50 protein-coding genes (2 of these 50 only partly in view) are annotated in these 57,671 nt (G+C 72.5%); 36 read left to right on the forward strand and 14 right to left on the reverse strand.

The features are described 5' to 3' along the window. Window positions 1–651 carry the 5' portion of a recombinase RecQ gene (locus B7C62_28535; protein ID ARF75766.1) on the reverse strand. Its footprint begins 1,521 nt before the window's first position, so 651 of the gene's 2,172 nt are visible here — the first part of the coding sequence; the start codon lies at window positions 649–651; its stop codon lies beyond the left edge, outside the window. Window positions 652–761: 110 nt separating this feature from the next. On the opposite strand from B7C62_28535, the gene B7C62_28540 reads away from it, so the two are divergent. The 6 genes from B7C62_28540 (at window position 762) to B7C62_28565 (ending at window position 9,257) form a co-directional block, all read left to right on the forward strand. Beyond that, complete coding sequence (locus B7C62_28540; protein ID ARF75767.1) at window positions 762–2,162, forward strand: hypothetical protein; 1,401 nt, start codon at window positions 762–764, stop codon at window positions 2,160–2,162. 478 nt (window positions 2,163–2,640) lie between these two features. Then, on the forward strand, window positions 2,641–3,396 hold the full coding sequence (locus B7C62_28545) for a DNA hydrolase (protein ID ARF75768.1): 756 nt from the start codon (window positions 2,641–2,643) through the stop codon (window positions 3,394–3,396). 152 nt (window positions 3,397–3,548) lie between these two features. Then, a complete protein-coding gene (locus B7C62_28550) occupies window positions 3,549–5,285 on the forward strand; it encodes an ABC transporter ATP-binding protein (protein ID ARF75769.1) in 1,737 nt (578 codons plus the stop codon). A gap of 106 nt (window positions 5,286–5,391) precedes the next feature. Then, window positions 5,392–6,333: a GntR family transcriptional regulator gene (locus B7C62_28555; GenBank protein ID ARF75770.1), complete on the forward strand. Its 942-nt coding sequence runs from the start codon at window positions 5,392–5,394 to the stop codon at window positions 6,331–6,333. Window positions 6,334–6,683: 350 nt separating this feature from the next. Continuing rightward, entirely contained in the window at window positions 6,684–8,234 is a 1,551-nt protein-coding gene (locus B7C62_28560; GenBank protein ARF75771.1) for an RNA polymerase sigma factor, read from the forward strand. Between the two features lie 192 nt (window positions 8,235–8,426). Beyond that, complete coding sequence (locus B7C62_28565; GenBank protein ARF75772.1) at window positions 8,427–9,257, forward strand: serine protease; 831 nt, start codon at window positions 8,427–8,429, stop codon at window positions 9,255–9,257. Window positions 9,258–9,614: 357 nt separating this feature from the next. Here B7C62_28565 and B7C62_28570 read toward each other — a convergent pair whose 3' ends face one another. Continuing rightward, entirely contained in the window at window positions 9,615–9,845 is a 231-nt protein-coding gene (locus B7C62_28570) for a hypothetical protein (GenBank protein ARF75773.1), read from the reverse strand. A gap of 447 nt (window positions 9,846–10,292) precedes the next feature. On the opposite strand from B7C62_28570, the gene B7C62_28575 reads away from it, so the two are divergent. From B7C62_28575 to B7C62_28585, 3 genes are all read left to right on the forward strand, one after another. Next, on the forward strand, window positions 10,293–12,419 hold the full coding sequence (locus B7C62_28575; GenBank protein ARF75774.1) for a DNA topoisomerase IV subunit B: 2,127 nt from the start codon (window positions 10,293–10,295) through the stop codon (window positions 12,417–12,419). 213 nt (window positions 12,420–12,632) lie between these two features. After that, window positions 12,633–13,133, forward strand: coding sequence for a hypothetical protein (locus tag B7C62_28580; GenBank protein ID ARF75775.1), 501 nt, complete (start codon window positions 12,633–12,635; stop codon window positions 13,131–13,133). Continuing rightward, window positions 13,130–14,722 (forward strand): cation acetate symporter, encoded by a 1,593-nt coding sequence (locus B7C62_28585; GenBank protein ID ARF75776.1) that lies wholly within the window; start codon window positions 13,130–13,132, stop codon window positions 14,720–14,722. The genes B7C62_28580 and B7C62_28585 overlap by 4 nt, the downstream gene beginning before the upstream one ends. On the opposite strand, the gene B7C62_28590 is transcribed toward B7C62_28585, so the two are convergent. Together B7C62_28590 and B7C62_28595 are read right to left on the reverse strand one after the other, a co-directional pair. After that, entirely contained in the window at window positions 14,719–15,420 is a 702-nt protein-coding gene (locus tag B7C62_28590) for a two-component system response regulator (protein ARF75777.1), read from the reverse strand. The genes B7C62_28585 and B7C62_28590 overlap by 4 nt on opposite strands. Continuing rightward, window positions 15,417–17,111, reverse strand: a complete 1,695-nt coding sequence (locus B7C62_28595) for a histidine kinase (protein ID ARF75778.1) — start codon at window positions 17,109–17,111, stop codon at window positions 15,417–15,419. Before B7C62_28595 ends, B7C62_28590 begins: the two co-directional genes overlap by 4 nt. Before the next feature lie 214 nt (window positions 17,112–17,325). Between B7C62_28595 and B7C62_28600 the strand changes: the two genes are divergently transcribed. Further along, the gene (locus tag B7C62_28600) at window positions 17,326–18,345 is read left to right on the forward strand and encodes a LacI family transcriptional regulator (protein ARF75779.1); all 1,020 of its coding nucleotides are present in this window, start codon (window positions 17,326–17,328) and stop codon (window positions 18,343–18,345) included. 119 nt (window positions 18,346–18,464) lie between these two features. Continuing rightward, window positions 18,465–19,592 (forward strand): cobalamin biosynthesis protein CobW, encoded by a 1,128-nt coding sequence (locus tag B7C62_28605; GenBank protein ID ARF75780.1) that lies wholly within the window; start codon window positions 18,465–18,467, stop codon window positions 19,590–19,592. A 113-nt stretch (window positions 19,593–19,705) separates the two neighbouring features. Here B7C62_28605 and B7C62_28610 read toward each other — a convergent pair whose 3' ends face one another. Continuing rightward, window positions 19,706–22,159: a DNA topoisomerase IV gene (locus tag B7C62_28610; protein ID ARF75781.1), complete on the reverse strand. Its 2,454-nt coding sequence runs from the start codon at window positions 22,157–22,159 to the stop codon at window positions 19,706–19,708. Window positions 22,160–22,438: 279 nt separating this feature from the next. Between B7C62_28610 and B7C62_28615 the strand changes: the two genes are divergently transcribed. The 4 genes from B7C62_28615 (at window position 22,439) to B7C62_28630 (ending at window position 27,440) form a co-directional block, all read left to right on the forward strand. Continuing rightward, the gene (locus tag B7C62_28615) at window positions 22,439–23,815 is read left to right on the forward strand and encodes a peptidase M16 (protein ARF75782.1); all 1,377 of its coding nucleotides are present in this window, start codon (window positions 22,439–22,441) and stop codon (window positions 23,813–23,815) included. Window positions 23,816–23,841: 26 nt separating this feature from the next. Beyond that, a complete protein-coding gene (locus B7C62_28620) occupies window positions 23,842–25,212 on the forward strand; it encodes a peptidase M16 (GenBank protein ID ARF75783.1) in 1,371 nt (456 codons plus the stop codon). A 469-nt stretch (window positions 25,213–25,681) separates the two neighbouring features. Further along, the gene (locus B7C62_28625; protein ARF75784.1) at window positions 25,682–26,509 is read left to right on the forward strand and encodes a peptidase; all 828 of its coding nucleotides are present in this window, start codon (window positions 25,682–25,684) and stop codon (window positions 26,507–26,509) included. 223 nt (window positions 26,510–26,732) lie between these two features. Next, window positions 26,733–27,440 carry a GntR family transcriptional regulator gene (locus tag B7C62_28630; protein ID ARF75785.1) on the forward strand — a complete coding sequence of 236 codons (708 nt, stop codon included), beginning with the start codon at window positions 26,733–26,735 and terminating at the stop codon, window positions 27,438–27,440. A gap of 174 nt (window positions 27,441–27,614) precedes the next feature. On the opposite strand, the gene B7C62_28635 is transcribed toward B7C62_28630, so the two are convergent. Next, window positions 27,615–27,896 carry a phosphocarrier protein HPr gene (locus B7C62_28635; protein ARF77412.1) on the reverse strand — a complete coding sequence of 94 codons (282 nt, stop codon included), beginning with the start codon at window positions 27,894–27,896 and terminating at the stop codon, window positions 27,615–27,617. A gap of 165 nt (window positions 27,897–28,061) precedes the next feature. Between B7C62_28635 and B7C62_28640 the strand changes: the two genes are divergently transcribed. Genes B7C62_28640 through B7C62_28655 form a run of 4 tightly spaced genes read left to right on the forward strand, consistent with a single transcriptional unit; the run spans window position 28,062 to window position 33,539 of the window. After that, a complete protein-coding gene (locus B7C62_28640; GenBank protein ARF75786.1) occupies window positions 28,062–30,995 on the forward strand; it encodes an acyl-CoA synthetase in 2,934 nt (977 codons plus the stop codon). 50 nt (window positions 30,996–31,045) lie between these two features. Further along, entirely contained in the window at window positions 31,046–31,642 is a 597-nt protein-coding gene (locus B7C62_28645; protein ARF75787.1) for a phosphodiesterase, read from the forward strand. Next, window positions 31,642–32,829, forward strand: a complete 1,188-nt coding sequence (locus tag B7C62_28650) for an alkaline phosphatase family protein (GenBank protein ID ARF75788.1) — start codon at window positions 31,642–31,644, stop codon at window positions 32,827–32,829. Before B7C62_28645 ends, B7C62_28650 begins: the two co-directional genes overlap by 1 nt. A 56-nt stretch (window positions 32,830–32,885) precedes the next feature. Next, window positions 32,886–33,539, forward strand: a complete 654-nt coding sequence (locus B7C62_28655) for a thymidine kinase (protein ARF75789.1) — start codon at window positions 32,886–32,888, stop codon at window positions 33,537–33,539. 5 nt (window positions 33,540–33,544) lie between these two features. Here the strand turns inward: B7C62_28655 and B7C62_28660 are convergent, their stop codons facing one another. Next, a complete protein-coding gene (locus B7C62_28660; protein ARF75790.1) occupies window positions 33,545–34,321 on the reverse strand; it encodes a glyoxalase/bleomycin resistance/extradiol dioxygenase family protein in 777 nt (258 codons plus the stop codon). Between the two features lie 236 nt (window positions 34,322–34,557). Here B7C62_28660 and B7C62_28665 point away from each other — a divergent pair, with 236 nt between their 5' ends. Further along, complete coding sequence (locus B7C62_28665) at window positions 34,558–35,388, forward strand: sulfurtransferase (GenBank protein ARF75791.1); 831 nt, start codon at window positions 34,558–34,560, stop codon at window positions 35,386–35,388. 75 nt (window positions 35,389–35,463) lie between these two features. Here the strand turns inward: B7C62_28665 and B7C62_28670 are convergent, their stop codons facing one another. Then, the gene (locus tag B7C62_28670) at window positions 35,464–36,531 is read right to left on the reverse strand and encodes a DNA-binding protein (GenBank protein ID ARF77413.1); all 1,068 of its coding nucleotides are present in this window, start codon (window positions 36,529–36,531) and stop codon (window positions 35,464–35,466) included. Window positions 36,532–37,026: 495 nt separating this feature from the next. Between B7C62_28670 and B7C62_28675 the strand changes: the two genes are divergently transcribed. Further along, complete coding sequence (locus B7C62_28675; protein ID ARF75792.1) at window positions 37,027–38,274, forward strand: hypothetical protein; 1,248 nt, start codon at window positions 37,027–37,029, stop codon at window positions 38,272–38,274. Between the two features lie 132 nt (window positions 38,275–38,406). Here the strand turns inward: B7C62_28675 and B7C62_28680 are convergent, their stop codons facing one another. Beyond that, on the reverse strand, window positions 38,407–39,729 hold the full coding sequence (locus B7C62_28680) for an FAD-linked oxidoreductase (protein ID ARF75793.1): 1,323 nt from the start codon (window positions 39,727–39,729) through the stop codon (window positions 38,407–38,409). Beyond that, window positions 39,686–40,933, reverse strand: coding sequence for an MFS transporter (locus B7C62_28685; protein ARF75794.1), 1,248 nt, complete (start codon window positions 40,931–40,933; stop codon window positions 39,686–39,688). Before B7C62_28685 ends, B7C62_28680 begins: the two co-directional genes overlap by 44 nt. A gap of 240 nt (window positions 40,934–41,173) precedes the next feature. Here B7C62_28685 and B7C62_28690 point away from each other — a divergent pair, with 240 nt between their 5' ends. Together B7C62_28690 and B7C62_28695 are read left to right on the forward strand one after the other, a co-directional pair. Continuing rightward, the gene (locus B7C62_28690; protein ARF75795.1) at window positions 41,174–42,301 is read left to right on the forward strand and encodes a ferrochelatase; all 1,128 of its coding nucleotides are present in this window, start codon (window positions 41,174–41,176) and stop codon (window positions 42,299–42,301) included. 60 nt (window positions 42,302–42,361) lie between these two features. Beyond that, a complete protein-coding gene (locus B7C62_28695) occupies window positions 42,362–43,162 on the forward strand; it encodes an inositol monophosphatase (GenBank protein ID ARF75796.1) in 801 nt (266 codons plus the stop codon). 94 nt (window positions 43,163–43,256) lie between these two features. Here B7C62_28695 and B7C62_28700 read toward each other — a convergent pair whose 3' ends face one another. Then, complete coding sequence (locus B7C62_28700; protein ARF75797.1) at window positions 43,257–43,445, reverse strand: hypothetical protein; 189 nt, start codon at window positions 43,443–43,445, stop codon at window positions 43,257–43,259. A 337-nt stretch (window positions 43,446–43,782) separates the two neighbouring features. Between B7C62_28700 and B7C62_28705 the strand changes: the two genes are divergently transcribed. The 4 genes from B7C62_28705 (at window position 43,783) to B7C62_28720 (ending at window position 47,344) form a co-directional block, all read left to right on the forward strand. Next, on the forward strand, window positions 43,783–44,436 hold the full coding sequence (locus B7C62_28705; protein ID ARF75798.1) for a DNA-binding response regulator: 654 nt from the start codon (window positions 43,783–43,785) through the stop codon (window positions 44,434–44,436). A gap of 5 nt (window positions 44,437–44,441) precedes the next feature. After that, a complete protein-coding gene (locus B7C62_28710) occupies window positions 44,442–45,674 on the forward strand; it encodes a two-component sensor histidine kinase (protein ID ARF75799.1) in 1,233 nt (410 codons plus the stop codon). A gap of 403 nt (window positions 45,675–46,077) precedes the next feature. Then, complete coding sequence (locus B7C62_28715) at window positions 46,078–46,374, forward strand: dUTPase (protein ID ARF75800.1); 297 nt, start codon at window positions 46,078–46,080, stop codon at window positions 46,372–46,374. Between the two features lie 13 nt (window positions 46,375–46,387). Further along, window positions 46,388–47,344, forward strand: coding sequence for a hypothetical protein (locus B7C62_28720; GenBank protein ARF75801.1), 957 nt, complete (start codon window positions 46,388–46,390; stop codon window positions 47,342–47,344). Window positions 47,345–47,379: 35 nt separating this feature from the next. On the opposite strand, the gene B7C62_28725 is transcribed toward B7C62_28720, so the two are convergent. Continuing rightward, window positions 47,380–47,838 (reverse strand): hypothetical protein, encoded by a 459-nt coding sequence (locus B7C62_28725; GenBank protein ID ARF75802.1) that lies wholly within the window; start codon window positions 47,836–47,838, stop codon window positions 47,380–47,382. A gap of 58 nt (window positions 47,839–47,896) precedes the next feature. On the opposite strand from B7C62_28725, the gene B7C62_28730 reads away from it, so the two are divergent. The 8 genes from B7C62_28730 to B7C62_28765 all read left to right on the forward strand — a co-directional run bounded on the left by B7C62_28730 (window position 47,897) and on the right by B7C62_28765 (window position 55,697). Continuing rightward, window positions 47,897–48,481, forward strand: a complete 585-nt coding sequence (locus B7C62_28730) for a thioesterase (protein ID ARF75803.1) — start codon at window positions 47,897–47,899, stop codon at window positions 48,479–48,481. Then, the gene (locus tag B7C62_28735) at window positions 48,481–49,008 is read left to right on the forward strand and encodes a deoxyuridine 5'-triphosphate nucleotidohydrolase (protein ARF75804.1); all 528 of its coding nucleotides are present in this window, start codon (window positions 48,481–48,483) and stop codon (window positions 49,006–49,008) included. Before B7C62_28730 ends, B7C62_28735 begins: the two co-directional genes overlap by 1 nt. 1 nt (window position 49,009) lies before the next feature. Further along, complete coding sequence (locus tag B7C62_28740) at window positions 49,010–49,777, forward strand: hypothetical protein (protein ARF75805.1); 768 nt, start codon at window positions 49,010–49,012, stop codon at window positions 49,775–49,777. A gap of 204 nt (window positions 49,778–49,981) precedes the next feature. Continuing rightward, window positions 49,982–50,716 carry an ABC transporter gene (locus B7C62_28745; GenBank protein ID ARF75806.1) on the forward strand — a complete coding sequence of 245 codons (735 nt, stop codon included), beginning with the start codon at window positions 49,982–49,984 and terminating at the stop codon, window positions 50,714–50,716. Between the two features lie 169 nt (window positions 50,717–50,885). Continuing rightward, window positions 50,886–53,531 carry a histidine kinase gene (locus B7C62_28750; GenBank protein ARF75807.1) on the forward strand — a complete coding sequence of 882 codons (2,646 nt, stop codon included), beginning with the start codon at window positions 50,886–50,888 and terminating at the stop codon, window positions 53,529–53,531. A gap of 184 nt (window positions 53,532–53,715) precedes the next feature. Continuing rightward, complete coding sequence (locus B7C62_28755; GenBank protein ARF75808.1) at window positions 53,716–54,408, forward strand: DNA-binding response regulator; 693 nt, start codon at window positions 53,716–53,718, stop codon at window positions 54,406–54,408. 140 nt (window positions 54,409–54,548) lie between these two features. Further along, a complete protein-coding gene (locus tag B7C62_28760; protein ARF75809.1) occupies window positions 54,549–54,899 on the forward strand; it encodes a DNA-binding protein in 351 nt (116 codons plus the stop codon). Window positions 54,900–54,902: 3 nt separating this feature from the next. Then, window positions 54,903–55,697, forward strand: a complete 795-nt coding sequence (locus tag B7C62_28765) for a hypothetical protein (GenBank protein ARF75810.1) — start codon at window positions 54,903–54,905, stop codon at window positions 55,695–55,697. Between the two features lie 115 nt (window positions 55,698–55,812). Here the strand turns inward: B7C62_28765 and B7C62_28770 are convergent, their stop codons facing one another. Both B7C62_28770 and B7C62_28775 read right to left on the reverse strand, forming a co-directional pair. Beyond that, window positions 55,813–56,493, reverse strand: a complete 681-nt coding sequence (locus B7C62_28770) for a potassium transporter TrkA (GenBank protein ID ARF75811.1) — start codon at window positions 56,491–56,493, stop codon at window positions 55,813–55,815. Further along, window positions 56,493–57,161 (reverse strand): potassium transporter TrkA, encoded by a 669-nt coding sequence (locus tag B7C62_28775; GenBank protein ARF75812.1) that lies wholly within the window; start codon window positions 57,159–57,161, stop codon window positions 56,493–56,495. Before B7C62_28775 ends, B7C62_28770 begins: the two co-directional genes overlap by 1 nt. Before the next feature lie 321 nt (window positions 57,162–57,482). Between B7C62_28775 and B7C62_28780 the strand changes: the two genes are divergently transcribed. Beyond that, a protein-coding gene (locus B7C62_28780; protein ARF75813.1) for a DNA-binding protein crosses the window boundary here: on the forward strand, window positions 57,483–57,671 show its 5' end (the start). It continues 1,860 nt past the right edge of the window; the window shows 189 of its 2,049 coding nt (coding positions 1–189); it begins with the start codon at window positions 57,483–57,485; the stop codon falls past the right edge of the window.

A 57,671-nucleotide genomic window follows, 5' to 3' on the forward strand; every position in this document is an offset into this window, starting at 1 on the left:
CAGGGCGTCCGTGCCCGCGCCCGTGCCGAGCTGTTCCGCGACGTCCGCCGTCACGCGGGCGTTCGCCGTGGCGGTGGTGGCCAGCACCGGCACTCCGGCGGGGAGATCGGCGAGCATGGTCCGCAGCCGCCGGTAGTCCGGCCGGAAGTCGTGCCCCCAGTCGGAGATGCAGTGCGCCTCGTCGACCACCAGAAGCCCGGTCGCGGCGGCGAGCCTGGGCAGCACCTGGTCCCGGAAGTCGGGATTGTTCAGCCGCTCGGGGGATACCAGCAGGACGTCGACCTCACCGGCCGCCACCTCGTTCTGGACGCTCTCCCACTCCTCCGTGTTGGACGAGTTGATCGTGCGGGCGCTGATCCCCGCCCGCGCCGCCGCCGCGACCTGGTTGCGCATGAGCGCCAGCAGCGGCGAGACGATCACGGTCGGGCCGCTGCCCCGCGCGCGCAGCAGCGAGGTCGCCACGAAGTAGACGGCGGACTTGCCCCAGCCGGTGCGCTGCACGACCAGCGCCCGGCGTCTGTCGGCGACGAGCGCCTCGATCGCCACCCACTGGTCCTCGCGCAGCCGGGCCTCACCCGTGGCGTCCCCGACGAGGCGGGCGAGGACGGAGTCGGCCGAAGCCCTGAGTGCTGCACGATCTGCGTTGGTCATCCCCCCATGCAACCCGATGACGGCCACAAACCGCGAACGGCGGGGCGAGCCTGTGGATAACGTTATCCACAGGGGTCGCGGGATCGGGCGGATCGCGGGACCGTCGAGCCATGAACAAGCACCACGAATCCACCGGCCCGGCCGAAGGTCAGCAGATCACCCTGCGCGGTCCCGCCGAACTCGCCGATGCCCTCCCGTATCTGATGGGTTTCCACCCCGACGACAGCGTCGTCATGGTGGCCCTGCACGGCGGTCGCGGCCGGTTCGGCGGTCGGCTCCGCCTCGGCATTCCGCAGGCGCCCGGCGAATGGGGCCCGGTCGCCGAGCAGTTGGCGGCGAGCCTGATCTCGGGGAGCGAGCGGCGCGAGGGACGGCCCGACGCGATCGTGATCTTCCTCTGCCAGGACTCGCCGGACGGCGCGAGCGCCCGTCTGACCATGGAGCGGCTGCGGCCGTTCGCCCAGAGCCTGCGTACGGCGTGCGGAGCGCTCGATGTGCCCGTGCTCGAAGCGCTCTGCATCTCGGACGGCCGCTACTGGTCCTACTGCTGCCCCGACAGCCGGTGCTGCCCGGCCCAGGGAAATCCCCTGGCCCTGCCCGGTACGACGGTGATGGCGGCGGCCGCCGCCTACGCGGGAATCCAGGTACGGGGGACGCTGCGCGACATGGAGGCGCGGCTCGCTCCCTGGCAGGCGCCGGACGCGGCCTTCGCACAGCTGCAGGCGCTGGGCCGGGCGGAGCCGTCGTTGGTGCCCCGCATTCTCGACGAGCGGACGAAGACCGAAGTGGCCGGGGAGACTCTTGAGCTCGCCCGCACCCTCATGGGCCGCCTCGGGCGCGCCCGGTCCGCTCCGGAGGCCGTCTCCGACTTCGAGGACGACCAGTCGATCGGCGACGACGAGGCCGCCGCCCTGATTCTGGGCCTCCAGGACCGGGAGACCCGTGACAAGGCAGCGGCCTGGATGGAAGGCCCCGGCGCACAGTCCGCGCTGAGGCTGTGGCGCGCGCTCGCCCGCCGCTGTGTCGGACCGTACGGGGAGCACGCCGCCGCCCCGCTGACCCTGGCGGGCTGGGTCTCCTGGTCCACCGGCGACGAGCCCGGCGCCCGGGTCGCCCTGACGATGGCGCTCCGCGCCGACCCGGAGTACACGTTCGCGCAGTTGCTGCACCGGGCGTGCAACGAAGGGCTGGACCCGGAGACGCTGCGCCGTTGCCTGCGCGGTGAAGGGGAGACGGCGGACGCTCGGGTGGAAGCGGACGCCGACGCGGCGGGCACGGGCGCCGGGACCGCCGGTGCGGCCGGGACCGCCGCGGAGGCCACGGCCGCCAGGGGGCCCGCCCTTCACGTCCGCAGGGTCCGGCCGCTGCCCCATCGGGAACGGCGGGGGACCGGCCGCCGGGCGACGGACACCGGACGGAGGCCACCGACACCCGGCACCACCCGGCCGGGGACGGGAGCCACAGCCAGGCGAACGCGCTACGGCCGACGGGACACTGGCTCCCACAGCTGAAGACCGAGCCCCCCAGGCCACAGCTGACACCGGGACCGCCTGCCCACAGCTGACACCGAGACCGCCCGCCCACAGCTGAGACCGAGACCGCTCGGCCACAGTTGAGACCGGGACCGCTCGCCCCAGCAGCGACTGGGCCTTTCCGTGGCGGGCCCGCGCCCCTGCGGGCCGACGGCACCCGCGCGGTGCCGGGCCCACCGCCACTCACGTACGCGCCCACGCCGGGGTGGCCTGTGCAGGGTGGGCCGCCGCCTTCTGCTGCGGGAGGGCGCCGGCACCCGGCGCCCTCCCGCACCCCGCACCCCGCACCCGGCCCCATGGCGCGTGCGGGTCCGTCGGGTGGTGCCCCGGCGTGGGTCGGCTGTCCGGTCGCTGTGGTCTGTTTCGTGTGGTCTGTTCCGGCCGTGGCGGGGATTTCTCTGATCACGGGAGCACCGAAGGGAGTGTTTATCGTCAGGAAGACGACTATGATCACGGCATGCCGCCCTACGACCCGTCGAACTTCCCGCCGTTCGCCGTCACCGTGGACCTGGTCGTGCTCACGGTGCGCCGTCACGCGCTCTGCGCGCTGGTCGTCCGCCGTGGAGAGACCCCGTTCCAGGGCCGGTGGGCGCTGCCCGGCGGTTTCGTCCGGGCCGACGAGGACCTCGGGTCCGCGGCAGCGCGTGAGCTTGTCGAGGAGACGGGGCTGTGCGCCCACGATCCGGCCAGACCGGCGGCGAACGGGGCGCACCTCGAACAGCTGGCCACGTACGGGGACCCCGCCCGCGATCCCCGGATGCGGGTCGTCAGCGTCGCCCACCTCGCCCTCGCGCCGGATCTTCCGGCACCCCGTGCGGGCGGGGACGCCAACAGCGCGCGCTGGGCGCCCGTCGACGACCTGCTGCGCCCCGGCACCGGGCGGGAGGACGAGCAGGCGACGCCGCTCGCCTTCGACCATGCGCGGATTCTCGCCGACGGAGTGGAGCGCGCCCGCTCGAAGATCGAGTACTCCTCGCTGGCCACGGCGTTCTGCCCGCCCGAGTTCACGGTCGGGGAGCTGCGCCGGGTGTACGAGGCGGTGTGGGGCGTGGTCCTGGACCCCCGCAACTTCCACCGCAAGGTCACCGGCACGCCCGGATTCCTGGTGCCGTCCGGCGGGACGACCACACGGCAGGGCGGCCGCCCCGCGCAACTGTTCCGGGCCGGGGCCGCCACCGTGCTCAATCCGCCGATGCTGCGGCCCGAGGTCTGAGCCTTCGTACCCCGGGCGACCCGCTGGGAGGGACCGGCGGAACGCCCGTCGGCCCACTGCTGCACCAAAAGTCGGAAATGTCGCGTTATGTTGCTGCGGTACCCCTCTGCCGCCGAGCGGTCTCACCTTCCGCGAGAGACGCGAGACAAGCGATGCTCCAGGCCATCGGACTCACCAGCACCCCCCGTCGGGACGCCCCGCCCGCCGTGAACGACCTGACCTTCGAGGCCCCGGCCGGCCGGGTCACGGCCCTGCTGGGCGCCCCCGGTTCGGGCAAGACCGCAGCCCTGCGTCTGATGCTCGAACTCGACTCCGGCCGGGGCGTCGCCTACTTCCGGGGCAGACCCCTGCACCGCATCCCCCATCCGGCGCGCGAGGTGGGCGTGCTGCTCGGCGACGTACCCGGGCACCCCTCCCGTACGGCCCGTGGCCAGCTCCGTATGCTCTGCGCCGCCGCCGGAACGCCTGCCGCCCGGGCCGACGAGATGCTCGAAGTCGTGGGCCTCGCCGGGCTCGGGGACCAGCGCCTCGGCACCCTGTCGGTGGGGATGGACCGCCGGCTCGGCCTCGCCTCCGCGCTGCTCGGGGACCCGCACACCCTCGTCCTGGACGAACCCGCCGAGGGCCTCTCACCGCGTGAGAACAGCTGGTTGTACGGGCTGCTGCGCGCCCACGCGGCGCAGGGCGGAACGGTCCTGTACGCCACCGCCGACCCCAAGGAGGCCGCCCGCACCGCCGATCGCGTCGTCACCGTCGACGGCGGACGCCTCGTCGCCGACCAGGACGTCGCCGACTTCGCCCGTACCCGGCTCCGCCCCCGGGTCGCCGTCCGCACCCCGCACGCCGCCCGGCTCGCAGCCGTGGTCAGCGGCGAGGCGCGGGCCGCGCGGCGGTCCGTCGAGGTGGTCCCCGAAGCGGGCGGCCTGCTGACGGTGTACGGCAGCACCTGCGCCGAGGTCGGCGACACCGCGTTCCGGCACGGGGTCCCGGTGCATCAACTCGCCGACGAGATCGGCGACACCGGGCCCGCCGCCCCGCCGGAGGGCGGCAGAGGGGCGCGGCAGCCCTCCGCCGTCGCCCTCTCCGAACTGCCCCCGCCGATCCGGGCCCGCCCCGCACGCGGACCGCTGCGCCCGCTCCGCTACGAGCTGCGGCGCTCCCTCGGCGTCCGGACCACGACCATGATCATGGCCGCCGTGCTGCTGGTCTCCGCCACGCTCTCCGTCCTGCTGGCCCGCACGGGCGGTACGCCCCTGCCGCGTACGCTCGCCGCCTGGCCCGAGCTGCTGCCGCTGCCTCCGGCCGCCCTGGGCGCGGGCATCCTGGGCGCCCTCTCCTTCGGGGACGAGTTCCGCTACCCGGCGCTCGCCGCCGGGCGCGGGACCGTGCCCCGGCGGATCGGTCTGCTGGCGGCCAAGCTGACGGTGACCGCGGGGTTCGCCCTTCTGCTGGCCCTCCTCGCCGTCGTCGGCGGCGCGCAGGGCCTCCGGCTCTTCTACGGGCCGGAGTTGATCACGGTTCCGGCCAATGCCGTCGCCCTGGGGGTGAGTTGGGCGGCGCTCACGGTGGGCTGCGCCTGGGCCGGGCTGCTGGCGGCGGGGGTCTTCCGGGTGACCGGGGCCGGGATTGCCGCCGTACTGGCCGTTCCGGTGGTGGTGGTTCCGCTGGTGCAGAAGGTGTTCGCCGCACCGTCCGCGCGTTCGGTCACCGGGCTCCCCGGCCGGCTGCGCGAACTGGCCTGGTGGCAGCTGCCGCAGGAGGCGGACCGCTGGGTCCTCGCCGTCGCGCGGGTGGTGGCACAGCCCGTGGGCGCCGCGCTGACCCTGTCGTTGTCGGCACTGATCTGTGCGTATCTGTTCACCAGCCTTCGGGGAAGGGTGCGTTGGTGATCACCGTGGCCCGCCGCCGAGGAGAGGAGCCCGTAACTCCCTTGAAAATGCCTGGTTTATACGTATATGGCGTCAATTGCGGAGCGGGCGCCGATCACCCTTTCGTGTGCTTTTCAGCAAAGACCTCAAGGGGCGGGCGAGCCGCGCCGACAAAGGATGCGTGAGTACCCTTGCGCACACCATGATGACCGCCGCCCGCTCCGCCGATTCCGGCCTGGCCGGCCCGGGCGAACTCGATCGCTATCCCTACACCGAGGCGCCGGCCGGAGAGCGCGCCGCGGCCCGGTCCTGGGGCGGCTCCGACGCGGAGCTGGGGCGGGCGAGCCGACGGGGCGCGGCCAGCCGCGGGCGCGGCCTGCACGGCCAACTCGTCCAACAGCTGGGGCAGATGATCGTCTCCGGCGATCTCGGCGCGGACCGCCCCCTCGTGCCCGAGGAGATCGGCCAGCGGTTCGAGGTCTCCCGCACCGTCGTCCGCGAGTCCCTGCGCGTCCTCGAAGCCAAGGGGCTGGTCAGCGCGCGCCCCAACGTGGGCACCCGGGTCCGCCCGGTCAGCGACTGGAACCTGCTGGACCCCGACATCATCGAATGGCGCGCCTTCGGCCCGCAGCGCGACGACCAGCGCCGCGAGCTGGCCGAGCTCCGCTGGACCATCGAGCCGCTCGCCGCCCGCCTCGCCGCCGGGCACGGCCGGGAGGACCTTCAGCAGCGCCTCGGCGACATGGTGGAGATCATGGGGCACGCGATGGGCCAGGGCGACGCGATCACCTTCTCCCGCGCCGACGCGGAGTTCCACGCCCTGCTCATCCAGGCCGCGGGCAACCGGATGCTCGAACACCTCTCCGGCATCGTCTCGGCCGCCCTGCATGTCTCCGGCGGCCCGGTCACCGGCTGCGACCGCCCCGGCGAGACCTCGCTCGCCCACCACGCGCGCATCGTCGACGCCCTCGCCTCGGGCGACTCCACGGGGGCCGAGGCGGCCATGCGCCAACTGCTCGTCGTCCACCCCGACGTGGAGCGTGTGGTTCCCGCGCCGCGTGAGCACTGACCGGACCGCCGCGCGCGGGCACTGACCGGTCCACCGCCGGGGAGCCCAGGCCCTGTGCCGCCGGAGCGATCGGGTCCGGCGGCACAATTGTGGGGAGATGCCCGCCCCGGCACGGTTCGTCGCGAATGAGGTGTGACTCGGGCCACGTGGATTGGGCGTAACACTCCTCGAAGCAGCGCGATGACTTAAGAGGTGACCGCCGCGGAAGGAATACAGCAGCCCCTGGGCGCGCTGTTTCAGTTCTGAGGCCAAACCCGCGCCGTCGGCGACATCCCCAGTCGACGGTCGTCGGTTCCAGCCCTCTCCAGGGCGGGGCCGGAAGCCGTTTCCATCGTTCCGAGAGGTTGTTCGTGTCGGCCAGCACATCCCGTACGCTCCCGCCGGAGATCGCCGAGTCCGAGTCTGTGATGGCGCTCATCGAGCGGGGAAAGGCTGATGGGCAGATCGCCGGCGATGACGTGCGTCGGGCCTTCGAGGCTGACCAGATTCCGCCAACCCAGTGGAAGAACGTTCTGCGCAGCCTCAACCAGATCCTCGAGGAAGAGGGTGTGACGCTGATGGTCAGTGCCGCGGAGTCGCCGAAGCGCGCCCGCAAGAGCGTCGCAGCGAAGAGCCCGGTCAAGCGCACCGCCACCAAGACTGTCGCGGCGAAGACCACCGTGACGAGGACCGTCGCGGCCCCCGCCGCCCCGGCGGCCGAGAGCGCGGGCGCGGCGGCCGACGACGCCGTCGCGGCCGCCCCCGCGAAGAAGGCGGCAGCCAAGAAGACGGCTGCCAAGAAGACCGCCGTGAAGAAGACGGCGGCCAAGAAGACAGCGGCGAAGAAGTCCGGCAAGCAGGACGACGAGCTGCTCGACGGTGACGAGGCCGTCGAGGAGGTCAAGGCCGGCAAGGGCGGCGAGGAAGAGGAGGGCGAGGGCGAGAACAAGGGCTTCGTCCTCTCCGACGACGACGAGGACGACGCACCCGCGCAGCAGGTCGCCGTCGCCGGTGCCACCGCCGACCCGGTCAAGGACTACCTCAAGCAGATCGGCAAGGTCCCCCTCCTCAACGCCGAGCAGGAGGTCGAGCTCGCCAAGCGCATCGAGGCGGGTCTCTTCGCCGAGGACAAGCTGGCCAACGCCGACAAGCTCGCGCCGAAGCTCAAGCGCGAGCTGGAGATCATCGCCGAGGACGGCCGCCGGGCCAAGAACCACCTTCTGGAGGCCAACCTCCGTCTGGTGGTCTCCCTGGCCAAGCGCTACACCGGTCGCGGCATGCTCTTCCTGGACCTGATCCAGGAGGGCAACCTCGGTCTGATCCGCGCGGTCGAGAAGTTCGACTACACCAAGGGCTACAAGTTCTCCACGTACGCCACCTGGTGGATCCGTCAGGCGATCACCCGCGCCATGGCCGACCAGGCCCGCACCATCCGTATCCCGGTGCACATGGTCGAGGTCATCAACAAGCTCGCGCGCGTGCAGCGCCAGATGCTCCAGGACCTGGGCCGTGAGCCCACCCCGGAGGAGCTGGCCAAGGAGCTCGACATGACCCCCGAGAAGGTCATCGAGGTCCAGAAGTACGGTCGCGAGCCGATCTCCCTCCACACCCCGCTCGGTGAGGACGGCGACAGCGAGTTCGGTGACCTGATCGAGGACTCCGAGGCCGTCGTTCCGGCGGACGCGGTCAGCTTCACGCTCCTCCAGGAGCAGCTGCACTCGGTGCTGGACACGCTCTCCGAGCGTGAGGCGGGCGTGGTCTCGATGCGCTTCGGCCTCACCGACGGCCAGCCGAAGACGCTGGACGAGATCGGCAAGGTCTACGGCGTGACGCGTGAGCGCATCCGGCAGATCGAGTCGAAGACCATGTCGAAGCTCCGTCACCCGTCGCGTTCGCAGGTCCTGCGCGACTACCTCGACTAGGAGCACGGGGTCCGGCCAGGAGCGAGAGGCTCGGCCGGGCGTGCGAGGCGTCACCGGTAGAACGGGAGTTCACCGGCCGAGGGCCCGGTTCCCCCAAGGGGAACCGGGCCCTCCGGCGTGTCCGCGGGTGCGCAGGCGGACGGGCTGGATCACGCTGGGTGGATCGTTGCCACCTCAGCGTCAGGAGCCTTCATGCCCCGTTCCGTCGTCCGTGCCCTGACCGGGGTCCTCGCCCTGGCCGCCGCGGCGGCCGTACCGCCGCTCGCCTCACCGTCTCCGGCGGCCGCCGACAGCATCGTCGTCGGCGGCCGTCCCGCCCCCGTGGCGGACAGCCCCTGGGTGGTGGCCCTGTCGAGCCGCGACCGGTTCGGAGGGGCGCGCTCGGGCCAGTTCTGCGGCGGGGTCGTCGTGGCGCCCACGAAGGTCCTGACGGTCGCCCACTGTCTGGGTGAAGAGGCGCTCGGCGGCCCCGTGAGCCGGGTGCGGGATCTGCGCGTCATCGCCGGGAGGGACCGGCTGAGCGACCGGACCGGTCAGGAGATCCCCGTCCGGGGCGTCTGGGTCAATCCGGCGTACGACTCCGCCACCAACGCCGGCGACCTCGCGGTGCTCACCCTGGCCCGGGCCCTCCCGCAGGGCAGCGTCATCCCGATGGCCCGGGCCGGGGACGAGGCGTACCGGGCCGGGACGGCGGCCGCCGTCTACGGGTGGGGGGATACGACCGGAGCCGGTACGTACGCCTCCGTGCTGCGCTCCGCCCGGGTCCAGGTCCTGCCGGACGGCGAGTGCGCCCGCGCCTACCCGGGCGGCCGGGAGGGCACGTACGACGCCTCGGGGATGCTCTGCGCGGGCGATCCGAGGGGCGGGCGGGACGCGTGCCAGGGCGACAGCGGCGGGCCGCTGGTGGCCCGTGGGCGGCTCATCGGCCTGGTGTCCTGGGGGAGCGGCTGCGGGCGTGCGGGCAGCCCCGGGGTGTACACCCGGGTCTCGGCGGCCGTGAAATGGGCCGAGGGCCGCATCTGAGCGGCTGAGGGCTGAGCGAGCGGGGCCCGCGGCGAGCCCCCCAAGCCCCCCGGAAGCGCCTGTCGGCCCCCGGAAGGGTCTGAGCCCGTGACGGCCCGGCTCGGCCGCACCAGGGCCTTGCCGGGCCACACGCAAAGGCCCCCGCGCAGTCCTGGGCCGTCCTCACGACGGTCACGACGGCCCCCGGCGTCCCACAAGGCCCACGGGCCCCTGGCGTCCCACAAGGCCCACGGGCCTCTGGCGCCTCACGAGGCCCACGGCATCCTCACGACGACGAGAACGGGCGGCGCCCCTTCTGGGGGCGCCGCCCGTCGGCCGGTCCTGGACCGGCCCCTGGCTCGTCGTGGATGCGAGGTGTCAGTGTTGGTCCTCGTCGGCGGTCGCCTGCACGGCGGTGAGCCGATCCGTCTCATCCTGTATTTCCGCGGCGATCTTCTTGAGTTCCGGCTCGAACTTGCGCCCGTGGTGGGCGCAGAAGAGCAGTTCACCGCCGCTGATCAGGACGACGCGCAGATATGCCTGGGCGCCGCAACGGTCACAGCGGTCTGCTGCGGTCAGCGGGCTCGCGGGGGTCAGAACAGTAGTCACGTCGCCTCTTCTCTAGCTCGACGAGCTGTCGTACCAGGGTCAACATCCAACCAGGCCGAAAACGTTCCCGCTCGTGGCTTTTCTTCGAAACTTCTTCTCGGGATGGCTGTCAGTTGCCGGTTGGCGGCGAATGTGCCGTATGCGGAGCGCTACGGTTTCGCATTGCTTGTCTCGGGGGTCGGTCCCGCCGGCCGGCTTGCCGGTTTGTTCATGAGGACGTGCCCGGAGCCTAAATGGTTCATGCCTCGAAGGGAACGTGATGTGCACGTCACCCTGACGATTGATCGAACATCCATGCGAGCCCGGATGAAGCTCGACTAGCATGAGGATTCCCCAAGGGTGGCGTTACAACCGCTCTACCAGGGCTCTGTAGGCTCTCAGCGGCAACCGACGCCGACCGTGATACCCACCAAGGGCCCAGATGAAATTCAGCGAGGAGCGAACCGCGTGACCGCCGAAACGTCCGTGCCGTCCACCGCGATGCTGACCGCAGCAGCCGGCGACCGGGACAGCTCCAACTACACCGCGCGGCACCTTCTCGTCCTCGAAGGGCTTGAGGCGGTCCGCAAGCGCCCCGGGATGTACATCGGGTCCACCGACAGCCGCGGGCTCATGCACTGCCTCTGGGAGATCATCGACAACTCCGTCGACGAGGCCCTGGGCGGTCACTGCGACCAGATCGAGGTCATCCTCCACGACGACTCCTCCGTGGAGGTCCGGGACAACGGCCGCGGCATCCCCGTGGACGTGGAGCCCAAGACCGGCCTCTCCGGCATCGAGGTCGTCATGACCAAGCTGCACGCCGGCGGCAAGTTCGGCGGCGGCTCCTACGCGGCCTCCGGCGGCCTCCACGGCGTCGGCGCCTCCGTGGTCAACGCCCTCTCCGCCCGGCTGGACGTCGAGGTCGACCGCAACAGCGCGACCCACTCCATCAGCTTCCGGCGCGGCGTCCCCGGCATGTTCACCGAGCAGGGCCCCGACAGCCCCTTCGACCCCGCCAACGGCCTCCGCAAGGGCAAGCGCGTCCCCAAGACCCGTACCGGCACCCGGGTCAGGTACTGGGCGGACCGGCAGATCTTCCTCAAGGACGCCAAGCTCAACCTGGAGACGCTCCACCAGCGGGCCCGCCAGACCGCCTTCCTCGTCCCCGGCCTCACGATCATCGTCCGCGACGAGCGGGGGATCGACGGCGAGGGCAAGACCGAGGAGACGTTCCGCTTCGACGGCGGCATCAGCGAGTTCTGCGAGTACCTGGCGCAGGACAAGGCCGTCTGCGACGTCCAGCGGCTGACCGGCACCGGTACGTTCAAGGAGACCGTCCCGGTTCTCGACGACCGGGGCCACATGACCGCGACCGAGGTCACCCGGGAGCTCGGCGTCGACATCGCGCTGCGCTGGGGCACCGGCTACGACACCACCGTCCGGTCCTTCGTGAACATCATCGCCACCCCCAAGGGCGGCACCCACGTCACCGGGTTCGAGCGCTCGCTGACCAAGACGGTGAACGAGGCGCTCCGCTCCCAGAAGCTGCTCCGGGTCGCCGAGGACGACGTCGTCAAGGACGACGCCCTCGAAGGGCTCACCGCCGTCGTCACCGTACGGCTGGCGGAGCCGCAGTTCGAGGGGCAGACCAAGGAGGTGCTCGGCACCTCGGCGGCCAACCGGATCGTCGCGGCCGTGGTCGCCAAGGAGCTCAAGGCGTTCCTGACCTCCACCAAGCGGGACGCCAAGGCCCAGGCCCGCGCGGTCCTGGAGAAGGCCGTCGCCGCCGCCCGTACGCGGATCGCGGCCCGCCAGCACAAGGACGCCCAGCGCCGCAAGACCGCGCTGGAGTCCTCATCGCTGCCCGCCAAGCTCGCCGACTGCCGCAGCGACGACGTCGGGCGCAGCGAGCTCTTCATCGTCGAGGGGGACTCGGCGCTCGGCACCGCCAAGCTGGCCCGGAACAGCGAGTTCCAGGCGCTCCTGCCGATCCGGGGCAAGATCCTCAACGTCCAGAAGTCGTCCGTCTCCGACATGCTGAAGAACGCCGAGTGCGGCGCCATCATCCAGGTCATAGGAGCCGGGTCCGGACGGACCTTCGACATCGACGCCGCCCGCTACGGCAAGGTCATCATGATGACCGACGCCGATGTGGACGGCTCCCACATCCGCACCCTGCTGCTGACCCTCTTCCAGCGCTACATGCGCCCGATGGTCGAGGCCGGACGGGTCTTCGCGGCGGTGCCCCCGCTCCACCGGATCGAGCTGGTCCAGCCCAGGAAGGGCCAGGACAAGTACGTGTACACGTACTCGGACAACGAGCTGCGCCAGACCCTGCTGGAGTTCCAGCGCAAGAACGTGCGCATCAAGGAGTCCATCCAGCGCTACAAGGGCCTCGGCGAGATGGACGCCGACCAGCTGGCCGAGACCACGATGGACCCGCGCCACCGCACGCTGCGCCGGATCAACATCGGCGACCTGGAGTCCTCCGAGCAGATCTTCGACCTCCTCATGGGCAACGAGGTCGCGCCCCGCAAGGAGTTCATCACCCGCTCGGCCGCGACCCTGGACCGCTCGCGCATCGACGCGTAAGGCGTAAAGGCTCACGCGTCGGCTTCTGAGGCCCCCGCTCCCCGGACCACCGGGAGGCGGGGGCCGCGTACGTTCCGGGGCCCGCGCCGCAGCCGTCCGGGACTTCTGTCACCTGAAGAGGTGAATTCGGGCGAATGACGCGCCCGGCATCTTCCGGAACCGCTCATGGTTGGCTACGCGGCCGAAAAGGTCCGTGGACAAGGGAGTTGCTCGGTGGAGAAGGAAGCAGGACCGGCGACCGCGGGAGTGCGGCTCGACGATCCGTGGTACGAGGCGTCGGCCGCGGGCTGGGACGGGGCGGAGGACGCCGCGGGCGCCGCGCCCGACGGCACATCCGGCCCCGGGGGCCCCCGGCCGGGGCCCGACGCGGCCGAGGTCTACCTGGCGGTGCACCGCAGCGCCGCCTTCCGCGAGGTGCGCCGCCGCTACCGCCGCTTCGTGGTGCCCGCCGCCCTCGCCTTCCTCCTCTGGTACCTCGCCTACGTCGTCGCCGCGACCATGGTGCCCGGGCTGATGGCCCGCCCGGTCGCCGGCGCGGTCAACGTGGCGATGGTGGCGTGTCTCGGCCAGTTCCTCACCACCTTCCTCCTCACCTGGGCGTACGCACGCCACGCGCGGCTGCGCCGGGACCGGGCGGCGCTCGACCTGCGGTGGGACACCCAGGAGATGACGCGAGAGGTGACCGGGCGGACGGCGGGAGGGCCCGTACGGTGAGAGGCGACCACCAGACACTCGCCCTGCTGCTGTTCTGCGCGTTCATCGCGGTGACGCTCTTCATCACCACCTGGGTCAGCCGCAACCGGCAGGGCTCCGCCGAGGAGTTCTACGCAGGCGGACGCCTGTTCTCGCCCATGGAGAACGGATTCGCCATCGCCGGTGACTACATGTCGGCCGCCTCCTTCCTCGGCATCTCCGGGCTGATCGCCCTCTTCGGCTACGACGGCATGCTCTACTCCGTGGGCTTCCTGGTCGCCTGGCTGGTGGTCCTGCTCCTGGTCGCCGAACTCGTCCGCAACTGCGGCCGCTTCACCCTCGCCGACGTGGTCGCCGCCCGGCTGGCCGCGCGCCCGGTGCGTACCGCGCTCGGCACCTCGTCCGTCACCGTCTCCGTGCTCTACCTGGTCGCCCAGATGGTCGGCGCGGGCTCCCTGGTGGCCCTGCTGCTCGGCGGTACGAGCGACGCGGCCCGCTCCTGGACGGTGGTCGGCGTCGGGGCGCTGATGGTCATCTACGTCTCCTTCGGCGGGATGCGCGCCACCACCTGGATCCAGATCGTCAAGGCCGTGCTGCTGATGGGCGGGGCCGTCACCCTCACCGTGCTCGTCCTGGTCCAGTTCCGCTTCGACGTCAACAGCCTGCTCACGACCGCCGCCGAACGCAGCGGCCACGGCAAGGACTTCCTCGCCCCCGGTCTGCGGTACGGCGGCGACTGGATCGCGCGGTTCGACTTCATCAGCCTGGGCGTGGCGCTCGTCCTCGGCACGGCGGGGCTGCCGCACATCCTGGCGCGCTTCTACACCGTGCCCACCGCCCGCGCCGCCCGCCGGTCCGTCGTCTGGTCCATCGGCCTCATCGGCAGCTTCTATCTGATGACGATCGTGCTCGGCTTCGGCGCCGCCGCCCTGGTCGGCTCCGCGGAGGTCCGCTCCTCGAACGCCGCGGGCAACACCGCTGTGCCGCTGCTGGCCCTCGACCTCGGCGGCGGTGAAGGGTCCACCGGCGGAACGGTTCTCTTCGCGGTCGTCGCCGCCATCGCCTTCGCCACCATCCTGGCCGTCGTCGCGGGCATCACCCTCGCCTCCTCGGCCTCCGTCGCCCACGACCTCTACGCCTCGCTCCGCCGCCCCGGCCGCAAGCAGTACGGCGAAGTGGCCGTCGCCCGGTTCGCCGCCGCCGGGATCGGGGCGGTGGCCATCGCGCTCGGCCTCCTCGCCCAGAACCTCAACGTGGCCTTCCTGGTCGGCCTCGCCTTCGCCGTGGCCGCGTCGGCGAACCTCCCGGCCCTGCTCTACGCGCTGTTCTGGCGGAACTTCACCACCCGGGGCGCGGTCTGGGCGGTGTACGGGGGCCTTGTCCCGGCCGTCGTCCTGGTCCTGGTCTCACCCGTCGTCTCGGGCAGCCCCGCGTCCCTCTTCCCGGGCGTCGACTTCCAGCTCTTCCCGCTGGAGAACCCGGGGCTCGTCTCGATCCCGCTCGGCTTCCTGGCGGGCTGGCTCGGCACGGTCACCTCGCGCGAGAAGCCGGACGAGGCCAAGCACGCCGAGACGGAGGTCCGGGCGCTGACGGGGGCGGGGGCCGCCTAGGAAGCCTCCTGGGGACCGTCGGACGCTCCCCGGGACCACGCGTACCGGTGCTCCGGGCGGCCCGTCTCGCCGTACCGCAGCGTCAGCCGGACCTTGCCCGTCCGCTCCAGCAGCTTCAGATAGCGCTGCGCGGTCTGCCGGCTCATCCCCGCGCTCTCCGCGACCTCCTGCGCGGAGAGCGGCCCGTCCGCCTCGCGCAGCGCCCGCCGGACCAGCTCGGCGGTGGTGGGGGAGTGGCCCTTGGGCAGCTCAGGACCGCCCGCCGCCCACAGGGCGCCGAACAGCCGGTCCACCTCCGCCTGCTCGGCCTCACCGCCGCCGTCGAGCGTACGGCGCAGGGCGGCGTACGCCTCCAGCTTCGAACGCAGACCGGCGTACGTGAACGGCTTCACCAGGTACTGGAGCGCGCCGTGCCGCATCGCGTCCTGCACGGTCGCCACATCGCGGGCGGCGGTCACCATGATCACGTCCGCCCGGTGGCCCAGCCGACGCAGCTCCCGTACGACGGCGAGGCCGTTGCGGTCCGGAAGGTAGTGGTCCAGCAGGATCAGGTCCACCTGCACCTCGTCGGCCACGGCCAGCGCCTGCGCCGCCGAGTGGGCCTGCGCGGCCACCCGGAATCCGGCGACCTTGGCCACGTACGCCGCGTTGACCCGCGCCACCCGCACGTCGTCGTCCACGATCAGGACCTGGATCACCGGCTCTCTCCCGTCGTGACCGTCGCGATCGTCGTGGCCGTGTCCGATACGGGTTCTGGGTCCGGTACGGGCTCCGGGGCGGCCAGCGCCTCCGGGAGGACGACCGTGAACACCGCCCCGCCCCCGTCGGCCCCGGCGACGGTCACACCGCCTCCTTGCCGCTCCGCGAGCCTGCGCACCAGGGGGAGCCCGAGGCCGCGCTTGCCGTGCGCCGGGAGGCCCTTGGTGGACCAGCCCTCGGTGAAGATCGACGCGTACCGCTCCGGGGCGACCCCGGGGCCGCTGTCCCGCACCCGCAGCACCACCGTACGGCCCTCGGCCCGCAGCCCGACCTCGATCCGGGCGTCCGCCGACCCGGCCGCCGCGTCCGTGGCGTTGTCGACGAGGTTGCCGACCACCGTGACCAGCCCGCGCGGGTCCACCACCCGGTCCGGCAGCAGCGTGCCGGGCGCCAGCCGCAGCGCGACACCGCGCTCGGCGGCCACCGTCGCCTTGCCGACGAGCAGCGCGGCCAGCAGCGGGTCCCGTACCTTCTCGGTGACCTGCTCCGCCGTCGCCCGGTGGACGCCCACCACCTCCGTGACGAACTCCGTCGCCTCCTCGTGCATCCCCAGCTCCAGCAGGCCCAGCAGGGTGTGCAGCCGGTTGGCGTGCTCGTGGTCCTGGGCGCGCAGCGCGTCGATCAGCCCGGTGGTGGAGTCGAGCTCGCGGCCGAGGTGCTCCAGCTCGGTCCGGTCGCGCAGGGTCACCACCGCCCCGCCGTCGTCCGTCTCCATCCGGTTGGCCAGCAGCACCCGGCCGCCCTGGACGGCCAGCAGGTCCTCGCCCACCACCCGCCCCGCCAGCACGTCCGCCGTCCGGCCGCCGTCCAGCACCGCCTCCAGCGGCCTGCCCGCCGCTTCCGGGCCGAGCCCGAGCAGCCGCTGCGCCTCGTCGTTGAGCAGCCGGATACGGCCCGTGCCGTCGAGCGCGACGACCCCTTCGCGTATGGAGTGCAGCATCGCCTCGCGCTCGGTCAGCAGCGCGGAGATATCGGAGAACGCCAGGTCATGGGTCTGCCGCTGGAGCCGCCGGGAGATCAGGTACGCGGCGAGGGCGCCGACGGCCAGGGCGCCGCCCGCGTACGCGAGGAGCCCCGGGATCGCGCCGAGGAGGCGGGCGCGGACGCTGTCGTACGCGATCCCGACCGAGACCGCCCCGACCACCTCGCCCGAGGCGTCACGCAGCGGCGCCTTGCCCCGGGCCGAACGGCCGAGGGTGCCGCTGTCGATCTCCATCACGTCCTCGCCGCGCAGCACGTCCCCGGGGTCGGTGGAGACCACGTCGCCGATCCGGTCCGCCTCCGGGTGCGACCAGCGCACGCCCCGGCGGTCCATGACGACGACGTACTCCGCGCCGGTGGCCCGCCGGACGCGTTCGGCGGCGGACTGTACGGGGCCCGGGGCGGACGGTTCCGTGGTGCGCAGGTCCTCCGCGATCCCCGGCTGGGCGGCCGTGCTCCGGGCGATGGCCAGCGCGCGGAGCATGGCCTCCTCGTCGAGCCGGTCGCCGAGTGGGGCCAGGAAGAGGCCGGTGACCAGCACGGTGACGCCCGTGACGACGGCCAGCTGCATCAGCAGGACCTGGGAGAAGACCCGCTGAGGCCAGCCGAACCGGCGGGGTCCCCGGCCGGAGGGCGGTGGGGCGTTCATCGTACGAACGGTAGAGGGCGCGGGGCCGCCCGGAAACCCGCGGGGTTCCCCGGCCGTCCCCCTTGCCTGGCGGCGCGCCTTCTGTGAGCGTTCTCGTACGGGGAGTTCGTACGCGGAGTTCGTACGGGGTGTCCGTCGGGTGTTCCGGGGGCGTCGCGCGGAGAGTTCGCCGGTGACGCAATTCGCTTGCACTTCTTGCGCTAATCTTGCGTTCATGACGCGACGACTTGCTCAAGTGGCCCAGAAGGTGGGAGTCAGCGAGGCGACGGTCAGCCGGGTGCTGAACGGTAAGCCGGGCGTCTCCGACGCCACCCGGCAGGCCGTGCTCTCCGCGCTGGACGTCCTCGGCTACGAGCGGCCCACCCAGCTGCGGGGCGAACGCGCCCGGCTGGTCGGGCTCGTCCTGCCCGAGCTCCAGAACCCGATCTTCCCGGCCTTCGCCGAAGTGGTCGGCGGCGCCCTCGCCCAGCAGGGGCTCACCCCGGTGCTCTGCACCCAGACCAAGGGCGGGGTCTCGGAGGCCGACTACGTCGAGCTCCTCCTCCAGCAGCAGGTCTCCGGCGTGGTCTTCGCGGGCGGCCTCTACCACCAGGAGGACGCCCCGCACGACCACTACAAGGTGCTCGCCGACCGCAAGATCCCCGTCGTCCTGATCAACGCGGCCATCGACCGCCTCGGCTTTCCGGGCGTCTCCTGCGACGACTCCGTCGCCGTCGAGCAGGCATGGCGCCACCTCGTCTCGCTCGGCCACGAGCGCATCGGCCTCGTCCTCGGCCCCTCCGACCACGTGCCCTCGCAGCGCAAGCTCGCCGCCGCCCGGGTGCTCGCGGCGGAGACCGGCACCTCCGTCCCCGACGAATGGGTGGCGCGGGCCATGTTCTCGCTGGAGGGCGGCCAGGCGGCGGCCATGCGGCTGCTGGAGCGGGGCGTCACCGGCATCATCTGCGCCAGCGACCCGCTCGCCCTGGGCGCGGTCCGGGCCGCCCGCCGCCGGGGGCTCTCGGTGCCCGCCGACGTCTCGGTCGTGGGCTACGACGACTCGGCGTTCATGAACTGCACCGAGCCGCCGCTGACCACCGTCCGCCAGCCCATCGAGGCCATGGGGCGCGCGGCCGTGGAGCTGCTCTCGGTCCAGATCGGCGGGCGGGCCGTACCCTCGGACGAGCTGCTCTTCGAACCCGAACTGGTGGTGCGCGGCTCCACCGCCCAGCCGCCGCGCGAGAATTCCCTCTGATCCGTAGCTAATTTGCGCTGCTCGGCCCCTTGGTCCGGACCTACAGGGCAGGCAGCGGCCCCTTCAAGGCGCCGAGACCGGTCCCCGCGCCCCGACCGCTCACCCGAGGAAGGCCCCCGTTGACCCCGCCCCGCACCCCGCAGATCCCGGTCGTCGTCCTGGCGGGCTTCCTCGGCTCCGGCAAGACCACCCTCCTGAACCACCTCCTCCGCAACCGCGAGGGCACCCGGATCGGCGTGATCGTCAACGACTTCGGGTCCATCGAGATCGACGCCATGACCGTCGCGGGGCAGGTCGGCTCGACGGTCTCCCTCGGCAACGGCTGCCTGTGCTGCGCGGTCGACGCGAGCGAACTCGACATCTTCCTGGAGACGCTCACCCGCCCCTCTGCCCGGCTGGACGTGATTGTCATCGAGGCGAGCGGCCTCGCCGAACCCCAGGAGCTCGTCCGGATGCTGCTGGCCAGTGAGAACCCGCACATCCTGTACGGCGGTCTGGTCGAGGTCGTCGACGCCGCCGAGTTCGACGCCACCCGGGAGCGCCACCCCGAGCTCGACCGGCATCTGGCCGTCGCCGACCTCGTCGTCCTGAACAAGACCGACCGGGTGGGAGAGGCCGAGCGGGAACGGCTGCTGAGGGCGGTCGGAGCGCTGAGCGGGCCCGCCGCCGTCATCACCGCCGTGCACGGCCGGATCGACCCCGAGCTGCTCTTCGACCCCGCGATGCGGCCGGACGGCGACGAGAGGACCCGTCAGCTCACCTTCGAGGACCTGCTGCGGGAGGAGGAGGGCGACGGCGGTCACGGGGACCATCTGCACGCGGCCTACGAGAGCGTCGAGTTCACCTCGGACGTCCCCATGGACCCGCGCCGCTTCATCGCGTTCCTGGACTCCCGGCCCGAGGGCCTCTACCGGATCAAGGGGTTCGCGGACTTCGGCGCGGGGGACCGGGACAACCGGTACGCGCTGCACGCGGTCGGCCGGTTCCTGCGCTTCGTGCCGCAGCCGTGGGCGCGGGGCGAACAGCGGCTCACCCAGCTCGTCATGATCGGCTCCGGGATCGACGCCGAGGCGCTGCGCGCCGGGCTCGCCGCCTGCCGCACGGAGCCCGGCACCGACACCCCGGACGCCGAACGCGCCATGTGGGGCGTGCTCCGGTACGTACAACAGGAACCGGACCCCGTGGACGTACGAGAAGGAGACGTACGCGAAGGGGCGGACGTGGAGGAAGCGGCCGCGGAGGCGTAACAGGCAGCGGCCCGGAGGCATGAACACCTCCGGGCCGCTCCCGACCGTACGGAACGGGCCCTGCCCTCGACCGTACGGAACAGAGCCTGCCCCCGACCGTACGGAACAGGGGCCTACAGCGGCGGTCCGGCGATCACGGCCACCGGCTGGAGCAGCGGAGTGCCCGAGCCGTCGCGGCGCGGGTCCGGCTCCGGCAGCTGCGACGGGGTGCCGTTCCGCTGCGCGGCGCGGGCCGGGGTGGCGCCCGCCCAGGCGAAGACCAGGACGTCCTCGCCCTTCAGGAACCGCTGGCAGCGCACCCCGCCGGTCGCCCGGCCCTTGCGCGGATACTGGTCGAACGGCGTCAGCTTCGACGTCAGCACCGAGTCGTCCAGCGTGCCGTGCGAACCGGCCACCGTGAACACGGCCGCGTCCGCCGCCGGGTCCACCGCCGTGAACGACAGCACCTCGGCCCCGGCCCCCAGCTTGACGCCCGCCATGCCCCCGGCGGCCCGCCCCTGCGGACGCACCGAGGCCGCCGGGTAGCGCAGGAGCTGGGCGTCGGAGGTGATGAAGACCAGGTCCTCCTCGCCCGTACGCAGCTCGGTCGCGCCCACGATGCGGTCACCGTCCTTGAGGGCGATGACCTCCAACTCGTCCTTGTTGGCCGGATAGTCCGGCACGACGCGCTTCACCACGCCCTGGAGCGTCCCGATCGCCAGCCCGGGGGAGGCGTCGTCGAGCGTGGTGAGGCAGATCAGCTCCTCGTCCGGGTCCAGGTTGAGGAACTCCGAAATCATCGCCCCGCCCGAGAGGTTGGGCTCCGCGTGGGTGTCCGGAAGCTGCGGCAGGTCGATCACCGAGAGCCGCAGCAGCCGCCCGGTGGAGGTCACCGCCCCCACATCGCCGCGCGCCGTCGCGGCGACCGCCGAGACGATCACGTCGTGCTTGGTCCGCCGGGCGTCCTCGGCGATCTCCACCGGCTCCGCGTTGGCCGTACGGGCCAGCAGGCCCGTCGAGGAGAGCAGCACCCGGCACGGGTCGTCGGCGACCTCCAGCGGTACGGAGGCGATCTGCGAACCCGCCGACTCCAGCAGCACCGTGCGCCGGTCCGTGCCGAACTTCTTCGCCACCGCCGCCAGCTCCGAGGAGACCAGCTTGCGCAGCTCCGCGTCCGACTCCAGGATCGCCGTCAGCGCCTCGATCTCGCTGTTGAGCTTGTCGCGCTCGCTCTCCAGCTCGATCCGGTCGAAGCGGGTGAGGCGGCGCAGCGGGGTGTCCAGGATGTACTGCGTCTGGGTCTCGCTCAGCGAGAAGCGCTCCATCAGGCGCTCCTTCGCCTGCGCCGAGTTGTCGCTGTCCCGGATGATCCGGATGACCTCGTCGATGTCGAGGAGCGCGACGAGCAGCCCCTCGACCAGGTGCAGCCGGTCGCGGCGCTTGGTGCGGCGGAACTCGCTGCGCCGGCGCACCACCTCGAAGCGGTGGTCGAGATAGACCTCCAGCAGCTCCTTGAGGCCCAGGGTGAGCGGCTGGCCGTCGACCAGCGCCACGTTGTTGATACCGAAGGACTCCTCCATCGGCGTCAGCTTGTAGAGCTGCTCCAGCACCGCTTCCGGCACGAAGCCGTTCTTCACCTCGATGACCAGACGCAGGCCGTGCGCCCGGTCGGTGAGGTCCTTGACGTCGGCGATGCCCTGGAGCTTCTTCGCCGAGACCAGGTCCTTGATCTTGGCGATCACCTTCTCCGGGCCGACGGTGAAGGGCAGTTCGGTGACGACGAGGCCCTTGCGGCGGGGCGTCACGTTCTCCACGGCCACGGTCGCGCGGATCTTGAACGTGCCGCGGCCGGATGTGTACGCGTCCTTGATGCCGGTGAGCCCGACGATCCGGCCGCCGGTCGGCAGGTCGGGGCCGGGGACGAAACGCATCAGCGTCTCGATGTCGGCGCCCGGGTGCTTGATCAGGTGGCGGGCGGCGGCGATGACCTCGCCCAGGTTGTGCGGGGGCATGTTGGTCGCCATACCGACCGCGATGCCCGAGACGCCGTTGACCAGGAGGTTGGGGTAGGCGGCCGGGAGGACGACCGGCTCGCGCTCCTGGCCGTCGTAGTTCGACTGGAAGTCGACCGTGTCCTCGTCGATCGCCTCCGTCATCAGAGAGGTGGCGTCGGCCATCCGGCACTCGGTGTACCGCATGGCGGCCGGCGGGTCGTCGTTGCCCAGCGAGCCGAAGTTGCCGTGGCCGTCGACCAGGGGCAGCCGCATCGAGAAGGGCTGCGCCATCCGCACCAGGGCGTCGTAGATCGACGCGTCACCGTGGGGGTGCAGCTTGCCCATGACCTCGCCGACGACGCGCGCGCACTTCACATAGCCGCGGTCGGGGCGCAGTCCCATCTCGTTCATCTGGGACACGATGCGCCGGTGCACCGGCTTCATGCCGTCGCGGGCGTCGGGCAGGGCCCTGGAGTAGATCACCGAGTACGCGTACTCGAGGAAGGAGCCCTGCATTTCGTCGACGACGTCGATGTCGAGGATCTTCTCCTCGAAGTCGTCCGGCGGCGGGGTCTTCGTGCTACGGCGGGCCATCGCGGCTGCGACTCCTTCTCGGATTCACGGATTCTGATCGGACAACCTGGGGTACTGATGCGGACCATTGTGGACCTCCGCACTGACAACGCGGACCTCGACCCGTCCGAAGCGGTCCGAGGGGCCCCGTGGCGGCTCCGCTCGCGGCGGCCGCGACACCATCGACGGAAACTTCCGCGGAACGGGAACTTCGCGAGGTGCCGGTGCGCTTGCTTAGAGTGGCAGGTCTGGCGGGGAGTACCGGTCAGGAAGTCCAGCATCGCGATCGAAGGGACGTACATGCCCATGGGTCACACGGCCACCGCACAGGCCGGTTCCGGCGGCTTGACAGCGACCGAGCACCGCCTGGCCAACGGCCTGCGCGTGGTGCTCTCCGAGGACCATCTGACCCCGGTCGCCGCGGTCTGCCTCTGGTACGACGTCGGTTCGCGCCACGAGGTCAAGGGACGCACCGGCCTGGCTCACCTCTTCGAGCACCTGATGTTCCAGGGCTCGGGACAGGTCAAGGGGAACGGCCACTTCGAGCTCGTCCAGGGGGCCGGCGGCTCGCTCAACGGGACGACGAGCTTCGAGCGGACCAACTACTTCGAGACCATGCCCACCCATCAGGTGGAGCTGGCCCTCTGGCTGGAGGCCGACCGCATGGGCTCCCTCCTCGCCGCGCTCGACGAGGAGTCCATGGAGAACCAGCGCGACGTCGTCAAGAACGAACGGCGCCAGCGCTACGACAACGTGCCCTACGGCACCGCGTTCGAGAAGCTCACCGCCCTCGCCTACCCCGAGGGCCACCCGTACCACCACACCCCGATCGGCTCCATGGCCGACCTGGACGCGGCGACCCTGGAGGACGCCCGCGCGTTCTTCCGTACGTACTACGCGCCCAACAACGCGGTGCTCTCGATCGTCGGGGACATCGACCCCGAGCAGACCCTCGCCTGGGTCGAGAAGTACTTCGGCTCCATCCCGTCCCACGACGGCAAGCAGCCGCCGCGCGACGGCACCCTGCCCGAGATCATCGGCGAGCAGCTGCGCGAAGTGGTCCACGAGGAGGTTCCGGCGCGCGCCCTGATGGCCGCCTACCGCCTCCCGCACGACGGCACCCGCGCCTGCGACGCGGCCGACCTGGCGCTCACCGTGCTCGGCGGCGGCGAGTCCTCCCGGCTGCACAACCGCCTGGTCCGCCGCGACCGTACGGCGGTGGCGGCGGGCTTCGGGCTGCTGCGGCTCGCCGGGGCGCCTTCGCTGGGCTGGCTGGACGTGAAGACCTCCGGCGGGGTCGAGGTGGAGACGATCGAGGCCGCCGTCGACGAGGAGCTCGCCCGGTTCGCCGCCGAGGGCCCTACCCCGGAGGAAATGGAGCGCGCCCAGGCCCAGTTGGAGCGCGAGTGGCTGGACCGCCTCGGTACGGTCGCGGGCCGCGCCGACGAACTGTGCCGGTACGCGGTCCTGTTCGGCGACCCGCAGCTCGCCCTGACCGCCGTGGGACGCGTCCTGGACATCACCGCCGACGAGGTGCGCGAGGCGGCCGCCGCGGCCCTGCGCCCCGACAACCGGGCGGTGCTGGTCTACGAGCCCGTCGAGCCGGCCGAGGCCGACGGGACCGACGGCTCTGACGGGGCCGCGGGCACCGACGCGCTCGAGGGAGCGGACAAGTGAGCGACGCCGCCGTGACGGGAGTAGCCATGGAGTACCACCCGCAGCCGACCCCGGGCACCGCCCGGCCGTGGGCCTTCCCCGCCCCCGAGCGCGGCGCCCTGCCCAACGGGCTGACCGTGCTGCGCTGCCACCGCCCCGGCCAGCAGGTCGTGGCCGTGGAGATCTTCCTGGACGCGCCGCTGGACGCCGAGCCCGAGGGCCTGGACGGCGTGGCCACGATCATGTCGCGCGCGCTCTCCGAGGGCACCGACAAGCACAGCGCCGAGGAGTTCGCCGCCGAGCTGGAGCGGTGCGGCGCCACCCTGGACGCGCACGCCGACCACCCCGGCGTCCGGGTCTCCCTGGAGGTCCCGGCCTCCCGGCTGGCCAAGGCGCTCGGCCTGGTCGCCGAGGCCCTGCGCGCCCCGGCCTTCGCCGAGAGCGAGATCGAGCGGCTCGTCGGCAACAGGCTGGACGAGATCCCGCACGAGCAGGCCAACCCGTCCCGGCGCGCCGCCAAGCAGCTCTCCAAGGAGCTGTTCCCGGCCACCGCCCGGATGTCCCGCCCCCGGCTGGGCACCGAGGAGACGGTGCGGCGGATCGACGTCGCCGCCGTGCGCGCCTTCTTCGACGCCCATGTCCGCCCGGCCACCGCGACGGCCGTGATCGTCGGCGACCTCACGGGCATCGACCTGGACGCCCTCCTCGCCGACACCCTCGGCGACTGGTCGGGCGACCCGGGCCAGGCCCGCCCGGTCCCGCCGATCACCGCCGACGACACCGGCCGCGTGGTCATCGTGGACCGCCCCGGCGCGGTCCAGACCCAGCTGCTGATCGGCCGCATCGGCGCCGACCGGCACGAGCGCGTCTGGCCCGCCCAGGTGCTCGGCACGTACTGCCTGGGCGGCACCCTCACCTCCCGGCTGGACCGGGTGCTGCGCGAGGAGAAGGGCTACACCTACGGCGTACGGGCCTTCGCCCAGGTCCTGCGCTCCTCCGGCCCCGACGCGGGCGGCGCGGCGATGCTCGCCATCAGCGGTTCTGTGGACACCGAGTCCACCGGCCCGGCGCTGGAGGACCTCTGGAAGGTCCTGCGGACACTGGCGGCCGAGGGGCTGACCGACGCCGAGCGCGAGACGGCCGTGCAGAACCTGGTGGGCGTCGCCCCGCTGAAGTTCGAGACGGCCGCCTCGGTCGCGAGCACCCTGGCCGACCAGGTCGAGCAGCACCTGCCCGACGACTACCAGGCCCAGCTGTACGCCCGCCTCGCCGAGACGGGCACCGTGGAGGCGACCGCGGCCGTGGTCAGCGCCTTCCCGGTGGACCGGCTGGTCACGGTCCTGGTGGGGGACGCGTCCCGGATCGAGGAGCCGGTGAAGGCGCTCGGCATCGGAGAGGTGACCGTCGTCAGCGGCTGACACACCGTCGGCGCACCGGCACCGGCACCGGCACCGGCACCGGACAACCGGCACGTCGGAATGCCGACACATGGATATCGCCGCACAAGGGAGTGCCCCGGCGGGCAGCGGCTCGCCGGGGCACTCCCTTATGTCCGCTTATCGGCCATTTAGGGAACTTAGGTAGTCAACTTCCCTTCTGCCCTGTGGGATGCGCGACAAATCCCCCTCTCCGTTTGGCGCGGGCGAGGCGGCCCGCCTAGCGTCGGCCCGGCTGTCCGTCACCCGTATGCCGCATCCGCGGCGCCGGGCAGCCATCGCCGAGTCCCCGTCAGGCGCGAGCCTGGGGAGCCGGGGACCCACACGCAGTCCCTGGGGTGAATCGGAGGTCCGTGCCGCGAACCGGCCCGGACGTCCGTAGGAGACCTTCCTGCTCCGAACCCGTCAGCTAACCCGGTAGGCGAGAAGGAAGGAAAGGATCAGCCCCTCCATGGCGTTCACCCGTGCCACCGGGAAGCACCGTGCCCCGAGCCGCCTGACCCGCCGCAGCGCGCGGGCCGCCGGCGTCGCGGCCCTGGCCACCACCGGAGTCATCGGTTCCCTGGCCTCCCCGGCCGCGGCGGCGGACTCCGGGTCCCCCAAGGCCACCGAGACCGGACTCACCCGGACCATCGCCCTCAACGCCACGCTCGCCGAGCAGATCGAGGCCCAGGCCCGTGCGCAGGAGCAGCGGGCCGAGGCCGTCGCGAAGGCCGAGGCCGAGGCGGCCGCCGCGGCGAAGGCCAAGGCCGAGAAGGCGAAGGCCAAGGCCAGGGCGAAGGCGGAGGCCGAGCGCAAGGCCGAGGCCCGCGCGAAGGAGATCCGTGAGGAGAAGGCCCGGGCCGCCCGCGCCGCCGAGCGCACCCGCCTCAACTCCTTCCACCTCCCGGTCGCGGGCTCGTACGTCACCACCGGCTACAAGTCGGGCGGCGCGCTCTGGTCCTCCGGCAGCCACTCCGGCGTGGACTTCCGCGCGGCCTCCGGCAGCTCCGTCGTCGCGGTCGGCGCCGGTACGGTCGTCGAGGCGGGCTGGGGCGGCGCGTACGGCAACAACATCGTGCTCCGGATGGCGGACGGCACGTACACCCAGTACGGCCACCTCTCCTCGATCGGCGTCTCCGTCGGCCAGAGCGTCACCTCCGGCCAGCAGATCGGCCTCTCCGGCTCCACCGGCAACTCCACCGGCCCGCACCTCCACTTCGAGGCCCGGACCACCCCGGAGTACGGCTCGGACATGGACCCCGTCGGCTACCTCCGCTCGCACGGCGTGAACGTCTGACCCCACCCCGCGCGACCCCTTCACTCCCGAAGGCCCCGGTTTCCCGCCGGGGCCTTCGGCGTGCGCCGCGAAAGCCCTGTACCGCGTCACTCCACCCCGACCCTTGGCCAGAAGATATCCATCAATTCCGGCCTGCCATCGGAAATTGCGGCGGATTGCCATAGAGTCACGGAACAGGCGTCGGCCGGCCGCGTTTCGCGGGGATGAAGGCGGAGGTTCGGACATGCGCATTCCCGCGCATTCGGTATGCACGGCAATCCGTGACGACATCGTCTCCGGTGTCTACGAGCGCGGCAGCCGCCTCACCGAGGAGCTGCTGGCACGGCGGTACGGGGTCTCCCGCGTCCCGGTCCGCGAGGCGCTGCGCACCCTGGAGTCCGAGGGCTTCGTCACCACCCGCAGGCACGCCGGGGCCTGTGTCGCCGAACCCACCGAACGGGAGGCGGCCGATCTGCTGGAGCTGCGGATGCTCCTGGAGCCGCTCGGCGCGGCACGGGCCGCCCAGCGCCGTACGGAGGCCCACCTCAAGGTCCTGCGCGGGCTGGTCAGACTGGGCCAGGAGCGGGCCCGCAGAGGGGAGGGGGAGGATCTGCGGTCGCTGGGCGGCTGGTTCCACGAGACCCTCGCCCAGGCGTCCGGCAGCCCCGGCCTGATCGCCCTGCTCACCCAGCTCAGACACAAGATCGCCTGGATGTACGCGGTCGAGCAGCCTGCCCGCCCGGCCGAGTCCTGGGCCGAGCACGGCGCCATTGTGGACGCGGTGGCGCGCGGTGACGCGGAGCGGGCCAGGGCGCTGACCGCCCAGCACGCGGAACGGGCCGTCGGCGCCCACCGGCTGCGCCGCCCGGACCGCTCCGGCCGCCGCGCCGCGCCCCCGCCCCGGGTGAGTTCTTCGCAACACGGCGTAAACATCGCGGGTGTCCGCCATTAACAAGGACGCCGTATACAAAGAGAGAAGTAATTCCGGAGGGCGGCGACGGCTTTATTCGCGCTGTCCGAATAAAGCTTGCGATAGCTCGCTGTCGGAAATAGCGAAAGAGCCGTGGTCCCCCTCAGGGGAACCACGGCTCAGATCCGTCACCGTCGTACGGCCCGGGGCGGGTCGTCAGACGGTTTCGGGAAGCTCCTCGAGACCCTCGGCGACCAGCTTCGCCAGGCGGTCCAGGGCGGCCTCGGCGTTGTCCGCGTCGGACGCGAGCACGATCTCCTCGCCGCCCTGCGCACCCAGACCCAGCACCGCGAGCATGGAGGCGGCGTTGACCGGGTTGCCGTCGGCCTTGGCGATCGTCACGGGGACGCCGGAAGCCGTGGCGGCACGGACGAAGATGGAAGCGGGGCGGGCGTGCAGGCCCTCGGCCCAACCGACGTTTACGCGGCGCTCAGCCATGGTTCTGCCCTTCACATATCAACGGTTGTCTAGACCAGTCTCTCATGCGGTGCGCGATGCTGTGCCCGGCCTCCCTCCCCTCCGACGGGCCCCGGCCGGGGCCGTCCTCACACTGCCCCGGTACCGATCCCTCCGCGACCGGGACGTCGGCCGTAGGCTTTGCCCATGGAGCCCACCCCGGAGCAGAGTCCGCATCACGCGTACCCCGACCACTGGGAAGCGGACGTGGTCCTCCGCGACGGTGGCACCGCACGCATCAGGCCGATCACCACGGACGACGCCGAGCGGCTGGTCAGCTTCTACGAGCAGGTGTCCGACGAGTCGAAGTACTACCGGTTCTTCGCCCCGTACCCCCGCCTTTCCGACCGGGACGTGCACCGCTTCACCCATCACGACTACGTCGACCGGGTGGGACTGGCCGTCACGATCGGCGGCGAGTTCATCGGAACCGTCCGCTACGACCGCATCAACGAGCAGGGCAGGCCCGCCTCCGCCCCCGCCGACGGGGCCGAGGTCGCCTTCCTCGTCCAGGACGCCCACCAGGGCCGCGGAGTCGCCTCGGCGCTGCTCGAACACATCGCCGCCGTCGCCCGGGAGCGGGGCATCCGGCGCTTCGCCGCCGAGGTGCTCCCCGCCAACAACAAGATGATCAAGGTGTTCCGGCACGCCGGGTACACCCAGCAGCGCAGCTTCGAGGACGGCTCCGTCCATCTCACCCTCGACCTCGAGCCCACCGAGAAGTCCCTCGCCGTGCAGCGCGGCCGGGAGCAGCGCGCCGAGGCCCGGTCGGTGCAGCGCCTCCTCGCCCCCGGCTCCGTCGCGGTGATCGGCGCGGGCCGCACACCCGGGGGAGTGGGCCGTACGGTCCTGCGCAACCTCCTCGCCGCCGGGTTCACCGGCCGCGCCTACGCCGTGAACCGCGCCTTCGACGAGGACCTCACCACCCTCGACGGGGTCCCCGCCCACCGCTCCGTCGGCGAGATCGACGAACAGGTCGACCTCGCCGTCATCGCGGTCCCCGCCCACCGCGTCCCCGAAGCCGTCGCCGACTGCGGGGAGCACGGCGTCCAGGGCCTCGTCGTCCTCTCCGCCGGTTACGCCGAGCGGGGCTCCGCCGGCCGCGAGCTCCAGCGCGAACTGGTCCGCCAGGCCCGCTCGTACGGCATGCGGATCATCGGCCCCAACGCCTTCGGCATCATCAACACCGCCGACTCCGTCCGGCTGAACGCCTCCCTCGCCCCCGAGTCGCCCGCCCGCGGCCGGATCGGCCTCTTCACCCAGTCCGGCGCGATCGGCATCGCCCTCCTCTCCGGCCTCCACCGGCGCGGCGCGGGCCTCTCCTCGTTCATCTCGGCGGGCAACCGGGCCGATGTCTCCGGCAACGACTTCCTTCAGTACTCGTTCGAGGACCAGGACACCGACGTCGCCCTCCTCTACCTCGAATCGCTCGGCAACCCCCGCAAGTTCACCCGCCTCGCCCGCCGCACCGCCGCCGTGAAGCCGGTCGTCGTGGTGAAGGGCGCCCGGCACAGCGGCTCCAACCCGCCCGGCCACGCCGTCCCGGTCAGCCGCATCCCCGACACCACCGTCTCCGCCCTGATGCGGCAGGCGGGCGTCATCCGGGTCGACACGGTGACCGAGATGGTCGACGCCGGACTGCTCCTGGCCGACCAGCCGCTCCCGGCCGGCCCCCGGGTCGCGATCCTCGGCAACTCCGAGTCCCTCGGCCTCCTCACGTACGACGCCTGCCTCGCCGAGGGGCTCCGCCCGCGCCCGCCGCGCGACCTCACGACGGCCGCCTCCCCGCAGGACTTCCGGGACGCGCTGACCGAGGCGCTCGCCGACGGGACCTGCGACGCCGTGATCGTCACCGCCATCCCGTGGGTGGGGGAGAACGGCGAGGCCGAGACCGGTGACGGCGAGGTGCTGGCCGCCGCGCTGCGCGGCGCCGCCGCCGGGGGCCCGGCCAAGCCCGTCGCGGTCGTCCATGTGGAGATCGGCGGCCTCGCGGAGGCCCTGGCCGCCGCGAGCAGCACGGCCGCGCCCCGCACCCGGCCCACGACGCTCGCCGCCCAGCCCTCCGCCGCCTCAGGAGCGCCCACCGGGCCGGGCGCGGCAGCCGCACAGACCCCGGACACCCCGGCACCCCCCACCCCCTCGGGCACCCCGGCGGACCCCGCACCGGAAGCCGCCCCCGAGCCTCCCCAGCCTCCCGCCCGCCCCGGCCGCATCCCCGCCTACCCGGCCGCCGAACGCGCCGTACGGGCCCTCGCCGAAGCCGTGAAGTACGCCCAGTGGCGGCGTCAGGCGGCCACCCCCGGCAAGGTGCCCGAGTTCCTCGACGAGACCATCGACGAGCCCGGCGCCGCCGCCCTGATCGACACCCTGCTGGGCACCGCCGCCGACCCGCGCGGCCGGGCCCTCACCCACGACGAGGCCCGCGAGCTGCTCGGCCGCTACGGCATCCCCGTACGCCCCACCTTCCCCGCCCCGGACGCCGAGGCCGCCGTGGCCGCCGCCGCCCGGCTCGGCTACCCGGTGGCGCTGAAGACCACCGCACCCCATCTGCGCCACCGCGCCGACCTCGGCGGCGTACGGCTCGACCTCGCGGACGAGGACGCGCTGCGCCGCGCGTACGGAGACCTCACCGACCTCCTCGGCAAGCCCGCCGAACTCCTCCCGGTCGTCCAGTCCATGGCCCCGCGCGGTGTGGACACCGTCGTACGGGCCTCCATCGACGCCGCCGCCGGGGCCATCCTCTCCTTCGGCCTCGCGGGCGCCCCCTCCGAGCTCCTCGGCGACACCGCGCACCGGCTGGTTCCGGCCACCGACCGCGATGCCGCCGAGCTGATCCGGTCGATCAAGGCGGCCCCGGTGCTGTTCGGCTGGCGAGGCTCGGCGCCCGTCGACACCCCGGCCCTGGAGGAGCTGCTGCTGCGGCTGTCCCGGCTGGTCGACGACCACCCCGAAGTGGTCTCCGTGGCGCTGGAGCCGGTGGTCGTCGCCCCCCACGGCCTGACCGTGCTCGGCGCGAGCGTCCGCCTCGCCCCGCCGCCCCCGCGCGGCGACCTCGGCCCCCGCCGCCTCCCGAACTACTGACCGCCCCAGGGCGTCCCCGGCAGTCACCGGCCCCCCGTAGGATGGTGCACATGGCAAAGACCGGTACGACGACCCAGGGGCTGCGCGCGGCGATCGAGCGCAGCGGCTACTACCCGGCCCTCGTGGCCGAGGCGGTCGAGGCCGCCGTCGGCGGGGAGCCGGTCGCCTCGTACCTGGTCCATCAGGAGACCACCTTCGACTCCAACGAGGTCCGCCGCCACGCCACGGTCCTCGTCCTGACCGAGAACCGGTTCATCGTCAGCCACACCGACGAGCAGGCCGCCGACACCAGCTCCCCGACGCCGTACGCCACCACCTCCACCGAGTCGGTGAAGCTGGAGCGGATCTCCTCCGTCGTGGTCAGCCGGGTGGTCGCCGACCCGGAGAAGTACGTCCCGGGCACCCTGCCCCGCGAGGTCGTCCTCACCATCGGCTGGGGCGCGGTCTCCCGGATCGACCTGGAGCCCGCCGCCTGCGGCGACAGCAACTGCGAGGCCGACCACGGCTACACGGGCAGCTCCACCGCCGACGACCTGAGCCTGCGCGTCAGCGAGGCCGGTGACGGCCCGGACGCCGTGCGCCAGACCCTCGCCTTCGCCCAGTCCCTCTCCGAGGCCACGGCCGCCACCGCCGCGACCGGCCGGTGATGGCCCAGCCCGCCTGGCAGGACCCGGTCCCGCTCGCGCTCGGCACCGCGCCCGTCCCCGCGTACGGCAGCGGCTCGCTGGCCGACCTGCTGCCGACGCTCGCCGCCGGGCAGGGGGTGGAAGGGCTCACCGCCGCCATCCCCGAGCTGACGCCCGCCGACCGCAACTGCGTCTTCCTGATCGACGGCCTCGGCTGGGAGCAGATCAAGGCCCACCCCGACGAGGCCCCCTTCCTGCACTCGCTGCTCCCCACCTCGCGCGGCGGCACCGGCCGCCCCATCACCGCCGGCTTCCCCTCCACCACCGCGACCTCGCTCGCCTCGGTCGGTACGGGACTCCCGCCCGGCGCCCACGGCCTGCCCGGCTACACCGTGCGCGACCCGGAGACCGGCGCGCTGATGAACCAGCTCCGCTGGCGGCCGTGGACCGAGCCGAAGGTCTGGCAGCCCTACCCCACGGTCTTCCAGCTGGCCGACGCGGCGGGCGTGCGCACCGCCCAGGTCTCCTCCCCGGACTTCGAGCACACCCCGCTCACGAAGATCGCGCTCAGCGGCGGCTCCTTCCTCGGCCGGCTCTCCGGCGAAGAGCGGATGGACGTCTCGGCCCAGCGCCTCGCCGCGGGCGACCGCTCGCTCGTCTACACGTACTACAGCGAGGTCGACGGCAAGGGCCACCGCTTCGGCGTCGACTCCGACGCCTGGCGCGGCCAGTTGATGTACGTCGACGGGCTCGCCCAGCGCCTCGCCGAGCAGCTCCCGCCGCGCTCCGCGCTCTACATCACCGCCGACCACGGCATGATCGACATCCCGTTCGACGAGCAGTCCCGGATCGACTTCGACGAGGACTGGGAGCTGCGCGCGGGCGTCGCCCTGCTCGGCGGCGAGGGCCGCGCCCGCCATGTCTACGCGGTGCCCGGCGCCCAGGGGGACGTCCTGGCCGTCTGGCGCGAGGTGCTCGGCGAGCAGTTCTGGGTGGCGAGCCGGGACGAGGCCGTCGCGGCGGGCTGGTTCGGGCCCGTCATTGACGAGCGCGTGTACGGCCGGATCGGCGATGTGGTCGCCGCCGCCCACGACGACGTCGTCATCACCGCCTCGGTCAACGAGCCGAACGAGTCGGCCATGGTCGGCATGCACGGCTCCCTGACCCCCGTCGAACAGCTCGTCCCGCTGCTCGAAGTACGCTCGTAACCGCGTTTCTCCCCCCACTGTTCCGATCCGCTGTTCTGAAAGGTGCTCGACCCCTCATGCCCGAGCTGGTGTTCTTCTCCGGAACCATGGACTGCGGAAAGAGCACGCTGGCCCTGCAGATCGGTCACAACCGCTCCGCGCGCGGCCTCCAGGGTGTGATCTTCACCCGCGACGACCGGGCGGGGCAGGGCAAGCTCTCCTCCCGGCTCGGCCTGGTGACGGACGCCGTCGAGGCCGACGAGGGCATGGACGTGTACGCGCACATCGTCGACCGGGTCAGCCGCGGCGGCCGGGTCGACTATGTGATCGTGGACGAGGCGCAGTTCCTCGCCCCGGTCCAGATCGACCAGTTGGCCCGGGTCGTCGACGATCTGGGCCTGGATGTCTTCGCGTTCGGCATCACCACGGACTTCCGCACCAAGCTCTTCCCCGGCTCCCAGCGGCTGATCGAGCTGGCCGACCGGATAGAGGCCCTCCAGGTCGAGGCGCTCTGCTGGTGCGGCGCCCGCGCCACGCACAACGCCCGTACGGTGGACGGCGAAATGGTCGTCGAGGGCGCCCAGGTGGTCGTCGGAGACGTCAACCGGCAGGCGGGCGAGGTCGGGTACGAGGTGCTGTGCCGACGCCACCACCGCCGCAGGCTCACCGCCGAGACCGCCCGCGCCGGAGCCCTCTCCCCGGACGTGCTCCCGGTGGCCGCCGAGGGCTGAGGCCCTCAGCCCTCGGACGTCCGTACGATCGTGAAGGCTGCGCCCTCCGGATCGGCCACCGCCGCCAGCCTGCCGCTCGCCCCCTCGCGCGGCGGCTGGAGGATGTGCCCGCCCAGCTCCACCACCCGGGCGGCGGACTCGTCGACGTCGGCGACCTCGAAGTACGTCATCCAGTGCGGGCCCCGGTCGCGCGGCAGCGCCTGGCCCACCCCGTGCAGTGCGGCCACCGGGCTGCCGCCCAGGTGCAGGGTCTGGTAGTCGAAGTCGGCGGAGACCACCGCCTCGGTCTCGTAGCCGAAGACCGTCTGGTAGAACTTCGCGACCATCGAGGTCTCCCGGGTCACCAGCTCGTTCCAGACGGGGGTGCCGGGGATGCCCGCCGTCATGGTCCCGATGTGCTCCGAACCCTGCCAGGCGCCGAAGACCGCCCCGCCCGGGTCCGAGGCGATGACGAGCCGCCCCGCCTCGCCCGCGTCCAGCGGGCCGACCGCGACCGTGCCGCCGCAGGAGCGGATCACCTCGGCCGTCAGGTCCGCGTCGTCCGTCGCCAGATAGGTGGTCCAGGCGATCGGGAGGTGCCGGTCGGGCGGCAGCTGGCCGATGCCCGCGACCTCCTTCCCGTCGAGCAGCCCGCGGACATAGGGGCCCAGCTGGTCGGGCCCCGGCCGGAACTCCCAGCCGAACAGGGCTCCGTAGAACTCCTGGGTCGCGGTCAGGCCGTGCACGATCAGACTCACCCAGCAAGGGGTTCCGGGCGTGCGCCGGGCAGCAGCCTCGGTCATCGTCTTGTCTCTCCTCGGACCGTTGTGTGGCCGTACGGGGGAACGGGGGCGGATACGCCGTCCCGGGTCGGGACGGGGTCCGTACACCCCGTGCAGATGCTCGCACCACCCGGCGCCGGAGCGGCTCCGGCCGCGCCGCGTCCTCCGGTATCCCGCCGGGGCGAGACCGCTTCGGCGGGGTGTACCCGTCCGGTCGCCGGTACGGGTGCCCTGCCCGCTGCGCGAGGATGGCACCCATGAAGCCCATCATTACCGCATCCGAATACGCGAGCGAGTCGGCGGGACCGCGGCCCCCGGTGCTCCTGGACGTCCGCTGGCAGTTGGGCGGTCCGCACGGCCGCCCCGCCTACGAGGCCGGCCATCTGCCCGGTGCCGTCTTCGTCGACCTCGACACGGAACTGGCCGGACCGGCGGGCAGCGGCGGCCGTCATCCCCTCCCGGACCCGGAGGACTTCGGTGCCGTGATGCGCCGCGCCGGGGTCGGGCAGTCCACCCCGGTCGTGGTCTACGACGGCGGCCAGGGCTGGGCCGCCGCCCGCGCCTGGTGGCTGCTGCGCTGGACGGGGCACCCGGACGTACGGGTCCTGGACGGCGGCCTGGCCGCGTGGACCGGCGGCCTCACCACCGAGATCCCGGACCCGGACGAGGGCGATTTCCGGCCGGAACCCGGAGCCCTGCCCACCCTGGACGCGGACGGGGCCGCCGCCCTCGCCCGTTCGGGTCTGCTCCTGGACGCACGGGCGGCCGAGCGCTACCGGGGCGATGTCGAGCCGATCGACCGCGTCGGCGGCCACATCCCCGGTGCCGTCTCCGCGCCGACCACGTCGAACGTCGCCGAGGACGGGCGCTACCTTCCGGCCGAACGCCTCGCCGAGCAGTTCGCCGCACTGGGCGCGGGGAAGACCGGCGAGTCCGTCGGCGTCTACTGCGGCTCGGGGGTCTCCGGCGCCCATGAGGTGCTGGCCCTGGAGATCGCCGGAATCCGCGCCGCGCTCTACCCGGGCTCCTGGTCCGAGTGGTCCGCCGACCCGGCCCGCCCGGTCGCCACGGGCCCGGACCCGCGGTAAGGGGCGAGGGGAGGACGGAGAGGGGCCCGTACGCGATCGCGTACGGGCCCCTCTCCTGCCGACCGTCACCTCAGGTCAGTCCTGCTTCTTGCGGCGGGTGCCGAAGACGATCTCGTCCCAGCTCGGCACGGCGGCCCGGCGCCCTGGCCGGACCCCGTCCGCCTCGGCCTGACGGTCCGTCGTCCCGGTCAGCCGGTCGCGGTGACCGGCCACCGCCCTCGGCATCAGCACATCCGCGTACGCCGAACCGGCACCGGCGGAGGCCGCGGCGGCGGGTTCCTCGTCCGCCTCGCTCTCCTCGGCGGCCGGTTCGAGCGCGGGCGGCTCGGGCTGGACGGGCCGCTCCGGCACGACCATGTCGCCGCGGAAGCTCGGCACCGCCTCCAGCAGGCTGGTCAGCGAGTCCCGCTCACCGGCCGAGGCGCTGCTCACGTACTCCTCCGGCTCGGGAGCCGGTACGGGCCGCTCCGCATGGCGCTCGATCTGCCGGTCGAGCGCACGGTCCAGCGGCCGGTCGCGCGGCAGCCGGGCGATCCGGGGCACGAACGGGAAGCTCGGCTCGGGCGCCGCGTCGTCGGTCTCCCCGATCAGCGAACGCGCCTCGTCGTCGACGGCCTGGACCAGCCTGCGCGGCGGATCGTAGGTCCAGCTCGCCGAGTGCGGTTCGCCCGCGACCCGGTAGACCAGCAGGACTTCCCAGGTGCCGTCGTCACGGCGCCAGGAGTCCCACTGGACGGTCTCCTTGTCGGCGCCGCGCAGCAGGAGCCTCTCCTTCACCGCCTCGCCGAGCTGGGGGCCGGTGTTCTCGCCGGGACGGCGCACGGGGGTCTTCCGGGCCCGCTCGGCCATGAAGGCGCGCTCCGCGAGCACGGGGCCCTCGAAGCGGCGCACACGGTCGACCGGGATACCGGCGAACTGAGCGACCTCCTCCGCGGAGGCACCGGCCCTTATACGGGCCTGGATGTCGCGGGGGCGGAGGTGGCTCTCCACCTCGATCTCGATCTGGCCGAGCCGGGCGCGGTCGTTGCGCACGGCGGCGCGCAGCCGCTCATCGATCGGAAGCGTGTATTCCGTGCTGTCCGCAGCCTTGAGCACCAGTCGTGTGCCGTCGTTGGAGACGGCCACGACACGCAGTTCGGGCATGGGGACCTCCCGGGTGGTGCCTGCCGACGTCACGTGCGTCGCTGCTTCCGCTAGTCGAGTGTGACCTGCCCGGGTGCAGCCTGCCACAACCTTGCCAAGTTGCCCGGCGTGTCGGGCGCTCGCCCTGGAACGCCGCCATGGCACGGTTGTCTCTTGCGTCCCAAAGTGACCGATTTGGTCGCTCTGTGCAGCAAACACCCGTGCCCTGCCTCGGCGCCGCCGGTTCGAGTGCCGCTGCCGGCCCCCTCCCGTAGCTGCGGATCTCCCTAGTGGGAGTCCGCCCCAGGGCTCGTACGGTACTCCATTCGGGCCACTTGGGTGGACCGGCACGCCGCCGAACTTCTCGGGAGGCATGGGAGTTGGCTTACCCGGTTCTCCGCGAAATGCCCCTGATGCGTGTTGTGCTTCACACAATCGCCGGAAACGGAACTATCCACTTCGCTCATTTGTCCCTTCCTGTTGCATGGTGGGAGAGATGTCAAGCAGGGGCTGGTAATGGTTCAGAAGCCGGAAAGTGACACAGAACCCAAGGAAAGGCGCATAGATCTGAGTCTGCCGCAGGTCGCCGGGAGTGCCGTGGCGGCCGTCGCGGCAGCCGTGGCGGCCTCGCAGCTGGGCGTGTACGGCACCATCGCCGGGGCCGGCGTGATGAGCGTCGTCGCCACCTGCGGGGGCTCCGTCTTCCAGCACTTCTTCCGCCGTACCGGTGAGCAGATCCGTGAGGTGACGGTCCAGGTGACCCACCCGGAGGGCCGCCAGGTGACGGTGCACACCAAGGAGACGACGCCCTCGGGGCGCAGAGCCGCCGAGCGGCGGACGGACCCGGAGCCCGTACCGGCCCCGGCGGACGACGCCACCACGGTGCTGCCCACGGTCGGCCCGGGCACGGTCCCGGAGGTGGTCCCGGAGACGGGTCCGGACGCGGAGGGCACGCGGCTGCCGAAGCCCGCCGCCGATACGGACCGGACCCAGCTGCTGGACCTCGGCGACGCCCGGACCCGGATGCTGCGGGCGCAGCCGGAGGCGGCGGGTGCCGGACCGGACCCGGACCGTACGCGGCTGCTGCGGCAGATCGGGGACCGTACGCAGGCGCTGCCGCCGGTCGGGGACCGTACGCAGGTCCTGCCGCAGGCCGTACCGGGCCCGGCCGGAACCGGTGCCGTCCCCACTGGCGACGCGTTCACCGACGGCACCACCCACGGCACCCGGCTGCGCGGCTGGAAGCGGCCCGCGCTCGCGGCGGCGGCCGTCTTCGCCGTGTCCATGGCCGGGATCACCGCCTTCGAGGCGCTCTCCGACACCAAGCTCGGCGGCGGTGAGGGCACCACCCTCAGCTCCGTCGTCCGCGGTGGCGGCGACCGCGACTCCGGACCGGCGGGTCCCACGCCCTCCGGCGAGACCGGCCAGGACGGGGGAGAGGACCGGCGGCCGACCCTCGGCGACGGCGACGGCGACGGCACCGGCACCGGTTCCGCCCCGGCCACCGACCCCGGCAACGGCACCGGCCCGAGCCCGGACCCCGGTACGGGCACGGGCGGCGAGGTCCCGGACACCGGCTCCACGCCCACGCCGACCCCCTCCGGCTCCGGTGGCGGCCCGACCACGCCCGCCCCGACGCCGACCCCCTCCGCCTCCGGCGACGCCGGAACCGGCGCACCCGACCCGACGACCGGCACGGGCACCGGCGGTGCCCCCGGCCAGGGCGAGCAGGCCCCGCCCGCCAACGGCACCGGAGCCGAGTGACCGGCGTACCGGACAGCACATCGGCCCCCTCGCGACCGGATCGATTCGGTCGCGAGGGGGCCGACGGCGTAACGGGCCCGGCCGCCCCGGCCGCGTACCGTGGCTCAGCCGCCCCGGCGGCGTACCGGGGGCTCAGTCGCCGAGGACGCGGCGCAGGTAGTCGTTGCCGAACATCCGGTCCGGGTCGAGCCGGTCGCGTACGGCGGTGAACTCGCCGAAGCGCGGGTAGACCTCCGCCAGATACGCGGCGTCCCGGGTGTGGATCTTGCCCCAGTGCGGGCGGCCCGCGTACGCGGTCATGATCCGCTCGACCGCCGTGAAGTACGAGCGGTGGGGCGTGCCCTTGTAGAGGTGGACGGCGATGTACGCGCTGTCGCGGCCCGACGCCGTCGAGAGGGCCATGTCGTCGGCGGGCGCGGTCCGCACCTCGACCGGGAAGCTGATCTTCAGCGGTGAGCGCTCGACCATCGCCTTCAGCTCCCGCAGCGCCGCCACGGCCCGCTCGCGCGGAACGGCGTACTCCATCTCCACGAACCTCACCCGGCGCGGGCTGGTGAACACCTTGTACGGGATGTCGGTGTAGGTCCGGGCCGACAGCGCGCGGCTGGAGAGCCTGGCGATCGAGGGGATGACCGGCGGGATCGCCCTGCCGACGGAACAGGCCACCTGGAAGATGCCGTTGGAGAGCAGCTCGTCGTCGATCCAGCCGCTCACCCTGCCGGGCGGGGCGGCGGGGCCCGCGCTGCGGTTGTTGCGCTTGGTGTTGCAGTTGCCGGTGTGCGGGAACCAGTAGAACTCGAAGTGCTCGTTCTCGGCCACCAGCTGGTCGAAGTCGGCCGTGACCCGGTCGAAGGTCATCGGCTCCTCGCGGGCGGTCAGCAGGAAGACCGGCTCCACGGCGAGGGTGACGGCGGTGATCACCCCGAGGGCGCCCAGCCCGACCCGTGCGGCGGCGAACACCTCCGGGTTCTCCCGCTCCGAGCAGACCAGCACCGTGCCGTCGGCGGTGACCAGCTCCAGGGCGCGGATCTGGGCGGATATCGACGCCGAGTCACGGCCGGTGCCGTGTGTTCCGGTGGAGGTCGCCCCGGCGATCGTCTGCTCCATGATGTCGCCCATGTTCGTGAGCGAGAGCCCCTCACGGGCGAGCGCGGTGTTGAGGCGCTTGAGCGGAGTGCCCGCCTCCACGGTGACGGTCATCGCCTTTCGGTCGATGTCCCGGATGCCGGTGAGCAGATCCGGGCGTATCAGCACCCCGTCGGTGGCGGCGGTGGCCGTGAAGGAGTGGCCGGTGCCGACCGGCTTCACCGTGAGGCCGTCCGCGTGCGCCCGGCGCACCACGTCCACCAGCTCGTCCACGGATGCGGGGGACTCGGTCCTGGCGGGCCGGGCGGTGACGGTCCCCGCCCAGTTACGCCACGCGCTCGTCGTCGTCCGTGCGTAGGTGTCGGTCATCTTCCCCGCGCCCTCCGGTAGGAGCCGGCTTCGCCAGCCGGCGGTACCCCAGGAACGCCACCGCCGCCGCGAGCGCCCCCGCCGCGACGGGCACCGCGTACCCCGCCTTCGCCCCGGCGGCGTCGACCACCCAGCCTGCGGCCGAGGAGCCGAGCGCCACTCCGACCGCGAGCCCGGTACTGGTCCAGGTCATGCCCTCGGTCAGCTTGGTGCGCGGTACGTGCGCTTCGACGAGGGCCATGGTGGTCACCATCGTCGGTGCGATGGCGAGGCCCGCGACAAAGAGCGCCACGGCCAGCAACGCGAGGTTCCCGGCCAGTTGGAGGGGGATCATACTCACGGCCATCGCGCAGACACCCACCAGCCACCTGGTCGCGGGCTTCCCCTTCAGGTGGAGCAGCCCGAAGACGGCCCCTGCCAGACAGGAACCGAGCGCGTAGACGGCGAGCACGAGCGAGGCCGCCGCCTTGTGGCCGCTCTCGTCGGCGAACGCCACGGTCACCACGTCCACGCCCCCGAAGATCGCGCCCGTCGCCACGAAGGTCGCCACCAGGACCTGGAGCCCCGGCGAGCGCAGCGCCGAGCCGCCGGTGTGCTGCGACTTGGGGTGCGGGACGGGCTCGGTGGCGCGCTGGGCGGTCAGCCAGAAGACCCCGATCAGCAGGAAGACGGCGGCGATCAGCGGACCGGCCTCCGGGAACCAGGCGGTGGAGAGCCCGATCGAGATGATCGGGCCGAAGATGAAGCACACCTCGTCGACGATCGACTCCCAGGAGTACGCCGTGTGCAGCTCGCGGTCGGCCCCCCGGTAGATCGCCGCCCAGCGGGCCCGGACCATCGACCCCACGCTCGGCACACAGCCCGCGCCCGCCGCGAAGACGAACAGCGTCCAGTCCGGCGCCCCCTGCTGGGCGCAGATCAGCAGCCCCGCCACGGCCGCCACCGCGACCAGCGTGGTGGGGCGCAGCACCCGCCGCTGCCCGTACCGGTCGACCAGGCGCGAGACCTGCGGACCGAAGACCGCGGCCGCCATGGCCAGCGTCGCGGTGAGCGCCCCGGCCAGCCCGTAGCGGCCGGTGAGCTGGGAGATCATGGTCACGACGCCGATGCCCATCATGGACAGCGGCATCCGTCCGAAGAACCCGGCGGCGGAGAACCCCTTGGAACCGGGGGCGGCGAAGATCGTGCGGTAGGGGCTGGGCAAGAGGTGCTCCGGTCGTGCCTGTCATGCGTGTAGCTGGCTGATACAGCTTACGGCCGTGCGGATGTGCCGGACACCGATTTCGGGGCGCGCGGGAGGCGTGCGCAACGGCGCGTGAACGCGGGGCCCCGGTTGCTTCCGACTTCCTGCCTACGGCGGGTGAACTCCTGGTTCCGGCACTTGCCGACGGGGCGTCGGATGTCGGTTGCCGCCCTGTCAGTGGCGGGTGGCAGGATCGGTGTCATGTCCGATCTGCGCGATCCCGCTCCCTACGACGCCCTGCTGCTGCTCTCCTTCGGCGGTCCCGAGGGCCCGGACGACGTGGTTCCGTTCCTCGCGAACGTGACCCGTGGCCGGGGCATCCCGGAGGAACGGCTCAAGGAGGTCGGGCAGCACTACTTCCTCTTCGGCGGGGTCAGCCCGATCAACGCCCAGAACCGCGCGCTGCTGGAGGCCCTGCGCAAGGACTTCGCCGGCCACGGCCTGGACCTGCCGGTCTACTGGGGCAACCGCAACTGGGCGCCGTACCTCACCGACACCCTGCGCGAGATGACCGCCGACGGGCACCGCCGCATCGCCGTCCTCGCCACCAGCGCGTACGCCTCGTACTCGGGCTGCCGCCAGTACCGCGAGAACCTCGCGGAGGCCCTGGCCGCCCTGGAGGCGGAGGGACTGGACGTGCCGCGCGTGGACAAGCTCCGCCACTACTTCAACCACCCCGGTTTCGTACGGCCCATGACCGACGGCGTGCTCGCCTCGCTGGCCGACCTCCCCGAGGACGTCCGCGCGGGCGCCCACTTCGCCTTCACCACGCACTCCATCCCGACCTCCGCCGCCGACGCCTCCGGCCCCATGGAGGACCACGGCGACGGCGGCGCGTACGTCGCGGAGCACCTGGACGTGGCCCGGCTGATCGTGGAGGCGGTGCGGGAGGAGACCGGCATCGAGCACCCCTGGCAGCTCGTCTACCAGTCCCGCAGCGGCGCCCCGCACATCCCGTGGCTGGAGCCCGACATCTGCGACCACCTGGAGACGCTGCACGGCGAGGGCGTCCCCGCCGTCGTGATGGCGCCCATCGGCTTCGTCTCGGACCACATGGAGGTCCTGTACGACCTCGACACCGAGGCCACCGCGAAGGCCGCCGAACTGGGCCTGCCGGTCCGCCGGTCCGCGACCGTGGGCGACGACCCGCGCTTCGCCGCCGCCGTACGGGACCTGCTCCTGGAGCGCGCCGAGCGTGAGCGGGGGCGTGATGTGAAGCCCTGTGCGCTGGGCTCCCTCGGCCCCTCCCACGACCTCTGCCCGGTCGGCTGCTGCCCGGCCAGGGCCCCCAAACCGGCCGCGGCGGGTGCCGACAGCCCGTATGCGTAAAGCCTCTGTCCGTCCCCGATCCGAAGCCCCTGTCCGTCCCGTCGAGCCCCTGGGAGCACCGTGACCGACCCCGCCCTGACCGAACTGCTCGACCTCGCCCTGGAGGCCGCGCGCCGTGCCGGAGCCCTGCTGCGCGACGGCCGCCCCGCCGACCTGGGGGTGGCCGCGACCAAGTCCAGCCCCATCGACGTGGTCACCGAGATGGACATCGCCGCCGAGAAGCTGATCACCGGCTACCTCACTGACTTCCGCCCCGACGACGGCTTCCTCGGCGAGGAGGGCGCCAGCTCCCCGGGGACCACCGGCATCCGCTGGGTCATCGACCCGCTCGACGGCACCGTGAACTATCTCTACGGGCTGCCGACCTGGGCCGTCTCCATCGCCGCCGAGCGCGACGGCGAGCGGGTCGTGGGCGTCGTCGAGGCCCCGATGCGCGGCGAGACGTACCGGGCGGTCCTGGGCGGCGGTGCGTACGCGAACGGCAACGCCCTGCGCTGCCGCCCCGCCCCGCCGCTCGACCAGGCCCTCGTCTCGACCGGCTTCAACTACGTCGGCCACGTCCGCGCCCACCAGGCGGAGGTCGCCCAGCAGCTGATCCCGCGCCTGCGCGACATCCGGCGCAGCGGGTCGGCGGCCGTCGACCTCTGCGATGTGGCGGCCGGGCGGCTGGACGGCTTCTACGAGCGCGGGCTGCACCCCTGGGACCTGGCGGCGGGCGACCTCATCGCCCGGGAGGCGGGCGCGCTGACCGGCGGCCGTCCCGGGCTGCCCGCCGACGGCGACCTCACGGTGGCGGCCACCCCCGGGGTCTTCGAGCCGCTCCAGGCGGCCCTGGAGGAGCTGGGCGCCTGGCACGACTGAGCGGCCGAAGCCCTGGTGGGAGCTGTGCGGGCCGCACGGCACAGCAGAGGGCCCCGGGAGCCGTGGCGGCTCCCGGGGCCCTCTGTCGTACGGCTCAGACGCTCGTGGCGCCGATTTCCACGCCGTGCTCGGCCGCGAGGCGGTGCAGGTCGTCCAGCTCGCCCTGCTCGACGTCCGCCAGGAAGTCGTCGCCGTCCTCGCGAGCCCGCGTGAGGTCGGACTCGGTCGTCTTGATGCGTTGCAGCAGACCTGCGGTGAAAGCGTCCATGATGCGCCCCCTCATCGTGGGTCGGTGGCACGGGGGTGTGCCCGGGATTCCTCCGGCAGGGGAGCCGGAGGGGCGGGTGATCTCGCCGCTTCTCCGGGGAAAACGGAGAGGGGCCGTGGCGTGCCACGGGCCGGACGTGATCGCGGGTGTGAACCCCTCATCCCCAGGCGCAACCTCACGGAAACCTCAACTGGCCGGTAAATCCGCCGGATTCCCCGGGTCCGGGGCGTCCCAGCGCCGTCTTACCGCCGGTTTATACGCGTTGCGGGCAGGATGGAAGCACACAGTCGGCCTCCCCTGGGGGCCGTTCGCTGTGTGAACCCGTAGAAGGACCTGAGGGAAGGACTGCGCTGTGCGCGTACTCGTCGTCGAGGACGAGCAGCTGCTCGCCGATGCGGTGGCCACCGGACTGCGCCGGGAGGCCATGGCCGTCGACGTTGTCTACGACGGTGCCGCGGCCCTGGAGCGCGTCGGGGTCAACGACTACGACGTCGTCGTGCTGGACCGGGACCTTCCTCTGGTGCACGGTGACGACGTCTGCCGCCGGATCGTCGAGCTCGGCATGCCCACCCGGGTGCTCATGCTCACCGCCTCCGGTGACGTCAGCGACCGGGTCGAGGGGCTGGAGCTGGGCGCCGACGACTATCTGCCCAAGCCCTTCGCCTTCAGCGAGCTGACCGCCCGGGTCCGCGCCCTGGGCCGCCGTACGACGGTCGCCCTGCCGCCCGTCCTGGAGCGCGCCGGGATCAAGCTCGACCCCAACCGCCGCGAGGTCTTCCGGGACGACGCGGAGATCCAGCTCGCCCCGAAGGAGTTCGCGGTGCTGGAGGTCCTCATGCGCAGCGAGGGCGCCGTCGTCTCGGCGGAACAGCTCCTGGAGAAGGCATGGGACGAGAACACCGACCCCTTCACCAACGTGGTGCGGGTCACGGTCATGACGCTCCGCCGCAAGCTCGGCGAACCGCCCGTCATCGTCACCGTCCCGGGCTCCGGATACCGGATCTGAGCACCATGGCCACCACCCCGCCCCCTCCGACGGCCCCCCCGAAGCCCACCTGGGAGCCCAAGCCCCAGGAGCCTCCGTACCCCTGGCTGCGCCCGACCATCCGGATACGGCTCACGCTGCTGTACGGCGGGATGTTCCTGATCGCGGGCATCCTGCTGCTCTCGATCATCTACATGCTGGCGGCGCAGGCGCTGCACGTCGGCAGCGAGCTGCCGTTCGAGATCGTCAGCGGCAAGGTCACCAGCGAGATCTGCGACCTGCCGACGAACGCCAGCCCGAACGACTTCAACGCGGCGATGAACGCCTGTGTCAACAACCAGCGCAAGGCCGCGCTGGACACCCTGCTCAACCGCTCGCTCCTGGCCCTCGTCGGCCTCAGCGTCATCGCGTTCGCCTTCGGCTACGCCATGGCCGGGCGCGTCCTGTCCCCGCTGGGCCGGATCACCCGGACCGCGCGCAGGGTGGCCGGTACGGACCTCAGCCGGCGGATCGAGCTGGACGGCCCGGACGACGAGCTCAAGGAGCTCGCGGACACCTTCGACGACATGCTGGACCGGCTGGAGCGGGCCTTCACCGCGCAGCAGCGGTTCGTCGGCAACGCCTCGCACGAGCTGCGCACCCCGCTGGCGATCAACCGCACGCTGCTGGAGGTCCATCTCTCCGACCCGCAGGCCCCGCCCGAGCTCCAGCAGCTCGGGAAGACGCTCCTGGCCACCAACGAACGCAGTGAGCAGCTCGTCGAGGGCCTGCTGCTGCTGGCCCGCAGCGACAACCAGATCATCGAGCGCAAACCGGTCGACCTCGCCGAGGTCGCGGACCGCGCCATCGACCAGGCCCGGGCCGAGGCGGTGGAGCGGAACGTCGAGATCCGCGGCGAGCGGGCCGGTGCCGTCGTCCAGGGCAACGGGGTCCTGCTGGAGCGGATCGCGCTCAACCTCGTACAGAACGCCGTGCGCTACAACGTGGCCGAGGACGGCTGGGTGGAGGTCACCACCTCCCTCCAGCCCGGCCAGGCCCTGCTGGTCGTCTCGAACACCGGGCCCGTGGTACCCGCGTACGAGATCGACAACCTCTTCGAGCCCTTCCGGCGGCTGCGTACGGAGCGCACGGGCAGCGACAAGGGGGTCGGACTCGGCCTGTCGATCGCCCGGTCCGTCGCGCGGGCCCACGGAGGCCGTATCATCGCGGAGCCCCGCGAGGGCGGTGGTCTCGTGATGCGCGTCACCCTGCCGGTCTGAGAGGCTGCGCGGTGTGACTCCGCACCGAATCTTCATGTTCGCTTTGAGCGGAATTTTCAGGACCCGTTCCCCGGCGGGTCCTGTGTGATCGATCACAGAAGCCGTTTGGGGGCCATCTACGCTCCGTGATGACGCCTCGGTCGGAAAGCCGGTAATCGTCCGGGTTTTCGGAGGGGGTTATCACGGGAAGTACACGGGGTGGCGCCTGTGAACTGCGCAGTCGGGACCGTGTACGGTCCCCATCGCCACCCAAGCCGAGCCTCGCCGAGGCGGCCGGTTGGGTGTCGATTGAGTAACAGACCTTGATGTGAGGCAAAATCTCCGCCTCAGGTCGGGCACAAGTCCGGCCTCTCACGCGTTACGAGCGCTGAGACACCTAGACACCCAAGAGGGGGAGAGCGACATGGCGACGGATTACGACACCCCACGCAAGACCGACGACGACGTGGACCAGGACAGCCTCGAGGAGCTCAAGGCGCGTCGGAGCGACAAGACGGCCTCCGCCGTCGACGTCGACGAGTTCGACGCGGCCGAAGGACTCGAGCTGCCCGGCGCGGACCTCTCCAACGAGGAGCTGGCCGTCCGGGTCCTGCCCAAGCAGGCCGACGAGTTCACCTGCATGAGCTGCTTCCTGGTGCACCACCGCAGCCAGCTGGCCCGCGAGAAGAACGGTCAGCCCATCTGCCGCGACTGCGACTGAGATCGGGTCGGCCGTGGCAGGCGACACACCGTTCCGGAAGCGGCGCCCCTGGCGCCGGCACGGACCGGAGGCGAATCAGGGCGGCACAGGCCCGGCAGCAGGCGTCAGCCCGTCTGCCGAGCGGTCCGCCGCCCTGCCCGACCCCTCCGGTGTTTCCGGTACGTCCGACGACGGGCGGGGCCGTTCGGCCTCGCTCGAAGTGGCGGGGGCGGCAGATCTGCCGGACCGGAGCGGAGAGCAGGACCAGGCGGCGCCCACGACCGGGGCAGGCCGCCTGCACGCAGTGAAACGGGGGGTGCGCAAGGGCGGGGAGAGCGCCCGTGCCCTGGTCGGCCAGCTGGCCGACCGGATCATCGAAACGGCTCCCCGCGTCCCGGTGCGCGATCTCGCCACCCTGCGCGAGCAGTTCCCCGGGCTGGGGCCCGAGGAGCTCGCCGACAAGCTCGTACTGGGCGCGAGCCGCGCCAGTGCCACCGTCGGCGCGGGCATCGGCGCCGCCGCCATGCTGCCCGTACCGCCCGCCATGCTCGCCGAGCTGGCGGCCGAGGTCACCGGCGTCGCCGCGATCGAGATGAAGCTCGTCGCCGAGCTCCACGAGGTCTACGGCCGCCGCCCGCCGGGCAATCTCGCCCAGCGCTCCACCGCGTATCTGACGTCGTGGACGGAGGAGCGCGGCATCGACGTCACCCGGCCCACCACGCTCAACGCGGCCCTGGGCGGCCAGATGAAGCGTGAGCTGCGCCAGCAGATCACCAAGCGCATGGCCCGCAATCTGCCCAACCTGATCCCGTTCATGATCGGCGCCGCCGTCGGCGCCACGATGAACCGCCGCGACACCCGCAAGCTCGCCGACCAGGTCAGGGCCGACCTGCGCAAGCAGCAGATCCCCTGGGACCGGCTCACCGGACTGCCCCCGCTGGAGCGCCCCGCCGTGCCGGTCGTGCTCCCCAAGGAGATCGAGGGCGCCTGACCCGCGCCCCGGTCCGCTCCGGGCGCCCGGGCCGCTCAGGCCGCCGGTACGGAGCTCAGCGCCGCCGCCAGGCCCTTCGGGTCCCGGGTGGAGAGGAAGACGTACGGAGTCGGGTCCTGCGGGTCCGTGACCTCCACCCGCACCGCCGTCCCCACATAGCTGCGCAGCAGCATGAACGCGCGCGCGTTCGCCTTGTGCGTGCGCCAGGCCCGCGCCTCCTCGGCGTCCAGCACCTCGGGCTCCCCGAGCGCGGAGAGCGGAATGCGGGCGTCCCCGGCCACCAGCGCCCCGGCGACCACCCGGATACGGGCGGAGCCGTAACTGCTCACCGCCGCCGCGGCCGCCGCCGTACCGCCGACCAGCCCGGCCAGCATCGGCAGGGTGCCGAGCGGCAGGAGCATCAGCGCACAGGCGACACCGATCCCGAAGGCGATGAACCACCAGGAGCGGGGTGCGGTGAGACGTTCGTCGAAGGGCGGTGCGGAAGGCTGCATGACAGCAAGCTTGGCACGGCGCGACCGGCGGACTGCCGCGCGGGTAAGGTCTGCGCCTGTGAGTGGAACATCAGCGGCTCTGAGACCCCCGGCCGACGCCGTCGCGCCGGTCCGGCACCCCGACGCCCCCGCCCCCGGGGAGCTCCTCGGCGCGCACTACGAGTACTGCTTCGGCTGCGGCGAGGGACAGCCGCACGGCCTGCACCTCCAGGCGCGGGCCGGTGAGGGCGTGAGCGTGACCGCCGAGTTCACCGTCAAGCCCGCCCACCAGGGCGCCCCCGGCCTCGCCCACGGCGGCGTCCTCGCCACCGCGCTGGACGAGACCCTCGGCTCGCTGAACTGGCTGCTGCGCACCATCGCGGTGACCGGACGGCTGGAGACCGACTTCGTGCGCCCCGTCCCGGTGGACACCGTGCTGCACCTGGACGCCCGCATCACCGCCGTGCACGGCCGGAAGATCTACTCCACGGCCACCGGCCGCATCGGCGGCCCCGAGGGTCCCGTCGCCGTCCGCGCCGACGCCCTGTTCATCGAGGTCAAGGTGGACCACTTCATCGAGAACGGGCGGCCCGCCGAGATCCAGGCGGCGATGGCCGACCCGGACCAGGTCAAGCGTGCCCGAGCCTTCGAGGTGAACCCCTGATGCGCAGCCCCGTCGACGTACTGATCCGCCTGCTCGACCCGGACGTGCCGATTCCGGCGTACGGACACCCGGGGGACGCCGGGGCCGACCTGGTCACCACCGAGGCCGCCGAACTCGCCCCCGGCGAGCGCGTGGTGCTGCCCACCGGGGTCTCGATCGCCCTGCCCGACGGGTACGCGGCCTTCGTGCACCCGCGCTCCGGCCTCGCGGCCCGCTGCGGAGTGGCCCTCGTGAATGCCCCAGGGACGGTGGATGCCGGGTACCGTGGGGAGATCAAGGTGATCGTGGTCAACCTCGATCCGCGCGAGAGCGTGCGGTTCGAGCGGTTCGACCGGATTGCCCAACTGGTTGTCCAGCAGGTCGAGAAGGTGCGCTTCCACGAGGTGGCGGAACTTCCCGGCTCGGCGCGGGCCGGAGGGGGCTTCGGGTCCACCGGTGGCCATGCGTCGGTGGACGTCGCCGAGGGCGGGATCACCCACGGTGGGAACAGCTACGCTTCGGTCGTATCCGACCGGGAAGGACAGTGACGTGTTCGGACGTCGCAAGAAGAGTGGTTCCGCCGAGGACGCGGCGGACGAGGTGCGCGAGACCGAGCAGGTCGCCGACGAGAGCGCCGACGGGGCCGTGACCGGCGCCCGGCGGACGAATCTTCCGCCTGCCCCCCGGCCCGACGGACCCTGGGACAGCACCGAGGTCTCCCAGCCCGGCGAGGGCCGGGTCGACCTGGGCGGCATCTTCGTCCCCGGTGTCGAGGGCATGGAGCTGCGGGTGGAGGTGGCCGGGGACGCGATCGTCGCCGCCACCGTCGTGCTGCGCGACAGCGCCATCCAGCTCCAGGCGTTCGCCGCCCCCAAGCGCGAGGGCATCTGGGGCGAGGTCCGCGAGGAGATCGCCTCCGGCATCACCCAGCAGGGCGGCATCATCGACGAGGTCGAGGGCCCGCTGGGCTGGGAGCTGCGCGCGCAGGTCCCCGTACAGCTCCCGGACGGCACCAACGGGGTCCAGCTGGTGCGCTTCGTCGGTGTCGACGGCCCCCGCTGGTTCCTGCGCGGTGTCATCTCCGGCCAGGGCGCCGTCCAGCCGGAGGCCGCGGGCCTGCTGGAGACGGTCTTCCGGGACACCGTGGTGGTCCGCGGGGACGGCCCGATGGCTCCCCGCGACCCGATCGTCCTGAAGCTCCCGAACGACGCCCAGATGGTGCCCGAGGGCGTCCAGCAGGAGGAGCAGGAGGGCTCGAAGTTCTCCGGCGGCATGGGCCAGCTCCAGCGCGGACCGGAGATCACCGAGGTCCGCTAGCGGCGGCCGGTGCGTCGGCGGTCCGCCGCTCGCACCGGCAGGCATCAGTACCGGCCGGTGGGCCGCACCCCTCTCCGGGGTGCGGCCCACCGGCCTTTTCCGTGCTTCGGCCCTCCGGAGGGCCTTCGGCCATTGCCCGACCGTGTGCCGCATGCACATACTGGCGGGCGACGACGCAGGCAAACACATGTACGGGGGTACAGCATGACCGAGAGCACCAGCGGGCAGTCCGGCACGGCCCTCGCCGAGGACCCGGCCCGCACGGCCATGGTCCGGGTCGAGGACCTGCACCGCTCGTACGGGAGCGGAGCCGCCGCCGTGCACGCCCTGCGCGGCGTCTCCTTCGAGATACCCCGGGGCGAGCTGGTCGCCCTCAAGGGCCGCTCCGGCTCCGGCAAGACCACCCTGCTCAACCTGGTCGGCGGGCTGGACACCCCGGACGGCGGGCGGATCACCGTCGACGGCACCGAGCTGGCGGGGCTCGGCGAGAAGGGTCTCCTGGAGCTCCGCCGGGACCGGGTCGGCTTCATCTTCCAGTCCTTCGGCCTCATCCCGATCCTGACCGCCGCCGAGAACATCGGCGTACCGCTGCGGCTGCGCAAGGCCGACCCGGCCGAGCGCGAGGAGCGGGTCGCGCTGCTGCTCTCCCTCGTCGGCCTCGCCGACCACGCCGAGCAGCGCCCCGGCGAGCTCTCCGGCGGCCAGCAGCAGCGCGTCGCCATCGCCCGCGCCCTCGCCAACCGCCCCGCCCTCCTGATCGCCGACGAGCCCACCGGACAGCTGGACGCCGAGACCGGGCTCGCCGTGATGGAGCTGCTCCGCGCGGTCGTGCGCAGCGAGAACGTCACCGCCCTCGTCGCCACCCACGACCCCCAGCTGCTCGGTCTGGCCGACCGGGTCCTGGAGCTGAGCGACGGCCACATCGTGGAACACGCCTGAGGCCCTCGCCGCGGGCCCCGCCCTGCGTCAGGAAACCGTCAAAGCGGCCCGCTCACGCTCCGTCCGTGCCCTGACCACGGGCGGAGCGGAGTAGCGTCGGCGGTGGCAGCCGCACCGGGCGCCACCGGCCGTCGGTCAGGACGGCCGGACGGTAGAAGACAATGGGGCCATGGGACGCGGCACACTCCGGATCTACCTGGGCGCGGCACCGGGCGTCGGCAAGACGTACGCGATGCTCTCCGAGGCCCACCGCAGGGTCGAGCGGGGCACCGACTGCGTGGTGGCCTTCGTGAACCACCACGGGCGGCCGCGCACCGAGGCGCTGCTGCACGGCCTGGAGCAGGTCCGGCGCAGCGAGATCACGGACGGCCCGGACCGCTCCACCGGGACCGGTTCGCCCCACTCCACCGGCACCGGTTCGGCCGACTCCGCCGGGTCCGGGGCGGCCCCCTCCACCGGGGCCGGCCCGGCGCACTCCGCCCGGTCCGAGATGGACGTCGACGCCGTCCTGGAGCGCGCCCCCGCCGTCGCCCTGGTGGACGAGCTGGCCCACACCAACCTCCCCGGCGCCCGCAACGCCAAGCGCTGGCAGGACGTCGAAGAGCTCCTGCGGGCCGGGATCGACGTCATATCGACGGTCAACATCCAGCACCTGGAGTCGCTGGGCGACGTCGTCGAGTCGATCACCGGCGTACGCCAGCAGGAGACCGTCCCCGACGAGGTGGTGCGCCGGGCCGACCAGATCGAGCTGGTCGACATGTCGCCCCAGGCGCTGCGCCGCCGGCTGGCGCACGGCAACATCTGCCGCCCCGACGAGCTGGACGCCGCCCTGTCGAACTACTTCCGCCCCGGCAACCTCACCGCCCTGCGCGAGCTGGCCCTCCTGTGGACCGCCGACCGGGCCGACGAGTACCTCCAGAAGTACCGGGGCGAACACGGCATCCGCACCACCTGGCAGGCCCGCGAGCGCATCGTCGTCGGCCTGACCGGCGGACCCGAGGGCCGTACGCTCATCCGCCGCGCCTCCCGGATGGCCGCCAAGGGCTCCGGCAGCGAGATCCTCGCCGTCTACATCGCGCGCAGCGACGGGCTGACCGCCGCGTCGCCCAAGGAGCTCGCCGTCCAGCGCACCCTGGTCGAGGACGTCGGCGGAACGTTCCACCACGTCATCGGCGACGACGTGCCCGCCGCCCTCCTGGAGTTCGCGCGCGGGGTCAACGCCACCCAGATCGTGCTGGGCTCCAGCCGCCGCAAGACCTGGCAGTACATCTACGGCCCCGGGGTCGGCGCCACCGTCGCCCGGGAGTCCGGGCCCGACCTGGACGTCCACATCGTCACCCACGGCGAGGTCGCCAAGGGCCGGGGGCTGCCCATCGCCCGCGGCGCCCGGCTCGGACGGGCCCGGATCATCTCGGGCTGGCTCGTCGGTGTCGTCGGCCCGGTCCTGCTCTCCCTGCTGCTGCGGAGCCTGGAGAGCGGCCCCGGCCTCGCCAACGACGTCCTGCTCTTCCTCTTCCTGACGGTCGCCGCGGCCCTGCTCGGCGGACTCCGGCCCGCCCTCGCCTCGGCCGCCGTCGGCTCGATGCTCCTGAACTACTGGTTCACCCCGCCGACCCACACCCTGACCGTCCAGGACCCGGAGAACTTCGTCGCCATCGTGATCTTCTTCGCGGTGGCCGTGGCGGTCTCCTCGGTGGTGGACCTGGCGGCCCGGCGCACCCACCAGGCCGCCCGGCTGCGCGCCGAGTCGGAGATCCTCTCCTTCCTGGCGGGCAGCGTGCTGCGCGGCGAGACCGCCCTGGACGCCCTGCTGGAGCGGGTCCGCGAGACCTTCGCGATGGAGTCCGTCGCCCTGCTGGAGCGCACCAGCGACGTCGACCCGTGGACCTGCGCCGGGTCCGTGGGGCCCGCCCCGGTCGCCCGGCCCGACGACGCGGACGTGGACATGCCGGTCGGCGACAACATGGCCCTCGCGCTCTCCGGCCGGGTGCTGCCCGCCGAGGACCGCCGGGTGCTCGGCGCGTTCGCCGCCCAGGCCGCCGTCGTCCTGGACCGCCAGCGGCTGGTCTGGGAGGCCGAGCAGGCCCGCAGGCTCGCCGAGGGCAACCGGATCAGGACCGCGCTGCTCGCCGCCGTCAGCCATGACCTGCGCACCCCGCTCGCCGGGATCAAGGCCGCCGTCAGCTCGCTCCGCTCCGACGATGTGGCCTGGTCCGAGGAGGACGAGGCGGAGCTCCTCGCGGGCATCGAGGACGGCGCCGACCGGCTCGACCACCTGGTCGGCAACCTGCTGGACATGTCCCGCCTCCAGACCGGCACGGTGACCCCGCTGATCCGGGAGATCGACCTCGACGAGGTGGTGCCGATGGCGCTCGGCGGGGTCCCCGAGGGCAGCGTGGAGCTGGACATCCCCGAGACGCTGCCCATGGTCGCGGTCGACCCGGGGCTGCTGGAGCGGGTCGTCGCCAACGTGGTCGAGAACGCCGTCAAGTACGGCCCCGCCGGGGAGCGCATCGCGGTGGCCGCCAGCGCCCTCGGCGAACGCGTCGAGCTCCGGGTCACCGACCGGGGGCGCGGCGTCCCCGACGAGGCCAAGGAGCGGATCTTCGAGCCCTTCCAGCGGTACGGTGACGCCCCGCGCGGCGCCGGAGTGGGCCTCGGCCTCGCCGTCTCCCGGGGCTTCGCCGAGGCGATGGGCGGCACCCTGGACGCCGAGGACACCCCCGGCGGCGGGCTGACCATGGTCCTGACGCTCACCGCCGCACCCGGGCGCCCCCGGGGCGAGGCGGCCCTCCCCGCCGAGGCCACCTCATGACGGGCCCGCCCCGCGCCCGCGTACGCCCCGCGCCTCTCCCGTACCGCGGGACCTCCCGTACGCCCTCCCCGTACGCTCCCGTCGGCGCCCTGCACGGCCCGTACGCCGCGCACACCTCGAACACCGTCCAGCACATCCCGCAGCACATCCCGCACACCCCGTACAGCAGAAAGGCAGGTCCGCGATGACCCGGGTGCTTGTGGTCGACGACGAGCCGCAGATCGTACGCGCCCTCGTGATCAACCTGAAGGCACGCCAGTACGAGGTCGACGCCGCCCCCGACGGGGCGACCGCCCTCCAGCTCGCCGCCGCCCTCCACCCCGACGTCGTCGTCCTCGACCTCGGGCTGCCCGACATGGACGGGGTCGAGGTGATCAAGGGCCTGCGCGGCTGGACCCGGGTCCCGATCCTCGTCCTCTCCGCGCGCCACACCTCCGACGAGAAGGTGGAGGCCCTGGACGCGGGCGCCGACGACTACGTCACCAAGCCGTTCGGCATGGACGAGCTGCTGGCCCGGCTGCGCGCCTCCGTACGCCGCTCGGAGCCGATCGGGCAGGACGTCACCGAGGACGTGGCGATCGTCGAGACGGCCGGCTTCACCGTCGACCTGGCGGCGAAGAAGGTGCACCGCGCGGGCCGCGACGTACGCCTCACCCCCACGGAGTGGCACCTCCTGGAGGTGCTCGTCCGCAACGGCGGCCGCCTGGTCAGCCAGAAACAGCTCCTCCAGGAGGTCTGGGGCCCCTCCTACGGCACCGAGACCAACTATCTGCGGGTCTACATGGCCCAGCTGCGCCGCAAGCTGGAGGCCGACCCCTCGCACCCCCGCCACTTCGTCACCGAGCCGGGCATGGGGTACCGCTTCGAGCGCGGCTGAGACCGCCGTCTCATCCTTTCGAGTGGTTCGCCCGGCCCTGCGTCCGGGTGACGCGGGACCGGTACCCTTCGGGTATGAGTGCTGTTCCCCGACGTGAGAAGGCCGGCAGGGCGGAGAGGCCGTCCGGCCGCTTCCGCCGTATGCTCGACCGGCTCTCCAGCTCCCAGGAGGACCTGGAGTCCCAGGAGCTGCGGGAGGACACCCAGGCCACCGGCTGCACCCGGATATCCGAGTGCTCCGACCGGCAGATCGTGAAGGTGGCTGGTACGTTGCGGACCGTCACCCTCCGCCCCCGGGCCGGAGTGCCCGCCCTGGAGGCGGAGCTCTTCGACGGCACCGAGCCGCTGGACGTGGTCTGGCTGGGCCGCCGCTCGATCGTCGGCATAGAGCCCGGCCGCCGGATCATCGCCTCGGGCCGGGTCGCCATGAGCCACGGGCGCCGGGTGCTGTTCAACCCCACATACGAACTCCGACCGCTCGGCAAGGAGTAGCCGGTGACGTCTCTCGACAAGCCGACGTCCGAAACGGACCAGCCCCACCCCACCGACCGGCAGGACGCCGGCGGGAAGCATGCCGCCCGGCAGGACGCGGAGACGAAGGCGGTCACCGAAGCCGCGCTCTTCGAAGCCTTCGGCGGTGTGCGCGGCATGGTGGAGACAGTCCTGCCCGGGCTGCTCTTCGTCACGATCTTCACCATCAACAAGGACCTGCACAGCTCGGCCATCGCGGCCCTGGCCGTCTCCCTGGTCCTGGTGGTCGTCCGGCTGATCCGCCGGGACACCATGAAGCACGCCTTCAGCGGCGTCTTCGGGGTGGCCTTCGGTGTCGTCTTCGCGATGATGACGGGTGACGCCAAGGACTTCTATCTCCCCGGCATGCTCTACACGCTGGGGCTCTCCGTCGCCTACCTCGGCACCGCCGCCGCCGGGGTGCCGCTGATCGGCCTGATCCTGGGCCCGGTCTTCAAGGAGAACCTCTCCTGGCGGACGCGCAACCCCGGCCGGAAGAAGGCGTACACCAAGGCCAGTTACGCCTGGGGCCTCATCCTGCTCACCAAGTGCGCGATCCTCTTCCCGCTCTACTGGTGGGCCGACACCACCCAGTTCGGCTGGGTGCTGATCGCGCTGAAGATCCCGCCGTTCCTGCTCGCCGTCTATCTGACCTGGGTCTTCCTCGCGAAGGCACCGCCGCCCATCGACGTCTTCGCCGAGATGGAGGCCGAGGAGCAGGCCGAGAAGGACCGCAAGGCCGCGCAGGCCGCGGCGGCTCTCCGCAACCCGGAGGCGTAAGCAACGTAAAGGAAGGGCCCGTAACCGCTGCTGTGCGGTTACGGGCCCTTCTTATGCCCACGCGTCGGCTTTACGGACGCTTACGGACGCTGGGCACCGGCCGTACGTTGACGAGTCAGCTGCCCGACGACGGGTCGCGGCGGACCGACAGCAGGTCCTCCAACTGCTCCTCGCGCGCCTGGGCGGCCACGAACAGCAGCTCGTCACCGGCCTCCAGGGACTCCTCGGCGCTCGGCGTCAGCACCCGCGTCCCCCGGATGATGGTGACCAGCGAGGTGTCCTGGGGCCATGCCACCTGCCCGACCCGGGTGCCCGCCAGCGCCGACTCCGGCGGCAGCGTCAGCTCCACCAGGTTGGCGTCGCCGTGGCTGAAGCGCAGCAGCCGGACCAGATCGCCGACGCTCACCGCCTCCTCCACCAGGGCCGACATCAGCCGCGGGGTCGAGACCGCGACATCGACGCCCCAGGACTCGTTGAACAGCCACTCGTTCTTCGGGTGGTTGACCCGGGCCACCACCCGGGGCACGCCGTACTCGGTCTTCGCGAGCAGCGAGACGACCAGGTTCACCTTGTCGTCGCCCGTCGCGGCGATGACCACGTTGCACCGCTGCAACGCCGCCTCGTCCAGCGACGTGATCTCGCAGGCGTCCGCGAGCAGCCACTCCGCCGACGGGACCCGCTCCACCGAGATGGCGCTCGGCGCCTTGTCGATGAGCAGCACCTCGTGCCCGTTCTCCAGCAGCTCGGTGGCGATGGAACGGCCCACCGCACCCGCCCCGGCAATCGACACACGCATCAGTGACCGCCCTCCTCGGGACCCTCGGCGAATGCCTCTTCGACCTTGGCGATCTCGTCCGTACGCATCATCACGTGCACCAGGTCACCCTCCTGAAGGACGGTCTGCGACGTGGGCAGTATGGCCTCGCCCAACCGGGTGAGGAAGGCGACACGGACACCGGTCTCCTCTTGGAGCGTGCTGATCCGGTGGCCGATCCAGGACGGCGTCGTGTGCACCTCGGCGAGCTGCACGCCCCCGCTCGGGTCGCGCCACAGCGGCTCCGCGCCCGAGGGCAGCAGCCGCCGCAGCATCTGGTCCGCCGTCCAGCGGACCGTCGCCACGGTGGGGATGCCGAGCCGCTGGTAGACCTCGGCCCGCTTCGGGTCGTAGATGCGGGCCGCGACGTTCTCGATGGAGAACATCTCGCGGGCCACCCGGGCCGCGATGATGTTGGAGTTGTCGCCGCTGCTGACCGCGGCGAACGCCCCGGCCTCCTCGATGCCCGCCTCGCGGAGCGTGTCCTGGTCGAAGCCGACCCCGGTGACCCGGCGGCCGCCGAACCCGGACCCGAGACGGCGGAACGCCGTGGGGTCCTGGTCGATCACCGCGACGGTGTGCCCCTGCTGCTCCAGGGTCTGCGCGAGAGCGGCTCCGACGCGCCCGCAGCCCATGATGACGATGTGCACGGTGCGCCTACCTCGCCGTCCTGGTAGTCCGGCTGACCTGCGAAAACACGCTGCTCACACTCTCTCTCGGCTTGCCGGGCAAACAACGGGGCAACCACCTTCGGCGTTGCCCGGAGATGAGCTTATGCCGCTACGGGGCCGTCCCTTCATCCGAGTGTGCGTTCGTCCGGACACATGGGCAAAGGGGGAGTAAAGGAACAGCGCCGCTCGCAAGGATTCCGTTAAGGATTACGGCCGGTTTCCGCTCCTTCCGCAGGCAGCGGGGGGCCACGGCCGATCAGACGTCCTCGACCGGCGCGGGCTGCCCTTACGATCCTCTGCGTGTCCAAACTGACCGACCTGCCCAAAAGGATTCTGATCGGGCGGGCGCTGCGCAGCGACAGGCTGGGGGAGACCCTCCTCCCCAAGCGCGTCGCGCTCCCCGTCTTCGCGTCCGACCCGCTCTCCTCGGTGGCGTACGCCCCCGGCGAGGTCCTCATCGTCCTGTCCCTCGCGGGCCTGTCGGCGTAC

The sequence above is a fragment of the Kitasatospora albolonga genome, assembly GCA_002082585.1.
Lineage (GTDB): Bacteria > Actinomycetota > Actinomycetes > Streptomycetales > Streptomycetaceae > Streptomyces > Streptomyces stephensoniae.

Excerpts from the sequence above, each read along its gene's own strand:
- B7C62_28615 (ARF75782.1), top strand. The coding sequence starts at position 22,439 with ATGCCCATGGGTCACACGGCCACCGCACAGGCCGGTTCCGGCGGCTTG.
- B7C62_28700 (ARF75797.1), bottom strand. The coding sequence starts at position 43,445 with ATGAGGGGGCGCATCATGGACGCTTTCACCGCAGGTCTGCTGCAACGC.
- B7C62_28540 (ARF75767.1), top strand. The coding sequence starts at position 762 with ATGAACAAGCACCACGAATCCACCGGCCCGGCCGAAGGTCAGCAGATC.
- B7C62_28750 (ARF75807.1), top strand. The coding sequence starts at position 50,886 with ATGGGACGCGGCACACTCCGGATCTACCTGGGCGCGGCACCGGGCGTC.
- B7C62_28680 (ARF75793.1), bottom strand. The coding sequence starts at position 39,729 with ATGACCGACACCTACGCACGGACGACGACGAGCGCGTGGCGTAACTGG.
- B7C62_28760 (ARF75809.1), top strand. The coding sequence starts at position 54,549 with ATGCTCGACCGGCTCTCCAGCTCCCAGGAGGACCTGGAGTCCCAGGAG.
- B7C62_28630 (ARF75785.1), top strand. The coding sequence starts at position 26,733 with ATGCGCATTCCCGCGCATTCGGTATGCACGGCAATCCGTGACGACATC.
- B7C62_28715 (ARF75800.1), top strand. The coding sequence starts at position 46,078 with ATGGCGACGGATTACGACACCCCACGCAAGACCGACGACGACGTGGAC.
- B7C62_28550 (ARF75769.1), top strand. The coding sequence starts at position 3,549 with ATGCTCCAGGCCATCGGACTCACCAGCACCCCCCGTCGGGACGCCCCG.
- B7C62_28745 (ARF75806.1), top strand. The coding sequence starts at position 49,982 with ATGACCGAGAGCACCAGCGGGCAGTCCGGCACGGCCCTCGCCGAGGAC.
- B7C62_28660 (ARF75790.1), bottom strand. The coding sequence starts at position 34,321 with ATGACCGAGGCTGCTGCCCGGCGCACGCCCGGAACCCCTTGCTGGGTG.
- B7C62_28665 (ARF75791.1), top strand. The coding sequence starts at position 34,558 with ATGAAGCCCATCATTACCGCATCCGAATACGCGAGCGAGTCGGCGGGA.
- B7C62_28675 (ARF75792.1), top strand. The coding sequence starts at position 37,027 with ATGGTTCAGAAGCCGGAAAGTGACACAGAACCCAAGGAAAGGCGCATA.
- B7C62_28595 (ARF75778.1), bottom strand. The coding sequence starts at position 17,111 with ATGAACGCCCCACCGCCCTCCGGCCGGGGACCCCGCCGGTTCGGCTGG.
- B7C62_28650 (ARF75788.1), top strand. The coding sequence starts at position 31,642 with ATGGCCCAGCCCGCCTGGCAGGACCCGGTCCCGCTCGCGCTCGGCACC.
- B7C62_28635 (ARF77412.1), bottom strand. The coding sequence starts at position 27,896 with ATGGCTGAGCGCCGCGTAAACGTCGGTTGGGCCGAGGGCCTGCACGCC.
- B7C62_28725 (ARF75802.1), bottom strand. The coding sequence starts at position 47,838 with ATGCAGCCTTCCGCACCGCCCTTCGACGAACGTCTCACCGCACCCCGC.
- B7C62_28645 (ARF75787.1), top strand. The coding sequence starts at position 31,046 with ATGGCAAAGACCGGTACGACGACCCAGGGGCTGCGCGCGGCGATCGAG.
- B7C62_28655 (ARF75789.1), top strand. The coding sequence starts at position 32,886 with ATGCCCGAGCTGGTGTTCTTCTCCGGAACCATGGACTGCGGAAAGAGC.
- B7C62_28755 (ARF75808.1), top strand. The coding sequence starts at position 53,716 with ATGACCCGGGTGCTTGTGGTCGACGACGAGCCGCAGATCGTACGCGCC.
- B7C62_28600 (ARF75779.1), top strand. The coding sequence starts at position 17,326 with ATGACGCGACGACTTGCTCAAGTGGCCCAGAAGGTGGGAGTCAGCGAG.
- B7C62_28610 (ARF75781.1), bottom strand. The coding sequence starts at position 22,159 with ATGGCCCGCCGTAGCACGAAGACCCCGCCGCCGGACGACTTCGAGGAG.
- B7C62_28545 (ARF75768.1), top strand. The coding sequence starts at position 2,641 with ATGCCGCCCTACGACCCGTCGAACTTCCCGCCGTTCGCCGTCACCGTG.
- B7C62_28710 (ARF75799.1), top strand. The coding sequence starts at position 44,442 with ATGGCCACCACCCCGCCCCCTCCGACGGCCCCCCCGAAGCCCACCTGG.
- B7C62_28625 (ARF75784.1), top strand. The coding sequence starts at position 25,682 with ATGGCGTTCACCCGTGCCACCGGGAAGCACCGTGCCCCGAGCCGCCTG.
- B7C62_28670 (ARF77413.1), bottom strand. The coding sequence starts at position 36,531 with ATGCCCGAACTGCGTGTCGTGGCCGTCTCCAACGACGGCACACGACTG.
- B7C62_28565 (ARF75772.1), top strand. The coding sequence starts at position 8,427 with ATGCCCCGTTCCGTCGTCCGTGCCCTGACCGGGGTCCTCGCCCTGGCC.
- B7C62_28620 (ARF75783.1), top strand. The coding sequence starts at position 23,842 with ATGGAGTACCACCCGCAGCCGACCCCGGGCACCGCCCGGCCGTGGGCC.
- B7C62_28640 (ARF75786.1), top strand. The coding sequence starts at position 28,062 with ATGGAGCCCACCCCGGAGCAGAGTCCGCATCACGCGTACCCCGACCAC.
- B7C62_28770 (ARF75811.1), bottom strand. The coding sequence starts at position 56,493 with ATGCGTGTGTCGATTGCCGGGGCGGGTGCGGTGGGCCGTTCCATCGCC.
- B7C62_28735 (ARF75804.1), top strand. The coding sequence starts at position 48,481 with ATGCGCAGCCCCGTCGACGTACTGATCCGCCTGCTCGACCCGGACGTG.
- B7C62_28690 (ARF75795.1), top strand. The coding sequence starts at position 41,174 with ATGTCCGATCTGCGCGATCCCGCTCCCTACGACGCCCTGCTGCTGCTC.